Here is a 54035-nt window from a genome sequence, read left to right on the forward strand (position 1 = left end):
GCGGGCCTCGGCTCCTCGATCCCCGACGCCGACTTCCAAGCGGCCGGCGCCGTCATCCTCGCCCGGGCCGACGACGTCTGGGCCGAGTCCGACCTGGTGCTGAAGGTGAAGGAGCCGATCGCCGAGGAATACCACCGGATGCGCAAGGGCCAGATCCTGTTCACCTACCTGCACCTGGCCGCCTCCCGGGCCTGTACCCGGGCGATGCTCGACTCGGGTGTCACCGGGATCGCCTACGAGACCGTACAGACGCCGAACGGCGCGCTCCCGCTGCTCGCCCCCATGTCGGAGGTCGCGGGACGGCTCGCGCCGCAGGTCGGCGCGTACCACCTGATGCGCTCGCAGGGCGGCAGGGGCGTGCTGATGGGCGGCGTGTCAGGCGTGCGCGCGGCCCACGTCGTGGTGATCGGCGCCGGCGTGTCGGGCATGAACGCGGCGGCCATCGCCCTCGGCATGCAGGCCGAGGTAGTCCTCCTCGACCGGAACATCGACAAACTCCGCCAGGCCGACATGATCTACCAGGGCCACTGCCAGACGGTCGCCTCCAACACTCTGGAGATCAACAGGGCCGTACGCGAGGCCGACCTGGTCATCGGCGCGGTCCTGGTACCCGGCGCGAAGGCGCCCAAGCTGGTGACCAACGAACTGGTCCGCCGGATGAAGCCCGGCTCCGTACTGGTCGACATCTCGATCGACCAGGGCGGCTGCTTCGAGGACTCCCGCCCCACCACCCACGCGGAGCCGACGTACCGGGTGCACGACTCGATCTTCTACTGCGTGGCCAACATGCCGGGGGCGGTGCCGCACACCTCGACGTTCGCCCTGACCAACGTCACGCTGCCGTACGCCCTGGCGATCGCCGAGCGGGGCTGGGCGGGGGCCATGCGCGAAGACCGCGCGCTCGCGCTGGGGCTGAGCACACATGAGGGACGCCTGACCAGCGAGCCGGTGGCCGAGGCGCATGGGTTCGCGTGGACGCTATTGGACGACGTACTGGGTCGAGCCTGACACCCGGCTGGGCCAGCGGGCGCGATCGCGCCGGCCGGGAACGAAGCCCCGACCGGCGCGGCGCGAACTACGCGGCAGCGGCCCTAACCAAGGTGCCGGGTGAAGAACCGCAGCGAGCTGTCCATCTCGAATGCGGGCATCTCCCCGTGCTTGCCGGGGTTGGCGTGCAACGTCTTCTCAGCCGACTCCAGAGCGTCGAACAGCGCCAGGCCCTGGGCCCGCGGCACCAGGTCGTCGTCCCACTGGAGCAGGAACTGCACCGGGACGGTGACCCGAGCAGCGGTCTCGGCCAGCCCGTGCACGCCGAGCAGGCCCAGCACCGCGGCACGGACCCGCGGTTCCGCGGCGAGCAGCGGCACACCGAGCCCGCAGCCCATCGACATACCGCAATAGCCGACCGGGCCGGCACCCACGTGGTCGAGTTCCTGGACCGCGGTGATGATCGCCTGCCATTCGGCGACGGCTTGGCCGGCCATGAGCTCGTGCAAGGTGGCGACCACTACGGCGGCGTCCTCACCGGCGCCGATCCGGCCCCGGTTCTCGGTCACGAACCGGACGAACTCCTCACCTTTCGGCCGGTCGCCGTGATTGGGCGCGTCGATCGCGACGACGGCGAAACCGCCTTCGCTGACGAGATGGCCCGCGCGGGCCGGGATACCGAGGGCTTTCTTGTGCTGTCCACCGCCGTGCCCTATCAGGATCAGGGGGCGGGGGCCGGTGGCGTGTTCCGGTGTCCACAGCACACCGGGGATCTCACCGAGGGTGAACAGCTGTTCGGTGACGCCGTCCGACGACGTCTGGGAGATGGGGGTGAAACGCATAGCGTTACAAACGCCTTTCGGGATGCCTTCCGCGGGCGCTCCCTAGCCGATGCGAGAGAGGGAGCCCCGATCTGTCACAGCGTTGATCGGTCTCACCTCCTTCAGTTCGCAGCTGGCTTCAGTACACAGCTGGTGCATGGCGAGAGAGAACGTACCACAGAGACCTCTCAGTCGGTGACCCCGGCCGTCCGGCCGTCAATCCCGGCTTGGGAGGCGGTGAAACGGTCAACCGAGCCGGGCGGCCACCTCCTGGGCGCGGCGCAGGTCGTACGGTGCCGACAGGCGTTCGGCCGCCTGTACCGCCTGCCCGGCGGCCTTCGCCGCCGCCCGCCGGTCGCCCGCGGCGGCCAGGACGAGCGCGCGGGCCCAGCCGATGCGGGCGGCGGCTCCCGGATGGCGGGCCTGGTACTCGGCAAGGTGCCGGTGGAGCCTCCGGGCCGTCGCGGGGTCCGGGGACATGCGGCAGAGCAGCTCGGCCAGCCCCGACCAGCACTCCAGCATGCCGCGCTGGGCCTTCGGCAGGCGGGCGGCCAGATCCAGCGCCCGGGCCAGCGCCTCCCGCAGGTCGTCCGCGATCAGCCGGGCCGAGACCGTAAGCAGGCGCAGCTCCTGGATCACCGGCATGACCGCGCCGTCCCGCAGGCCGAGGCGCTGCTCGTGGGCGCGGCGGCGCTCGGTCGAGGCGCGGGCCGCCGCCAGCACCTCGGCGACACGATCGGGGTCGGTCCCCTCGATCCGCAGCAGGGCCTCGGCCTGGCCCGTCAGGCACCAGTGGCGGCCGATGTCGTCGCCGCCGACCCGGCTCGCCGCCTGTTCTGCCGTGGCGGCGTACAGGTTCGCGGCCTGCACGAAGTCGCCCCGCCAGAGCGCCGCCTCCGCGAGCATGCCCGCGCAGTTCTCGGCCACCCGTGGGTCCAGCGTCCTGGCCCGGCACTCGGCGAACGACCCCCGGGCCGCCTCGAACTCCCCGTCCGAGAGCTGGTCCAGTCCCCTGGCCAGGCGGGCGCGGCTCGCGGGCTCCGTGGGATGCGCGATGCCGGTCAGGGCCTTGTCGGCGAGCGCGCCGTAGCGATCGGCCAGGCGGTGGCGTCCGGCGACGCGGGCGATGACGGCGAAGTTCGCGTACGCCTCCGCGCGCAGGTCCGGGGCGGAGGTGCGGTCGGCGGCGTTGAGCTGGCGCAACGAGACCGCCAGCATCGTAGGCACGTCCTGCTGGTGGTAGGCCAGCCGTGCCAGGAACGTCAGCGCCTGCGCCACCTCGGCGTCCCGCTCGGACCGGGGCACCGGCAGGACCTGATGGAGGACCTGGCGCGCGGCGGCCGTCAGGATGGCGGCGACCAGGCCGGGCCGGGAGGTCGGCAGCGGCCTGCCTACCGTGTCGAGCGCCGCCCTGACCAGCCGGTGCGCCTCCCGCTCCCGGGCAAGCTGATGCTCACTCACGCACGCCATCCGCAACCACCGCGCCCGCAGGCGGGGAGCCTCGGGCGTACGGGCGAGATGCCGCCGCACGACGACCCCCGACTCCTCGTACAGCCGCAGCCGCAGGCACAACACCCAGTAGTTGTCCAGGAATCCTGGCTCCCCGGACACCGCCCAGGCCAGCCGGATGTTGTCCATCTCCGCCCCCAGCACGCGGGTCACCTCCGCGTCCGAGGCATCCTGCAGGGCGGCGGCGTGCCGGTCGAGCAGGCGTGAGAAGTACGCGGCGTGCCGTTCCCGCGCCGCCCGCCGCTCGTCCGGCGACAACTGCGCGGCGGCGAACTGCTGGATGAGCGGGTGGATGAAATACCGCCCGGCCGGGGTGAGCTCGATCATGCTCTGGTCGATCAGGCGGACCAGCACGCGCGGCGCGGTCCTGGCCACCTCCAGCGCCGCGGGCAGCGTGCAGCCGCCGCCGAACACCGCCAGCGCCGCCAGCGCCTTCTGCCCGGCCGGGTCGAGAAGCCGCCAGGAGGTCTCGAACACCGTACGCATGCAGGCGTGCCGCGACCGGGCCGCCGGTCCCGCGGCCGACAGCAGGCCGGGGTCCACGCCGAGACGGCGGCCCAGCTCGGCGGGCGGCACGGCCCGCAGCAGCCCGGCCGCCAGCTCGATGGCCAGCGGCAGACCACCTGCGGCGGCGCAGATCGCGGCCACGGCGGCGGCGTTCCGGTCGGCGTCGAACGCCGGTTGCGCCCGCGTCGCCCTGGCCGCGAACAGGGCCTCGGCAGCCGGTCCCGGCAGACCCGCCACCTCGAACGTCACCTGACCGGGCAGGTCGAGCCGCCGCCTGCTCGTCGCCAGGACCCGCACGCCCGGGGCCGTACGCAGGATGCGCCCGATGACCGCGTCGAAGGCGGGCAGATGCTCGAGGTTGTCCAGCACCAGGAGGACCTCCTGCCGGGCCAGCGCTGCCAGGAGCAGGTCCAGGGCGGGGCGCTGCGGCGTGAGGTCCACGCCGAGGCGGCGGGCGAGCGTGGTGACGGCCGCCTCCGGGCGTACCCCGGCGAAGGACACGAAACCGGCCGAGCCCGAGGCGGCGGCGATGGCCAGGCGGGTCTTGCCGACGCCGCCCGGACCCAGCAGGGTGACCAGGCGTTCGGCGGCCAGCAGCGTACGCAGCCGCTCCAGCTCCGCCTCCCGGCCGAACAGCTCGGTGCCGGGCACCGGCGGGGCCGTGCGCCGGACGGCCGTCCGCTGGGTGAGCAGGCGCCGCCTGGCCTCCGCGGTCTCCGGCGCGGGCTCGACACCCAGGTCGTCGGCCAGCCGCCGCCGCAGGTCGTCGTAGCAGGCCAGGGCCGCTGCCCGGTTGCCCGCCGCGGCCAGGCTCGCCATCAGCAGCCGGTGCGCCTCCTCGTCGTACGGGTCCAGCCCGGCCACCAGGCGCGCCAGCCGTACGAGATCGGCCGGTGGCGTGGAGCCGGAGCGCAGCAGCAGCTCGCGCAGCCGCAGCCGGGCACGCCCGCGCTCCGACTCCAGCCATCCGCCGAAGGCCGGGGCGTCGCAGAACCACACCCCGTCCATGAAGTCCCCCCGCCACAACCGCAGCGCCTCTGCCACGGTCGCCGTCCCAACCAGGCGTCCGTGGTCCACATAGCAGCCGCCGGGGCGGAACCGTACGTGGTCGCGGGTGATGTCCAGCCACCCGCCCACCTCCTTGCGCAGCTCCGACAGCGCCAGGCGCAGACTGCCGCGCGCGTTCGCGTCCGGCCGCTCGCCCCATAGCAGCGCGGCCAGCTCGGAGCGCGGGCGCGGGCCCGGCGTGGTGGCGAGGTAGCAGAGCAGGGCGCGGGTCTTGGCGGCGCGGATGCCCACCGGCCGCCCTCCGACGGCGAGCTCAGGCGGGCCGAGCAGCAGCAGGGTCAGCGAGTCTCCCATAGCCACAGCAGGGTAGGCGCGTCCCCGCCGCGCGACTGCGGAAAAGGGCGTGCACGGAACGTGCCCTGCGCCACTGACCAGCGCTCTCACGATGTGCTCACGCTGCCTGCCCCACTCTGATGCCACGTTTCGCGAGGACCGCGAGACGCGATCCTCACCAAAATCCTCACCAAGGAGAAGCAGCATGCGCTCTCAGAAGCTGATCCCCGCGCTCGCCCTGGCGGCAGGACTGGCCGTCCCGGCAGTCCTGGCCGCGGCCCCGCCCGCCGGCGCGACCGCCTTGGCCACGAACTGCTCGGTCGCGTTCTACGACCTCGACGCGTCCGCCGTGGACGAGGTCGACGGCAAGGACGAGCTCAGGCTCGAGGTCGGATCCAGGCTCTTCCCCAACTCCTGGGTCAACATGCAGGCCGGCGACGACGCCGACCCGGTGGACTTCGACTACGCGAGCGTCAACCTCAGCAGTTCCTCGTCGTTGGCCTTCAACCTGCGCGAGGTCCAGCCGCCGATCGTCAAGGCCGGCTTCAACCTCGGCACGATCATCGTGGACGGCTCCGACTGCGCCGGGCTCTCCACCGGCCAGTACGCCATCGTCGGGGGCATCGTCTCCGGCACCCATGACAGCTACTACGAATACAACCTCAGGTTCAAGATGACCGGGCTGTAACCCCGCCCGAACGTGAAGGCCCCGCCGTGGTCCCGAGGCGGGGTCTTCACCTTCTACACAAGCCCGGTGGTTCCGGAGCTGCTCAAGTAGTTCAGAGGGCCAACGCACGACCTACGACCGACACGAGAGGGCGTACTGGCATCCGCTTGAGGGGTGTCATAGGCTGTTAGATGCAGGTTCTGCGCGCCAGACTGTAGATAACAGGGTGCAGAAGCCCGTCCCGACTGGAGGCCGGCGGTGCTGATCCGTATGCGGGTGGCCAATCATCGTTCGATCTGCCATGAGCAGGAACTATCTCTGATCGCCACCGAGTTCGACGAGGGAACCGGCCGCAGAGCCGGACTCCAGCACAAGGGGCGAGACGTTTCGTTGCAGCCCGCGCTGGGTGTTTTTGGAGCCAACGCTTCGGGGAAGTCCAATCTGCTTAGCGCCTTCCGGCTCATGGCCGACGCGGTGCGAGACTCTTTCGCGGATTGGGCCAAGACTCCAGGCGTGGTTCCGCGAGAGCCCTTCAAGCTCGATTCCACCTCTCGCGAGGAGACGAGCCTGTTCGAAGTGGACCTCACACTGGGCCGAGAACCTATTCGCTACACCTACGGCTTCGAGTTGTCGGACGAGAGAGTGGAAGCGGAATGGCTGCACGCCTACCCGCACGGTCGGCGTAACATCTGGTTCGACCGAGAGGCGGATCGCCCGGAATCAGCCGGCGGAGAGTTCGTCTTCAAAGGAGAGGGCTTCAAGGGAGAGCGAGATTCCCTGGTCAAGTTGACCCGTCCCAATGCTCTGTTCCTCTCCGTGGGCGCAACCCTCAATGATCCCCAACTGTCCGCGATACACAGATGGTTCCTGAACGACTTGCGGCTCGTCACACCGGGCAGGAACCTGAAATCCTCGACGAACTCGACCAGAGCCCTGCTGGCGCGTCCGGATCGAGCGGAGATCTACGAGCAACGAATCGTCCGGTTGCTGCAATCGGCTGACCTTGGGGTCACACGCCTCGATACCGACCCTGAGACCGGGGAGATCAGGTTGTGGCACCGCACCCCGGACGGGGGCGAGGCACCGCTGCATTTCGGCACCGAGGAGTCACTGGGCACTCATGCGTGGTTCGCCTTCCTGGGGCCCATGCTCACCGTGCTGGACCGGGGGTCAGTCCTCCTGGTAGACGAATTGGATTCGAGCCTGCACCCCGCACTCGCCGCCGAGGTCGTGCGCGCCTTCCAGGACCCCGCGTCGAATCCGCACAACGCACAGGTGATCTTCACGACGCATGACGCGACCTTGCTGGGCAGTGCGGTGCTCGATCGTCCGCTCAACCGCGACCAGGTATGGATCACGGCGAAGAAGCGCTCCGGCGAAACCGAGTTGTACCCGCTGACGGACGCCAAGCCACGCAAGGAGGAGAATCTCGAGCGCGGCTATCTACGGGGTCGCTACGGTGGGGTTCCCCGAGTCACCGCGGGCGAGATCGTCCGCGAACTGTCCTGGCGGGAGACGAAGGCGACGGCGTGAGCGGGCGAACGGGAAAAGGGCAGGGACTGAGACGTCGCGAGCGCTCGGAAGACGGACGTTCGCTGGCGCCGAGATCCGGAGCACGCTCGCGGGAGGTACGAGTCCTGTATGTGGCCTGCGAGGGAGAATCCACCGAGCCCGATTACCTGCGATATCTGAACGAGCAATTCGGGGACGGCGACGGGCAGAGCGGACGGTCCTTTCGGATCCAGCCGGTCTATCGAAAGAATGGAATGACCCCATCTGAGGCCGTCGAAGCAGTGGGTAAGGCCGCCGCCGAAGACGAGGCCTGGGCTCTTTTCGATCGTGACCAGCATCATGACATCCCGCAGGCGGTCAAAACCGCGGCCGATTCCAGAATCGAACTCGCGTTCTCGCACCCGTCATTCGACCTGTGGCTGCTGCTGCACTTCCAGGCGTTCGGGGGAGCGCAGAGCGGCAGCAGCAGGATCGTGATCGAGAAGCTGCGGCAAGCCAAGGGGGCGGGCGCTTTCAAGGACTACGACAAAAGGAACGACAAGAGCATCAAAGGTGCCCGGCGCGATGCTCTGAATGGAAGAGGAGGCCAGGCGGTGACGCATGCCCAAAGTCTGGTCGCCTCGTGCGCCCATGGTCGCTGCAAGCCTGGCCACGCGAAGACGGAACCGGTTGGTCGCGACGCCGAACCGCAGACCGCGCAGCAGTGGATGGCCCGCTCCGGGCATGCCCCGGACTGCCAGGTTCTCCAGCGCGACCCATCCACGGATATGTGGCGCCTACTGGTGTCACTGGGTATTCACACGGACGAAGGCTGAGCGACCCAAGAGCCGCATGATCTCGACGGCGCCGGAGGCGGTCGCCACCGTGCCAGCGGCAGTCGCGTCCAACCGGCACGGCCGGGCAGCGGCAATGGTCAACCGTTCCTGGCCGATTACAACGGGATCGCGTCCCGGGGGTGGCGGGGGCCGGCAGGCCCCCGCCCAAAGGCGAAGCCCCCCAAGAAGGCAGCCTGAGCGAAAGCGAAGACCATGCTTTTCGGGGGTCGAAGGGGGGCGGAGCCCCCCTTGGGAAGCGCAGTCCGACCGTCAGGGAGGCCCGAGCTGGGGGGCTTGGGGGCTTGGGGGTTATTTGTTGGTGGGGCTGGCGCTGGGGCTGATGGTTTCCGTCGGGGGCTGGGATTGGGTGCCCTTGGGCTCGGGTGGGAGGGGGGCCTGGTCCGCCGTGGTGGTGATGGCGTCGGCGCCGCCGCAGCTGGCGCCGGCTTCAGGGGTGTCCGGGCCGTTCTGGTACTTCTTGATGAACGCCGCGAGCTTCGGGTCGTCGGCCTTGTCCAGCTTGAGCTGGTGGCCCCAGGATGATGCCACGACCGGGGCGGGCAGGTTCGGGTACGGGCTGACCAGCATGTAGTCCTGCTGGCCCGTCGAGGAGGCCGTCTTCTTCAGCGCGTCGACCTGCGCCTTCGGCAGGTCGGGGCGGTAGGTGATCCAGAGGGCGCCGTGCTCCAGCGAGTGGACGGCGTGCTCGTTGTGGATGGGCTTGTCGTAGATCGCGCACTGCTGCCAGTAGTTGTTGTGCTCACCACCGACCGGCGGGGTCTCCTTGTACGTGACCGCGTTCCAGACGTGCTGGCCCGCGTCGTACTTGTAATTGGCCACAGCACCGAGTGACGTCTCCTTGGCCTGCTTGACCAAGTAGAAACCGACCACTCCGACGAGCAGCACGATGACGAGTCCGCCTGCCCCCCACATCAGCAGCGCGGCGCGGCGCTCCTTGCTCTTCTGCTGCGCTCGCATCTTCTGCAGATGCTCGCGGCGCGCCTGCGCCTTCTCCTTCGTCATCGTTCCTCCATCGGCGTGCCAACTCCGGGTCACCCTATGCCCTTGGGCGGTATGCGGAGAATAAGAGCGACCTAAGTGCGCGTACCGGCCTCGGCCAAGCGATGGGTACGCTGGACAAGCCATGGAAAAGCCCGCGAAAAATTCGCTGCTCGTCGCTTGCGCCGTGCTGGTACTCGCCGCAGCGGCGATCTTCCTCGTGTGGGGCCGGGGCGGCACGCCCGGCGATACCTCGGCGGAGGCCGGGTTCGCTCGCGACATGGCCACGCATCACGCGCAGGCCGTCGACATGTCGTTCACGATCAGGGACAAGACGCAGTCCAAGGACGTCCGCAACCTGGCCTACGACATCATCACCACCCAGTCCAACCAGCGGGGCATGTTCATTGGGTGGTTGCAACAGTGGGGGCTCGATCAGGCCACCGACCGGCCGCCGATGGCGTGGATGGCCGAGCATGGTCACGGCGGGACGGGCACGGCGACTGTCGCCGCGGGCGGGCTGATGCCGGGCATGGCCACGCCGGACGAGCTGACCAAGCTCAAGGAGTTGCAGGGTACGGCGGCCGAAGTGCTCTATCTGCAGCTGATGATCCGCCACCACGAGGGCGGTGTGCAGATGGCCGGGGGGCTGCTGAAGCTGTCCACGCGGGACGAGGTGGTCAGCATGGCCCAGAAGATCATCAGTGGGCAGACCGGCGAGATCAAGCTCATGACTGAGATGCTCAAGCAGCGCGGCGCGCAGCCGTACCCGACGATCCTGAAGTGACCGCGCGACAGCGCGCGACGGGGGCGGGCTGGAGTGAGCGCGCGGGGGCAGGACTGCCCATGAACGCGCGAGACGGGTTCATGGCTGCAGTGAGCGCGCGAAGCGAGGGCGGGGCCGAGATGAGTGGCGACGCGGTGGTGGTGGGGTCCGGGCCGAACGGGCTCGTCGCGGCCATTCTACTGGCTCAGGCGGGGCGCGAGGTGGTGCTGCTGGAGGCGGCCGATCAGTTCGGTGGTGGGCTGCGGTCGGCGGAGCTGACGCTGCCTGGGCGGGTGCACGACATGGGTGCGACCGTGATGGCGATGGCGCTGGCCTCACCTGCCTTTCGGGAGCTGGGCAAAAGCGGGTCTGCCCCCAAGGAGCCCGTTCTCGGGGCGGTCGAGTTTGTTCATCCCGAGGTGGTCGTCGCTCACCCGCTCGACGATCGCCCCGCCGTGCTCGTGCACCGCGATGCCCGCCGTACCGCGGCCGGGTTGGGCCGGGATGCGGCGGTGTGGCAGGCGACGGTGGGGGCGGCGGCGCGGGCCGGGTTTCCGCTGGTCGATCTGATGCTCAAGCCGCTCGGCCCGTGGGAGCCGCGGCCGAGGGCGTTCGCGCAGGCGGCCAGGTTCGGGGTGGCGGCAGCGCTGCCTGTCACGACGCTCGCCCGGCGGGCGTTCAGGACCGTCGAGGGGCGGGCGGTGCTCGCGGGCATGGCCGCCCATTCGATGCTCGACCTGCGGTCGCCCATCACGAGCGGGTACGGCCTGCTGCTGGGCGCCCTGGCCCATCTGGTGGGATGGCCGGTGGTGAAAGGCGGGTCGCAGGTGCTGGCCGACGCGCTGGTGGCCAGGTTCAGGGCGTTGGGCGGAGTGGCGGTCAGCGGGCACCGGGTACGTCGGCTGGGGGAGCTGGACGCGGAGACGGTGGTGCTGGATGTGACTCCCCGGCAGCTCCTGGCGATGGCGGAGCTGCCCGCCGGGTATCGCAGGGGGCTGGAGCGCTATCGGTACGGGCCCGGGGTGTTCAAGCTGGACTGGGCGCTCGACGGGCCGGTGCCCTGGCGCGATCCGGCGGTGGCGGCAGCCGGCACGGTACATCTCGGGGGGACGCTGGAGGAGATCGCGCTCAGCGAGGCCGAGATGGCTCGCGGGCGGCACTCGCCGCGGCCGTACGTGCTGCTCGTGCAGCCGTATGCGGCCGATGACAGCCGGGGCGGGCATACGTTGTGGGCCTACTGTCATGTGCCGAACGGGTCTCGAGTCGACATGACGGACGCCATCGAGGGACAGATCGAGCGGTTCGCGCCCGGGTTCCGCGATCGGGTGCTGGCCAGGCACGCGATGGGGCCCGCCGAGTTGGAGGCGGGCAATGCCAACCTGGTGGGTGGCGACATCGGGGGCGGGCTGGCCAGTCTGGGGCAGTTCGTCCGGCGGCCGGTGTGGTCGGTGGCGCCCTGGCGGACGCCGCTGCCGGGGGTGTTCCTCTGCTCGGCGTCCACGCCACCCGGTGCCGCGGTACACGGCATGGGCGGCTGGCAGGCCGCCCGCCTCGCACTAAAGCGCTGAGCCCATCGCCCGCCTCGGGCCAAGGCCCAGAGCGCGTCAGCGCATCTCCTCCCGGATGGCGGCCGCGAAGGCGTCCACATCCGCTTCCGTGGTGTCGAAGGCGCACATCCACCGCACCTCCCCCGTCGCCTCGTTCCAGGTGTAGAACCGGAACCGCTTCTGCAGCCGCTCCGTCACCTCACGCGGCAGCACCGCGAACACCGCGTTCGCCTCCACCGGCCGCGGCAGCTCGACACCGGGGATGTCGCGGACCGCCGCCGCCAGCCGCTGCCCCATGGCGTTGGCCTGGCGGGCGTTGCGCAGCCACAGGTCGCCGGAGAGCAGCGCCTCGAACTGGGCGGACACGAACCGCATCTTCGACGACAGCTGCATGAACGTCTTGCGGAGGTAGTCGACCCCGGTGGCCGCCTCAGGGTTGAGCACCACAACCGCCTCGCCGTACAGCAGGCCGATCTTGGTGCCGCCGAAGGAGAGGACGTCGACGCCCGCGTCGGTGGTCAGCGCGCGCATCGGGACGTCGAGAGCGGCGGCGGCGTTCGTGAGGCGGGAGCCGTCGAGGTGGACGAGGAGTCCCCGGTCGTGCGCGTGGGCGCAGACGGCCGCGATCTCCTCGGGGGTGTAGAGGGTGCCGAGTTCGGTGGTGTTGGAGATGGACACCACGCGCGGCTGAGGGCGGTGGACGTCGCCGAAGCCCCAGGCCTGGCGGTCGATCAGCTCGGGAGTGAGCTTGCCGTCGGGCGTGGGTACGGTCAGCAGCTTGATGCCGCCCACGACCTCCGGCGCGCCGCCCTCGTCGGTGTGGATGTGGGCGCTCTCGGGGCAGATGACCGCCTCCCAGTGGGCGGTCATGGCGCGGAGCGAGACGACGTTCGCGGCGGTGCCGTTGAACACCGGCCACGCCTGCGCCCGCTCGCCGAAGTGCCGCTGGAAGACCTCGCGCAGGGCCTCGGTGTAGACGTCGTCACCGTAGGCGATCTGGTGGCCGCCGTTGGCGTCGGCGATGGCGCGCAGGATCTCCGGGTGCACCCCCGCGTAGTTGTCGCTGGCGAAGCTTTTGAGCTGAGGGTCGTGCCGGGAGATCACTGAGTGAGGTCCAATCGGGTGCCGTTGAGCTGGGCGGCGGGCCGGTCGTAGAGGTCGCCGATCGCCTCCGCCAGCGTATTGACGTCAGTGAACCCGGCAAAACGGGCGTCCGGCTTGGCGGCGCGCATGGCGTCGTTCACCAGGGCCTTGACGACCAGGATGACCGCCGCGCTGCCGGTGTCCTTCAGTGCGTCGGCGAGGGCGAGGGTCCACGCCTCCGCGGCCGCCTTGGCCGCCGCGTAGGGGGCGCCGCCCGCCGTGGGGTGCTCGGCCGCCTTGGCGGAGACGATCACGAACCGGCCGTTCGGGCCCTTGCGCAGCAGCGGCTCGAAGGCCAGCGAGACGTGCTGGAGCGTGCGGATCAGCAGGGCGTGCAGGGCGTCCCAGTCGGCGAGGTCGGTCTCGGCGAACGAGTTCGCGCCGCGCCAGCCACCGACCAGGTGCACCACCCCGTCGACGTGGCCGTGCTCGGCGGAGATCCGGTCCGCGAGCGCCTGTACGGCCGCGCGGTCGAGGAGGTCGACGTCGTCCCTGCCAACGCCGATCACAGTGTGCCCATTTTTCCGGAAAAATCCGGAAACGGCCTGGCCAGTGGGCCCGCCGGCACCCGTAACCAGAATGATCATGCCCGGATCCCCCTAGTCGATTCGACCACTTCGCCCAGCTTACGGCGCAGTGCCTCATAGAACATGCTCAGCGGGAACTCGTCCGGCAGCACCGCGTCCACCTTGGCCTTCTGCTCCTCCGGCAGCGCCTGGATCCCCTTGGCCCAGGTCGATCCGGGGTTCGGCTCGACGTACCCGCTCACCAGCTCGTACGCCGCCAGCCAGTGCGCCAGCTTGGACCGGTCGATGCTGTCCCGGTACAGCTTCTCGACCTCGCCCCGCAGGTCGGCCACGCCGCCCGCCACGCGCGCCCAGTCGACCGTGAGCCGGTTGTCGGTCCACCGCACCACGTCGTTGCGGTGCAGGTACGCGAAGAGCAACTGCCCGCCGAGCCCGTCGTAGTTACGCACCCGCTCACCGGTGATCGGGAAACGGAACAGCCGGTCGAACAGGATCGCGTGCTGAACGTACCGCGCGTGCGGCACGCCCTTCTCCTCCAGCCGTACGGCCTCGCCGAACGCGGTCAGGTCACAGCGCAGCTCTTCGAGCGAGTACAGCCAGTACGGCATGCGCTGCTTGATCATGAACGGGTCGAACGGCAGGTCACCGTGGCTGTGGGTACGGTCGTGGATCAGGTCCCACATGACGAAGGTGTCCTGGGCCAGCCGCTGCGACTCCAGCAGCCGGGCCGCGTCGGGCGGCAGGTCGAGTTTGAGCGTCGCGGTGGCCGCCGTGGCGACCCGCCGGAACCTGGCGGCCTCCCGGTCGGCGAAGATGCCGCCCCAGGTGAACCGCTCCGGCGCCTGCCGTACGGCGACGGTCTCGGGGAAGAGCACGGCCGAGTGGGTGTCGTAGCCGGAGGTGAAGTCCTCGAAGGCGATCGGCACGAACATCGGGTTGTCGTAGCCGGACGACTCCAGCTCGGCCAGCCAGTCCGGCCAGATCGTGCGGAGCCAGACGGCCTCCAGGTTGCGGTCCGGGTTGCCGTTCTGGGTGTACATGGGGAAGACGACCAGGTGCTCCAGGCCGTCCACCCGCTGGGTGTCGGGGTGGAACAGCTGAAGGGAGTCCAGGAAGTCCGGTACGCCCAGGTCCTGGGCGATCCACTTGGCCAGGTCGTCGCGGACCGCTGCCAGGTAGGCGGCGTCCTGGGGGAAATACGGCGTGATCTCGGCCAGTTTGCCGCCGATCGTGGCCACCAGCTCCTTGGCCCGGGGCTTGTCGGCGGGCACCGAGCCGTCCTTGACCTGGAGCGGGCGCAGTTCCTCGACCGTCGCCTTGAGGTCGGCGAACAGGCTCGCCTTGCGCTCGTCCCGGGAGACGGCGGCGCTGTCGTCCGGCACGCGGGCCGCCCAGGTGACCACGTTCCCCCACAGCGCGCGGTGATCGAGGTCCTCGATCGAGTCGTCACCGAACAGGTCCGAGTCGGCGAACACCACCACCCGGCCCCGCCCGTGCCGCACCGCGACGGCCAGCGCCGCACCCGCCGGATCCGCGCTCGCCGAGCTGGTGAACAGCACGGTCGCGTCCACACCACCGGAGGCCGGGTCCGCGAGGGTCAGCACGCCGGAGCGGTAGAAGCAGGCGGCCTTGACCCCGGCCAGCAGCCCGTCGCTAGTGGCCCGCTCGCCGAGCACCCAGGTGGCCACCCCGCGGTGCGCGTGGCCGGGGTCCCGCACGGTGGTGTGCTCGACGCCCACCCCGAACCGTCCCAGCAACTCGGCCAGGTTGTTGCCGTACTTGTCCTGCTCCTCCTCGGCCAGCACGACCAGCCCGCCGCCACCCGCCACGAACGCCTCCACGGCGTCGATCTCGGCGGCCGAGAACACGGGACTCCCCTGCCCCGTGGTGCGCTCCCACCGTTCCCCCGACGGATGCGCGATGACCAGGACGTCCTGCTCCTGGAGCGTTCCCGCGTCGAGCGGGCCCGCCAGCCGGGCCGTCACCGTGTGCCCAAGACGCCGCAGCAGCTCGGCCGCGCGGGCGTAGCTGTTGTCGTCGGGGTGCGCGGGGTTGATGGCCTCCGCGACATCACGCCGGATGGTCCACGACTCGCTGTGGGCCTCGTCGAAGAGCACCCTGGGGAACGCTTGCATGAAATATCTCCCGCCATAACCGTCTTCTAGCGGAAAATATACATATAGCCCAGCCCAAAACCGACAATCCAGTCCGCATGGTGAGATATCAGGAGAGGTGGACGCTCTGCCGGACGCGGCCCTGAGTGGTGTCGTCGCAGCGGTTCTTGGCGCAGAAGTAGAGCACCAGCACCGGCTTGGGCCGGCGATCGATGACGTAGCTGACGAAGCCGAGCCGGTTGCCGCTGTTGCGGTCGCGCAGGGAGCCGTCGTACCGCGTGGCGTCGCTGTCGCCCGCCCGGTCGGGGACCGGCTGGTCCACCACGATCTCGCCGGGCAGCAGCCCTTCGAGCATGGCCTTCATCTGGGCGGCGGTCGCGCTGGCGCTGAGCGCGTCGGAGACCTGCACGTACACGCCAACGGCGTTGTCGGTGTCGCCGGTGATGACCTGGTTCACCGCGGTCCAGTCCGCGGCCGCGCCGGAGACGAACATCGCCTCGAACTCGGAGGCATGCGGCGAGGCCACCGCGAACAGGTCGCCGTGTGTCTTGACGGTCCAGTCGGCCGGGTAGTCGAAGGTGAGCGGGGCGGCGGTGGTGCTCTGGTAGCGGGCCCAGGAGTCGCCCTTCTGGGTCATGACGATCAACACGACCAGGGTCAGCGCCGCGACGGCCGCGATCAGCGTGGCCACCACGAGCGGCAGCCGGCTCGGGCGGGCGGAGCCGCCGGGATTGGCTTTCCGGCCCTGGCGTACGGCCGACGACTGAGTGGGAAAGGGCACGGCGGGCTGGCCGCTGATCGCGTCGCGCAGCGCGGTGACGAACGCGGTGCACGACGGGTAGCGCTGCTCGGGCGACTTGGCCAGCGCCCGCATCATCACGCCGTCGACCTCGACCGGCAGCTCCGGCCTGACCTGCGACAGCGGCGTGGGCTGCTCGGCCAGGTGCGCCCAGAGCAGCGCGATGTCGTTGTCCCGCGGGAACGGCAGCCGCCCCGACAGCGCCTCATAGGCGACGCAGGCCAGCGCGTACTGGTCGCACCTGCCGTCGATGTGCTCCTTGTTGATCTGCTCGGGCGCCATATAGCGGGGCGTCCCGATGAACTGGTCGGTCTGGGTGAGCCCGGAGATGGACGTACGGTGCTTGGTGATGCCGAAGTCGGTCAGGTAGACGTGGTCGCCGGCCAGCAGGATGTTGGCCGGTTTCACGTCGCGGTGGATCAGGTCGTGCGCGTGCGCGGCGTCGAGCGCGGCGGCCACCTGGGCGACGATCTGGTTCGCCTGCCCGATCGGCAGCGCTCCCCGGTCGTAGATGAGGCGGCGCAGGTCGAGCCCGTCGACGTAGCGCATCGCGATGTAGAGCACGCCGTCGGCGTCGGCGTTCGCCTCATAGATCGGGATGATGTTGGGGTGTTCGATGCTGGCGACCGTCCTGGACTCCAGGATGAACCGCTGCCTGAACCGGTCATCGACGCTGAGCACCGGGTTGAGGATCTTTAACGCCACCCGGCGGCTCAGCCTCGGATCGAGCGCCAGGTAGACGACGGCCATGCCGCCCTTACCGACGATGTCCTCGATGTAATAACCGGCCACCTCCTGGCCCACGAGCGATCTGTCATTCACCGGCATCACGTCTCGATGGGGTGGCCGCAGTACCCGCAGAAGCGATGCGCGGCCCCCAGCCGCATTCCGCACGCGGTGCAGTATTTGACGGACGGCTGGTCCTGCGCGGTGAGCACCTGCTGTTGCTTCGGGACCACCTGGAAGGGCTGCGACCTGCGGACCACGACGGTCTGGTTCGCGCCCTCGTCGAGCGGCAGTGGCGGTGAGGTCGGCGCCGACGATGTCGCCGCCGCCGCAGCCGCTGCAGCCGCCGCCGCGACGAGTGGCGGTGGTTGGTCCGGTTTCTCCACAGAAGTACGGCGGCGCCGCCACAGCAGGAACGCCCCGGCGGCCGCGACCACGAACAGCACGGCGGCGGCGACGATGAACGGCCAGAGCGGCATGCTCCGTGGCGCCGGTGCCACGGCCTGCTTGCTGCCCGCGTCCTCCGGGCCGCCGCGCTTCTGCAGGGAGGTCTTCAGCAGGTTCGCCGCCACCACGTTGCCCGGGTAGAGCTCCAGTACGCGCTGGAAGCCCGGTGCGGCCTCGGTGTAGTACTTGGTGTGGTAGCGGGTCAGTGCCGCCTCGAACGCGGCGTCGATGGCGCCGCGGCGCGGCGCGACCCCGGCCTTGGCCAGCGCGGCGAGGATCTCCCTGACACCGATCATCCTGGCGTCCTTGCCACCGCCGATGAGCATGCCGATGACATGGCCGTCCTTGTCACCGATGACCGGCGCGCCGCGCAGGCCGCGGTCGGTCAGAGCGCCGAGCTTCGCGGGCTCGTCGACCTTTTTCTCCGGGTCGGAGAACTGCCGGCCGGTGTCCTGACCACCGCCGCCGCCCTTGCCCAGGTGCGCGATCTCCACCGTCTCCTTGACGTTCACGCCGGGCCGGTCGGTGAACCCGGCCACGTTCGTGGGCGAGCCCTGCTGGTCGGGCACCTTGTCGGCGAGGGGGGCGGTGGGCATGCCGACGCTGCCGACGACCCGGCCCGAGGGGATCAGCACGGCCGGGCTGTCGGGCTGCGCGCCGACCTTGACGATGTCGGCCTTGAGGCCCTTGGGGTCGGCCGGGGAGACGTTCGGAAATATCGTGACGTTGGTGGTGACGTTGATGATGCAGGTCGACACGCTGGTCTTGGGCGGGTAGCACTCTTTCAGGTGATGCTGGAGCAGGGCGTCCTTGAGCTTGTGCCGCTTGTAGTCGAGCGGGATCTTCACCTTGTGGTGCTCGGCGTAGATCTTGTTGGCGGCGTACACCGCCACGTCCTTGTCGGTCTTGACCACGCGGGTGAGTGTGACGACGGCGCCCTCGGGGTTCACCACGATGCCCGTCCCCACGCCTATGGGGATGTCGTAGGACCGTTCCACATGCAACAGCTCGCCCACATGATCGAGCAGAGTGATCTCAACGTGAGAGGAGGCTTCCACGCGCACCACGGCCGGAGTCACCAGGTCGGTGATCCCGCTGGGGTGCTCGTGGGCTGCCGCGGGCAGTGCGAGCAGCACGAGTGTCGCCGCGACACCCCCGGCCAGAGCTGTGAGACGCGCCATCTCCGCTCCCATTTCGCAGTTATAGAAATAAGGGTCCCAATCACCTGCCGGAAGTCAATAGATGAGCTCGTAGACAAGCGCTTGCTTGGACGTCTACGGTACCTGAATGGGCTACGCGATCGGCGTCGACGTGGGCGGAACCTTCACTGACGTGGTCCTGCGCGGTCCTTTGGGCGAGGTAACGGTAGCCAAGTGTTTGAGCACCCCCTACGACCCCATCGCCGGAATAGCGAACGGTGTTACACGAGTACTCACCGGCGTGGACCCCGCACTGGTCACCCGGGTCGTGCACGCCACCACGCTGGCCACCAACGCCGTGCTCGAACGCAAGGGCGTGCGGGTGGCCTACGTCACCACCCAGGGCTTCCGCTCTGTCATCCCACTGGGCCGGTACGCCCGGGTCGAGGAGGACCGCTACGACCTGCGCTTCACCCCGCCGCCCCCGCCGGTGGCCGCGGGCGACTGCTTCGAGGTGGTGGAGCGCGTGTCGGCGCGCGGGGTCGTACTGACGCCCCTCGATCTCGATTCGGTACGACGGGCGGCGGCCGAGATCGCGCGGCGGGGCATCACGTCGGCGGCGGTGTGCCTGCTGCACTCCTACGCCAACCCCGACCATGAGCGGCAGGTGGCCGCGATCCTGCGCGAATCGGTCGAGAACGTCGTCACCTCGTCCGAGGTGTGGCCGGAGATCCGCGAGTACGAGCGGGCCACGACGACCATCATGTCCGCCTATATCGGACCGCTCATGGCCTCATACCTGTCCAGGCTGGGCGAACGGCTGGCCTCGCTGGGCGTGCACGCGCCCGTCCACGTCATGGAGTCGAGCGGCGGCGTGATCTCCGCCGAGCTGGCGGCCAGGCGGGCGGTCGCCATGATCGAGTCCGGCCCGGCGGCCGGGGTGCTCGCGGCCGCGGGCAGCGGGTTCGCGAACGTCATCTCGTTCGACATGGGCGGGACCACGGCCAAGACCTGCGTGGTGCGGGACGGGCGGCCGGAGATCACGCACGAGTTCCACGTGGGCGGCAAGGGCAGCTTCGGCGGGCGGCGGGCCGGGACCGGGGTACCGATCAAGACCCCCGCCATCGACCTGGCGGAGGTGGGCGCGGGCGGCGGCAGCGTCGCCTGGCTCGACGCCGCGGGCGCGCTGCGCGTCGGCCCGCACTCGGCGGGCTCCGACCCCGGGCCGGCCTGCTATGGCCTGGGTGGCTCCGAGCCGACGGTGACGGACGCGAACCTGGTGCTCGGCTACCTGTCATCAGCGTCGATCCCGCTCTCCGCACCACTCGCCGACAAGGCGCTGGACCGGCTGGCGGGGCCGCTCGGGGTGTCCAGGGCGGCGGCGGCGCATGCCGTACACGAGATCGTCAGCGCCTCGATGGCGTCGGCCGTGCACGTGGTGACCGTGCAGCGGGGGATCGATCCGCGTGGGTACGCGCTGGTGGCGTTCGGCGGGGCGGGGCCGATGCACGCGGCGCGGGTGGCCGAGCGGTTCGGGATCGGGACCGTGGTGGTGCCCGCCCACTGCGGGGTCGCGTCGGCGGCCGGGCTGCTGGTGGCCGACCTGTCGACGGACCGGGTGCTGTCGCGGCTGGACGCCGCGGATCCCTCGGAGGTGTTCGGGGCGCTGGCCGCGTCGGCTGCGGAGGATCTCGGGGTGTCGCCGTCGGATCCCGGGGTGCGGGTCTCCCGGTCGGTGGACGTGCGGTTCAAGGGGCAGTCGCATGATCTGACCGTGGCGTGGAGCTCGGCGCGTGCGGAGCTGGAGGCGCGGTTCTTCGAGAGGTACGAGCAGGTGTACGGGATCTCGCAGCGGGGCGAGGTGGAGATCGTCAGCTACCGGGTCCGCGTCACCCTGCCCGCCACCGACGGCCCGGCGGTCACGCACGTCCCCGTGGCTTCCTCCGGCCCGGTCGGGGCGCGGCTCGCGTACTTCGCCGAGCTGGGCGGGTACTCCGAGGTGCCGGTGCACACCCGGGACACGCTGGCGGTGCTGTCCGGCCCGGGGATCATCGAGGACGCCGAGTCCACGATCGTGGTGCCGCCCGGGTGGACCGCCGCGCTCGGCCCGGCGCGGGCCGTACACCTGACCGAGGAGCCGCATGAGCAGTGACGTGCTGACCGCCGAGGTGCTGCGGAACGCGCTGGTGGTCGCCGCCGAGGAGGCCAGCATCGTCGTGGTGCGGTCGGCGTACTCGACGTTCATCGTCGAGGGGTCCGACGCGTCCGCCGCCGTCCTGGACGCGCGCGGGCGGCTGATCGCGCACTCCATGGCCACCACGCTCATGAACAGCATGGCGCTCAAGGTCGCCCTGCCCGAGCTCATCCGGGACGTGCCCCTGGAGACGATGCGTCCCGGTGACGTGTACGTGCTCAACGACGCCTACCGGGGCGGCGTGCACACCAACGACCTGCTCGTCTACCGGCCCGTCTTCGTCGGGGACCGGCCCGCGTACTTCGCCGCGACCATGATCCACGTGTCGGACCTGGGCGGGCTGTCCGCCGGTGGCATGGCACCGCTGGCCACCGACATCTTCCTCGAAGGGCTCCAGCTTCCTCCCGTACGCCTGGCGACGTCCGGCGGTCTCGAACCGGCCGTGGAGGCCATTCTCCGGGCCAACAGCCGTACACCGGACAAGGTCATGGGCGACGTGCGGGCGCTCGTGGCGGGCACCGCGGTGGCGGCCGCCCGGGTCGGCGCGCTGGTCGCGGAGTACGGCGCCGAAGGGTTGGCGGCGGGGATCGACGACTACCTCGACTACACGGAGGCCAGGACGCGGACCGCGCTGGCCGACCTGCCCGAGGGCCGTTTCGAGGCGTCCTACCCGATCGACGACGACGGGATCGATCACGAAAGATCCCACGACATCCGGGTCGCCATCACCCTGGAACGCCACCTCTCTGATGGCGCCGGACAGCGCAGCTCGGAGGACATCGAGCCGCAGTCCCCTGAGGTGATCGCCGAGGGTCCCGAGACACGGGTTCCCGGGCGTCCCGAGACTGGGGGTCCCGAGACCGGGCGTCCCTGGAGTCCCGAGATGCGGGTTCCCGGCGTTCCGGAGATGCGGGTTGTGGTGGATTTCGCCGGGACCGGGCCGCAGGTGCCGGCGGCGATCAACGCGTCCGCGTCGCAGTCGCTGGCCGCGGCCGTGTTCGCGGTGCGCTGCTTCCTCGATCCGACCATTCCCATGAACGACGGCTGCCTGCGCGCGATCGAGGTGCGACTGCCGGAGGGGTCGCTGCTCAACGCCCGCTCCCCCTACCCGTGCGGCGGGCGGTACGTGCCGATCTACGCGGCTATGGAGGCCATCTTCCAGGCGCTGTCGGACGCCGTCCCGGAGCGGGCCATCGCGCCCAGCGGCATCCTCCAGCCGTTCTCCATCGCGGCCGTCGGGGCGCCGTACTGGATCCACCTTTCGTACGACTTCGGCGGTGTCGGCGCGCGGCAGGGACTCGACGGGCCGGACGCGACGGGCGTGCACTTCGGCATCGGCCGGAACTCGGTGCCGCAGGCCGAGCCGGTGGAGAGCCGCTGCCCGCTGGTCGTCGAGTCGATCGAGACCATCCCCGACTCCGGCGGCCCCGGGCGGCATCGCGGCGGGCTGGGGTCGCGGACCGTGTACCGGTTCCTGGCGGACTGCCACGTCACGACGCGCGGCGACCGCCTGCGCCTGGCCCCGCCGGGACGCGACGGCGGGCTGCCGGGCCGGCTCGGCGGCTTCTTCAAGCGGCACCTGGACGGAACGGTCGAGCGACTCGCGTCGAAGATGAACAATGTGAGGTTCGCCGCAGGTGAGGCGTTCGTGGTGGAGACGACGGGCGGGGGCGGGATGGGCTCCCCGCACGAGCGAGACCGCGAGGCGGTACTCGCCGACCTCGCCGCAGGCCACATCACAGAGCGAGGCGCCCAGGAGGACTACGGCCTGACGCGCCGGCCAGATCCGGTGAGCTAGGCGAGCCAGGCCCGGCGAGCTAGGTGCGGCGAGCTAGGCCCGGCGAGCTAGGTGCGGCGAGCTAGGCCCGGCGAGCCAGGTGCGGGGGTGCCAGGAGGCTGCGCCCTGGTGGACGGCGGAGTGGACGGCGCGGGCCAGGCGGGCGCCCCAGGTCGAGCGTGGGCCGCCGAAGAGTTCCTCCGGCCCGTCGGCGCGTACGGCCAGGCAGAGGGCGTCCGAGGCGGTGCCGGTGCATGGGAAGCCCGCCTCGATCAGCGCCTGCGATTTGGCCTCCGTCATCGTCATCACGGCGTTGACCAGGGCGGCATCGGTCATCGCGACCGGCATCACGGCCATCAGGTTGATCGTCCCCACGGGCGGCCCGGCGGCGGCCGGCTCGGCGAGCATCGGGGCCAGTTCGGGGTCGGGGGCGCCTTCAGGGGCGGCGGCCCAGGTGGGGACGCGTAACCCGACCGTGGCCACGACCTCCACCTCCCCGTCCACCGCCCGCGCGTACCGCTCCACCGAGGCCGCCGTCATCATCCCCACTCCGAGGCCGTCAGGCCCGAGCTCGCGAAGGTGATCAACCGGGTCCATCCGCGAGTAGCCCGCCACGACCTGCGCGTTCAGCACCCACGTACGCGCCCCGATCCCCCCGCCCAGGAGCGCCGAGGAGATCATCCGCCACCCCGGCCCGAACTCCCACAGCAGCGACCCGAGCCGCACCCCGTCCTCGACCCGATACGCCAGCTTCACCAGACCCCCTTCACGAGACCCCTCTGACCAGGTGCACGACGGGCCGCCCGCCGGGACCGAGCGAGATCTCCACCCGGGCGTCGAAGTGCGTGCCGACCAGCGCCTCCGTGAGCACCTGTCCCGGCTGCCCGGCGGCGACGGCCCGGCCGCCGGCGAGCAGCAGGAGCCTATCGGCGTACTGCCCGGCGAGGGTCAGGTCGTGCAGCGTCGTCACCACGGTCAGCTCGTCGGCGAGCCTGAGCCGGTCGACCAGCTCCAGCACCTGCTGCTGGTGTCCGAGGTCGAGCGCGGTCGTGGGCTCGTCGAGCAGGAGCGCGGGCGCCTGCTGGGCCAGCGCTCTGGCCAGGACCACGCGCTGACGTTCGCCGCCGGACAGCTCCCCCAGCCGACGCTCGGCGAACTCGGCGAGGTCGAGCCGTTCGAGCACGGACCCGGTGACCTCCCGGTCGTGGCGGCTCTCTCTGCCGAGGTAGGGGATGTACGGGGTGCGGCCGAGCAGGGCGTAGTCGTACACGGTCATGTCGGGTGGCAGCGACGGCGTCTGGGGCGCGTAGGCGACCAGCCTGGCCCGGTCCCTCGGCCTGAGCGTGCTCGCGGCCCGGCCGCCGACCGTGACGTCACCCCGGTGGGCGACGACGCCCATGACGGCTTTGAGCAGGGTGGACTTTCCGGCGCCGTTGGGGCCGATGATCGCCAGCCATTCGCCGCGCCGTACCGAGAGATCGACCTCGGTGAGCACCTCGCGCTCGCCGAGCCACACCGAGAGAGCGCTGGCCTCGATCATCCGAGCCGGCAGGGCCGCTGCCGGGTCAGTGGCGCCGGTCGTGTGGCGATCCGCCGGGCCAGTGGTGCCGGTCACATGGCGGTCAGCCGAGTCGGTGCCGGTCATACGGCTGTCTGCCGGGTCAGTGGCGCCGGTCACATGGCGGTCAGCCGGGTCAGTGCCGCCGGTCATATGGCGGTCAGCCGAGTCGCCGGTCATGTGGCGGTCTGTCGCGTCATGCGCAGGATGGCGACGAAGAACGGCGCGCCGACGAACATGGTGACCACCCCGATGGGCAGCTCGGCGGGGGCGATGACGGTGCGCGCGATCAGGTCGGCGAGCACGAGGAAGGCGGCGCCGCCGATCAGCGACAGCGGCAGCACGATCCGGTACGAGCCCCCAGCCAGCCGCCTGACCACATGCGGGATGACAATGCCGACGAACCCGATGAGACCGCTCACCGCCACGGCCGCCGCAGTGGCCAGGGACGCGGCCAGCAGGACCGCCAGCCGTACCCGACCGGCCCGCACGCCCAGGCTGGTGGCCTCCTCGTCCCCCACCGAGAGCACGTCGAGCATCCGCCCGTGCGCGAGCAGCAGCACGGAGGAGACGACGGCGTACGGCAGCACCAGCCAGAACTGGTCCCACCCACCGCCCACGTCGCCCAGGATCCACGAGTAGATGCGCTGCAGCTCCTCGACCTTGAACTGCTGGATGAACGTCTGGATCGCGGTCAGGAACGAGGTGACGGCCACCCCGGCGAGCACCAGCGTGGCGGTGCCGCCCGCGCGCCCGGCGGTGTTCCCGAGCACGTACGCCAGGAACACCCCGCCCACGGCCCCCACGAAGGCGGCCACCGGGATGCCGACCACGGGGGTCGGCACGAGCACGATGACCACGGTGGTGGTCAGCCCGGCGCCGGCGGCGGCGCCGAGCAGATAAGGGTCGGCCAGCGGGTTGCGGAACACCCCCTGGTAGCCGGCCCCCGCGATGGCCAGCAGCCCGCCGACCACGGCCGCCACCAGCACCCTGGGCAGCCGTAGCTCGAACAGCAGCCCCTGTTCCACGGGCGCCAGCCCCGAGTCCACGTGTACGAACGGCAGCCAGTCGACCGCCTGGAGCACCACCTGCCACGGCGAGATGTCGGCGGCCCCGCCGAGCAGCCCGGCGACCATGGAGACGGCGAGCACGCCCAGCGCGCCCGCCATCCACATCGGTCTGGACCTCACTAGCGGGTGGCCGCCTTGCCGACCGCGTCACTGATGGTCTGGGCCAGGTCGACGACGCGCGGGCCCCAGCGCGAGGCGATGTCGTCGTCGAGCTGGATCACCTGGTCCCCCTTGATGGCCGACAGTCCCTTCCAGCCGGGCCGCTTGGCCAGCGTGTCCTTGCTCTGCTGGCAGCACTTCACGTCCGCCAGGAAGATCAGGTCGGGGTCGGCCTGGGCGACGAACTCCGCCGACAGCTTGGGATAGCCGCCCGCCGGGTCCGGCGCCTTGTCGGCGATGTTGGTAAGGCCGAACATGGCGTAGATCTGCCCGATGAACGTGCTCGACGTCGCCGCGTAGGGGGTCTGGTCGAGTTCGTGGTAGTAGGTGAGCTTCTTGTCCTTGGGGGCGTTCGCCGCGAGCTTGTCCAGGGCCGCCTTCATGCCTGTCACGACTTGTCCGGCCTTGTCGGTGTTGCCGGTGGCGGCGCCGAGGTCCGTGATCTCGTCGTACGCCTCGTCGAGCTTGGTGGCGGCCGGTTCCAGGAGGACCGGCACGTTCAGCTTGCCCAGCTCGGCGACGACCTTGTCGATGTCGTTGGAGACGATGACCAGGTCGGGCTTCTGGGCGACGATGGCCTCGACGTTCGGCTTGAAGCCGGACAGGTCGGTCTTGGGGACGCCGGCCGGGTAGTTGGACTGGTCGTCCACCGCGATGACCTGGGGGCCCGCGCCGATGGCGAAGAGCGTCTCGGTGTGGCTGGCGGAGAGCGAGACGATCCGCTCCGGCTTCTTGGCGATGGTGACCTTGCCGTTGGCCGCCTCGACCGTCACGGGGTAGGCGGTGGAGCTCGTCGAGCCGGCGGAGGTGGCTGAGCTCGCGGGTGACGGGGTGGTGGTAGTGCCGCTCTGGCCGCATCCGGTCAGAACGAGCGTTCCCAGCAGCGCGCCCGCGAAGGCCGTGCGTACGGGCCTCACGAGAAGTCCTTTCACACTGTCGGAACCGAGAGACCCGCTGAGAGCGACGGATCACCCTTTTCCACGAGGGTTGATGACGTCAGCGCGGAGGCAGGCGACCTGGCTATGACAGTTGCGGGACAGCGCCGGACTCGCACCGGACTTCGCTGCAACTCTGCGCGTCGGACAGACGCTATCAATGCTCCAGTTGGGCGCTAAGTCAAGGGGTACCCAACTGGGTCTCGGCCTCGGCGATGATCCGCTGCAGCCGGAGCCCGTGGGCCGCGTCCAGCGGGTGCCCGCCGCCCTGGCGTACGGTTCGCGCGAACTCCTCGGCGATGGTCACGAACGGGTCGTCGTCACCGGGCAGCAGCACCGCGTTGCCCGTTCTGCCGTACACCGCGATGCTCGACGGCGGCAGATCGCCGGCGGCGGCCATGCACAGCGACGCCTCGCTGACCGCGCCGCCCTCGTGGTCGAGCAGCAGGCCGGTCCAGCCGAGCGGGTTCCCGTGCGCGCGCACGCCGGTCACCGGGCCGAGCGCGGCGTCGAGCAGGTCGATCACGTGCGGCCCGACGTCCAGGAGCGCGCCGCGTTCGAGCCGCCACGGGGTGCCGAACGGGTGGCCGCCGAGCAGGACGTTGGAGATGTTCGCGGCGTGGCCGCCGAACGCCTCGATGTCGGCGCAGCGCGCCAGGAACGCCCTGACCTGCGAGGTATAGCGCATGGTGAGAACCAGTTGCGAGGCCACTCCGGCCTCGCGCACGGCGTCCGCGAGGCGTTGCGCGTTCTCCAGCGAGTCGGCGAGCGGCTTCTCCAGCAGCAGCGCCTTCCCGGCCCGCGCCGCGCGCACCCCCAATTCGGCCTGTACGGCCGGCGGCACGCAGAACGCCACGGCCTCGCACGCGTCGAACAGCTCCTCGACCCGCTCGAACACCGGCGCCCCCAGCCCGGCGGCGGCCTCCGGACGGCGCGCCCATACCCCGGCGAAGCGGAGATATGGGCTCTTGACCAGCATCGGCGCGTGCGCGCGCTCCGCCCAAGGCCCCGCTCCGATCAACCCGACCGACACCGGCTCCATGCATCCCCCTTTGACCCGCTATAACCCTAGAGTCATCCAGCGGCGTCGCGCCATTGGCGCAGGGCGTGCTCGGGGCGGTGGGCGAGGGTGCCGGAGTCGATGACGATGGTCTGTCCCGTGATGCACCGCGACTCGCCCGAGGCGAGGAAGGCGACGAGGTCGGCCACGTCGTCCGGGGTGCAGGCCCAGGGCAGCAGGCGCTCGGCCGCCTTGTCGGCCAGCCGGTCCCGGCCGAGGGCCTGCGCGGCCACGTCGGTCAGGACCAGGGAGGGGGCGACGGCGTTGCAGCGGATGCCGCGCGAGCCGTACTTGGTGGCCACATAGCGTACGAACCCGGTCAGCGCCGCCTTGGAAGTGCCGTAGGCGACGTGCGCCACGTCGCCCAGCAGGCCCGAGACCGACGAGGTGAGGACGAAGGCGCCGCCGTCGGCCATCACGGGGGCCGTGTGCTTGACCATGAGCAGGGCGCCGCGCAGGTTCACCTCCATCGTGCGGTCCCAGACGGCCACGTCGAGCGACTCGAGGTCCTGGTCGCGGCCGTAGGTGCCGGGGCCGAGCGCGGCCGCGTTCGAGTGGACGACGTCCAGGCGGCCGAACGAGGCCAGCAGGTCGCCGACCGCCCCGGCCACCTGCTTCTCGTCCGACACGTCGCAGGTGAGCGCCGTTGCCGTGCCGCCCCTGGCGCGGATCGTGGTGGCGACCGACTTGGCGCCGGCCGCGTGCACGTCCAGGACGCCCACGCAGGCGCCCTCTGCGGCCAGGCGCGACGCGCACGCCGCGCCGATGCCCGAACCCGCGCCCGTCACCAGGGCGACCCGCCCGTCGAACCGGCCCGGCGCGGCACTCACCACGTCACCCTCAGGGCCGTCAGTCCCCGTCCCACGATCGACTTGCGGTAGACGATGGGCTCGTCCGCGAGCCGGAGGTCGGGCAGGCGGCGGCCGAGCACGTCGAGCGCGGTGCGGAGTTGCAGCCGGCCGAGCGCGGCGCCCACGCAGAAGTGGATGCCGTAGCCGAACACCATGTGGGCGTCGGCGTTGGGCCGGTCGATGACGAACCGTTCCGGGTCGGGGAAGACGCTCTCGTCGTGGGCGGCGGAGTCGATGGAGAGCAGCACCAACGACTTTTCCGGAATTATCACGTTATGTAGCGAAATATCCGTCGTGGCGTACCGGAACGATCCGAGAGCAGCGCCGTCGATGCGCATGCACTCCTCGACCGCGTTCTGGATCAGCGGCGGCGGGACCGGCCAGGCGTCCTCGCGCAGCAGGCGCAGGACGCTGTTGGCGAGCTGGTTCGGCACGGTGTCGTTGCCGCCGAGCAGGATCGTGGAGATCAGCTCCACCACCTCGCGGTGGCTGAGCTCGGAGCCGATCAGCGAGGTCATGAGCGAGGTGAAGTCGTCGCGCGGCTCCTTGGCCCGGGAGGCGACCAGCCGATCCACGTAATCCAGATAGGCCAGGAAACTGTCGGCGAGTTCGAGCTGCCGCTCGGGCGGCTGCGGCGACAGGAAGAGCTGGAACCAGTCCTTCACATGCGCCTGCACGAACCCCTCGTCCGCCTCCGGCACCCCGATGAACCGGCCGGTCAGCTTGATCGACGGCTCGTGCCCGATCTCGGAGACGAAGTCGGCCTCGCCCTTCGGCGCCACGCGGTCGAGCAGGTCCTCGTTGAGCTGCCGGAAGTGCTGCTCCATGGCCGAGACCGCCCGTGGCGTGAACGCCTTCGACACCGAACGCCGCAGCCTGGTGTGGTCGGGCGGATCGACGTTAGCCACGAAGCTCGACAGGAACGAGCCGTGCTCGCCCAGCTTGTCGCGCGTCTCGCGGGTGAGGCTGCGGGAGATGGTCAGCGAGCCCTCCGAGGAGAACCGCCTCGGGTCGCCGTACGCCGCGCGCACGTCGGCGTGCCGGGTCAGCACGTAGGCGCCGAGGTGCTCGCTGCGGAACACCGGCCGGTCCCGGCGCAGCCCGGCGAGGAACTCGTACGGCGAGGCGACGTGCCAGTCCGAGCCGACGTCGAAGTCCTCAATCATGCCCATGCTCACGAGAAGATCCTCCGGGGGTTGTCGACGAGCATCTGGTGGATCTGTTCCTCGGTGACGCCCCTCTTGCGTAGCTCGGGCAGGACGTCGCGGGAGATGTGCAGGAGGTGGTAGTTCGGGTGCCGCTGCCGTACGACGTCGGCATCGAACCGGTCGTTAAAGCAGTAAGAGTCGTGACTTAGCACCATTTGTCGGGCGTGGCCGCGTTCGCACATCGTCGCCACGATCGACACCCGGTCCTCGAACGGCGAGATCGTCTCGATGCCGAACCGGTCCATGCCCAGGTAGGAGCCGTTGGCGGCGAGTTCCTCCAGGTAGGCGACGTCGGTCGAGTCGCCCGCGTGGCCGATGACGACCCTGGTGAGGTCGACGCCGAGCTCGCCGAGCAGCCGCTGCTGCGCCAGGCCGCCCTTGGAGGCGCTGTGGGAGTGGGTGGTGATGGGCACGCCCGTCTCCAGGTGCGCCTCGGCGACCGCCCGGAACACCCGTTCGGTCCCCTTGGTCATGCCGAGATGGTCGGTGGCGCACTTGAGCATGCCCGCCTTGACCCCGGTCCTGCCGATGCCCTGAACGATGTCCCGTACGAAGAACTCCGCCAGCCGGTCGGGCCCGCCGAACAGCGAGCCTGGACCCCGGTTGCCGAAGTAGGGGGGCAGGGCGTCGTAGGTGTAGAGGCCGGTGGCGGCGATGATGTTCACGCTGGTCAGCTCGGCCACCCGCTGGACGGCGGGGATGTACCTGCCGAGCCCGATGACGGTCAGGTCCACGATCGTGTCGATGCCCTCGGCCCGCAGGTCGTCCAGCTTGGCCGCCGCTTCCCTCGCCCGCTGCTCAAGGTCCCAGTTTTCCGGGATATCCGGCCAGTTCCAGAGAATCTCCGGACTGAGCCCGAACACGTGCTCATGCATGAGCGTGGCGCCCAGCTCGCCCACCGGCCCTCTTACGGTCTCGGGCATGTGCCCTCTTTCACGCTCACACGCACGGGAACCTCGGGTGGTCGAACGGCCGGTTCACCTCTAGGCCGAGCCCGTCCGTCTGCTGGTACGGGGTGCCGGTGTAGAGGGCGGCGGCGTCGAAGTACGTGACGGTGAACGACAGGCGCGGCTGGTCGCGGTGGTTGGCGGGCGCGCCGTGCACGGTCAGCGTGTGATGCACGGTCGCGTCGCCCGCCGCGAGGTCGAGGGGCGGGGACAGCTCCAGCTCCTTGATCCACGGATGCTGGCTGAGCTGGTCGTCCCCCGCCCGGGTGAAACTCCGCCCAAGCACCCCGTACCGGTGCGAACCATTGAAGAAGCGCAGCGAGCCCATGTCCGCCGGCACGTCCACCAACGCCAGCCAGACCGTCAGCATCGCCGAGCGGTCCATCGGCATCCAGGGAAAATCCTGGTGGAACTCGGTCGCCGCGTGCTCCCCCGGCTCCTTGACGAGCAGGTTCGTGACCTGCACGCGCACGGCCTCCACGCCGCGCAGCAGCCGGGTGGCGTTGGCGCCCATGGCCGGGCTCAGCGCCAGCGCCCGGAACGCCTCGTCGCTCTCGGCGATGTCACGCGACTGCCCGAACGCCTGGTCCACCAGCGTCCGCCGCTGCTTCTCGCGCGCCGCGAGGTAGCCGGTCGCCCGCTGCCTGAGCTCGGCCACGGCATCGGGGGGCACCAGGGCGGGCAGCCGCACCCATCCGTGTTCCTGAAAGAAGCCCGCCTCGTCGTCCGACGCGGCGCGCACGGGGATCTCCATGCCCCCAGTCTCGCACCTTGAGCAAGCGCTTGGTAAGTGCTCTCTTTCTTTCTGTTCCGGCCCAGCCGTGTTAACCGCCATCACGGGCATCCCGCGCCACAGAGCCGGGCGGTCCTCGGTTCCGGTGCCCGAGGCGCCTGTGGGCAAGGCAATCCGAAGAAGACGGCCAAGAACGCGCACGTATCGGCGCCCGGCCATGTGCGGGTTCAGCGGCCGTTTTCCTGGAGGCCCTCAGCCACGGACGGCGGGTGGCGGTCAACACGGCTGTGCCGTAACAGAGAAGAAAAGGGGTGGGTGTCGGCCTCGTGTCTACTTCACCATGAGCAGGTGTTCCCCACGAGGGACGAGTTCGCCTATCACCGGAAAGCCGGGGATCTCACCCGCGACGAGCAGGCCGCCCGAGGTCTGCGCGTCGGCGAGGAGAAGTCGCTCGTTCTCCGGCAGGTCGCCGAAGTCGCAATGAGGGGCGATCCAGTCGAGGTTGCGGCGGGATCCGCCGCTGATGTATCCATCACGGATGGCCTCTCGGGCTCCCTCCAGGTAAGGCACGGCGGCGCTGTCGACGACGGCGGAGACGCCGCTCGCCCGGGCCAGCTTGTAGAGATGGCCCAAGAGGCCGAAACCTGTGACGTCGGTGGCGCATTGAACCCCCGCGGCCAGCGCCATCCGGGAGGCGTCGCGGTTGAGCGTCGTCATAGCGGCGACCGCCTCGGGGAAGACCTCGCCGGTCGCCTTGTGCCGCGTGTTCAGCACCCCGATGCCGAGAGGCTTGGTCAAGGTGAGGGGGATGCCGGGCTTGCCCGCGTCCACGCGCAGCAGGCGGCCGGGATCGGCGAGGCCGGTGACGGCCAGCCCGTATTTGGGATGGGGGTCATCGATGCTGTGGCCTCCCGCGAGATGGCAGCCCGCCGTCTGCGTCATCGCGGAACCGCCGCGCAGCACCTCGCGAGCGAGCTCAAGGGGCAGGACGTCGCGGGGCCAGCCGAGCAGATTCAGGGCTATGACGGGATCGCCGCCGACGGCGTAGACGTCGGAGAGCGCGTTGGTGGCGGCGATCCGCCCGAAGTCGTACGGATCGTCGACGACAGGTGTGAAGAAATCCGTCGTCGCGACGATGGCCCGGCTCTCGCCTTCCACCTGGAGCACCGCGGCGTCGTCACCCTGATCGATCCCCAGCAGTAATCGGCCTGTCGACGGAGAGGAGGCCGGTGAGAGTCCAGCGACCAGCTCCTCCAGCTCGCCGGGAGGGATCTTGCAGCTGCAGCCGCCTCCATTGCCGTATTGCGTGAGCCTGATGTTGTTCATGGGTCTATGATCCACTTCGGAGGCGTTTAGGTGTCTGGTGGCCCTCCTGGTCTTCAAAACCAGTGGCGCCGAGCATCTCGGCGCGGCGGGTTCGATTCCCGTCCGCCTCCGCTGATGATCAGCGAGTCCGGGATGGTCGTGAGTGGATCGACGGAGTTCTGTACCGCGGACCGATGTCATGCTGGCCGACCCCCGGTTGGCCGCCGCGCAGGAGACGCTCGGCCGTAGCCTCGTCAAGGCCGCGGTAGCGAACGCCCAGCAACGTGTCCGCGAGGGCTTCACCGACCCCGAGGGCGCCCTGGACGCCGCGCTCGCCCTCCTGCCGGCGACCGCCGGCGGTCTCAAGCACGTCGTCAACGCCACCGGTGTACTCGTGCACACCAACCTGGGCCGGGCTCCGCTCTCAGCCGCCGCCATCGCGGCGGTCACCGAGGCCGCCGGCTACACCGACGTCGAGTTCGACCTCGCCGACGGGCGGCGCGCCCGCCGTGGACGTACGGCTCTCGCCGCGCTGGCGCAGGCGGTCCCCGAAGCGCGGGCCGTGCACGTGGTCAACAACAACGCGGCCGCACTCGTGCTCGCCGCCACGGTGCTCGCACAGGGCATGGAGATCGTCATCAGCCGCGGTGAGCTGGTGGAGATCGGCGACGGATTCCGCCTGCCCGAGCTGCTGGAGTCCGCCGGTTGCCGGCTCCGCGAGGTCGGCACCACGAACCGGACCGCCCTGCGTGACTACCAGAACGCCTGTGGCCCGCAAACCGGCTTCATCCTCAAGGTGCACCCGTCCAACTATCGGATCGAGGGATTCACCTCCGAGGTCTCCATCGAGGAGCTCGCCACGATCGGGCCGCCCGTGGTGGCCGACATCGGCTCCGGGCTGCTGCGCCCGGAACCGCTGCTGCCCGGCGAACCGGACGCGGCCGGCGCGCTGCTGCAGGGAGCGGCGCTGGTCACCGCCAGCGGCGACAAACTCCTCGGCGGCCCGCAGGCGGGTCTCCTGCTCGGCGACGAAGACCTCGTGGAACGACTGCGCCGCCATCCCCTCGCCCGTGCGTTGCGGGTGGACAAGCTCACCCTGGCCGCGCTCGAAGCGACCCTGCGCGGCCCGCGACCGCCGGTTCACCGGTCGCTCCATGCGAGCAGCGCCGAGCTCATGGAACGCGCGGAACGCCTCGCGCGGCGGCTCGGCGGCCGGGCGGAGGCGGTGCCGACCATCGCCAGGGTCGGTGGCGGGGGCGCACCGGGAGTGGAGCTGCCCAGCGCGGGCATCGCCGTGGACAAGAGCCTGACCCTGCGACTGCGCTCCTACGATCCTCCCGTGATCGGCCGGATCACCGACGGGCGCCTGGTGCTCGACCTGCGCGCGGTCGAGCCCGGTCAGGACGAGGTCATCGCCGCCGCGGTGGAGCATGCGTGCATGTGATCGCCACGGCCGGGCACGTGGACCACGGCAAGTCGACGCTGGTCCGGGCGCTGACCGGGATGGAGCCCGACCGCTGGGCCGAGGAACGCCGCCGCGGCATGACCATCGACCTCGGGTTCGCCTGGACCACGCTCCGATCGGGTGAACGGATCGCCTTCGTCGACGTGCCCGGGCACGAACGCTTCGTCACCAACATGCTGGCCGGAGTCGGGCCGTGCCCGGCGGTGATGATCGTCGTCGCGGCCGACGAAGGCTGGCAGGCCCAGTCGGCCGAGCACCTGGCCGCGCTCGACGCCCTGGGCGTCCGGCACGGCCTCGCGGTCATCACCCGGGCCGACCTCGCCGATCCGGAACCTGCTCTGAGGCAGGCACACGGCCACCTCGAAAAGACCAGCCTGGCGGGGATCGACAGCGTCGTCGTCAGCGGACGGACCCGGCAGGGATTCTCCGAGCTGGAGGCCGCCTTGGCCCGGCTCACCGCCGCGCTGCCCGAGACGGACACGGAAGGTGCCGTCCGGTTGTGGATCGACCGGGTCTTCACCGTCACGGGCGCCGGGACCGTCGTCACCGGAACGCTGACCAGAGGCACTCTGCGCGTGGGCGACGAGCTGAACGCGGACGGGCATCCGGTCAGGGTCCGCGGACTCCAGACCCTCGGCGAGAAGGCGGAGCAGGTCTCGGCGACCGCCCGCGTCGCCATCAACCTGCGCGGCGTCGACCGTGACGACCTGTCCCGGGGCATGGCGCTGGTGACGCCGGGTGCCTGGATACCGACTCAAGTCATCGATGTACGGCTGGATTCCGGCATGGACCATCGGGGGGACGCGGTCCTCCACATCGGGTCGGCCGCCGTTCCCGTCAGGCTCCGCTTCCTGGGCGCTGACACCGCCAGGCTCACCCTCAGCCGTTCCCTGCCGCTCAGGACGGGCGACCGAGGCCTGCTCCGCGACCCCGGCAGGCGGGAGATCGTCGCCGGACTCCGCGTGCTGGACATCCGTCCCGTCGGGCTGCGGCGCCGGGGTGCCGCGGCGGCCAGGGCGGCCGCGCTCGACGAAGTCGACCTACCCGACTCCGCGACCCTGCTGCGCTGGCACGGCCTGCTGACGGGAAGCGAGCTCACAGCCATGGGCTGCCCGCCCAGCGGTTCGCCCGTGGCCGGCGACTGGTACGCCGATCCCGAACACTGGTCGTCGCTGGGACGTCGTCTCGCCGACCACGTCTCGCGACGGCCCCCGCTCGATCCGGGGATCACCGTGGATGCCGCCGCTCAGCTGCTCGGCCTGCCCGATCGGCGACTCGCCGAGGCGCTCGTCGCACCGCCTCTGGTGGTTCAAGCCGGGCGGATCCTTGTCGCCGGCAGGTCTCTGCCCCCCGCGATCGCCAAAGCGGTCGCGGAGCTGGCCGCCGGCCTCGCCGAGCATCCCTTCGACGCCCCCACCGCCGAGCGCCTGGAAGAGCTCGGCCTGACGGGGAAGTCACTGGCGGCCGCGCTTCGCTCGGGCGCGGTGACATCGATCGGGAAGAACGTCATCCTTCTGCCCGACGCGCTGGACAGGGCGGCGGACACGCTCGCGCGGCTTCCCGCACCCTTCACCGTCAGCGATGCGCGGGTCGCCCTGGCAACGACCCGCCGCGTCGCCCTACCTCTCCTGGAGTGCCTCGATGCCCGTGGAATCACCCGGCGCACCGCTAACGACCTGCGAGTATGCCGCCCCCGCGACTGACGTCGACCAGCTGCTGGCCCAGGCCCGCGCAGGGCTCCATCGCCTGAGTCCCGCCGAGGCCTGGGCCGCCGTGCACCGCGGTGGGAAGCTCGCCGACACTCGTCCCGAGTCTCAGCGCCGGGCCGCGGGGGAGATACCCGGGGCTGTCGTCATCGAACGCAACCATCTGGAGTGGCGGCTCGATCCCACGTGTGAGTCCCGCATTCCCGAGGCCGGCTCCCATGACGTCCAGTGGATCGTGATCTGCGCCGAGGGGTACTCGTCCTCGCTGGCCGCGGCGGCGCTGCGGGAGCTCGGGTTGCACAACGCCACCGATGTCGTCGGCGGGTTCGACGCGTGGGTGGAGGCGGGCCTGCCGATAGTCCACCCTGCTCGGCCCACGGTGCCGCGCGGCCCGGGCGAAGGCGAACGCGACGTCACATGAAGTTGCGGGTGTGCAGAGCGGAGAGTTCGGCTGCCTCCTCGGCTGGGAAGCCCAGGCGGATCAGCCGGTTTCTCCGCCCGTCGTACATGTCCCGGTGGAGGCGTTCAACGGCGGCGTGTCCGCGAGCGATCGCGGGCGCGGTCCATTCCCCGGCGGCCAGCACGGTCAGCGCGTCCAGCACGTCCTGATTGATGCCCGCGGTGCTGAGCAGGGCATCGTGACGGCGCTCGATGGCCCCTCTCAACCTCGCGGTGAACGCGGGGTCGCGTCTGGACTGCTCCCGCAGATGCCCCATGCCGAAGGCGACATGCCGGGCTTCGTCCTGGTGCACCAGCGTCACGATCTGGCGGGTGACCGGATCGGGGGCGTGCTCGGCCAGGAACGACAACAGGTTGAGGAAGGTGCCCTCGCCCAGCACTGACAGCAGGAACAAGGCGAGCGAGAAGTCCGGCTCGGCCAGCAGTGACGACAGGGAGCTACGCCCGGAGACGGAGGAGGTGCCCAGGTCGCGCCCCTTGAGCAGCGCCCTGCGGGTGAACACCTCGACGTGCCGGGCTTCGTCGGCCGCCTGTACGGCGAGCAGCTGGAGGACCTCACGAAAGTGCGGGTGAACCCGGGCCAGCAACCGGGCGGGGATGACCAGCGCGGCCTGCTCGTTCTCGATCAGATAGGTCATCACCTGAACGACCGCGCCCTCGATCTCAGCGGGCAGGTCGAAGGGAGTGTCCCAGCCGATCGCGGTCGCCGGATCCCACTGCCTGGCCGCCGCCTGCGCGTACAGCTTCGGGGCCAGGTCGGCCCACACCAGCTCCTTGCGGTCGAGGTCGAAGGGCAGGACAGGTCCGCCGGCCTCGACCAGGGCGCCGCGAGCGGCCAGACCCCAGTGCGCGGCCGGACGTACCACCGCGGCGGCGGATCCGGCCGCGCCCGCTCGCTCCGCACCCGCCCACCGATCGTGAACGCCGCGGCCGCACACCACCCACGCCCGCACCCCGGCGTTATCCGCCGGGGTCTCGACCCGATGCCCCTGCGAGCGGCACCAGGCGGCCAGGTGGAGGGGGAGCGCCGCGTCCGTGCCCGTGACGCCCAGCCGTCCGCCCACCGGCATCATCGCCAGTTCGCCGGCGACCAGGATGTGAGCGCCTCGGTCGAACCCGACGTCTCCCAGGTCGACGACCCGCTCCGTCACGGCTGGTAGTCCTCCGCGACCAGACCTCCCTGTCCGTCGTAGAAGCCGCTCACCGCGGCCTCCAGCGCGCCGTAGCCGCTCGTGCGGCCCTCGTGCCAGGCGGTCAGCCCTTCGAGGTCCAGGAGAGGGCGCACCTCGGGATCGGCGTAGGACATGCCGAGCAGCAGCTCGCCGAAATGCCGGACGTGCTCTTCCGGAGCGGCGTCGGAGACGGCCATGACGCAGTGATCATAGGGTTCGGTGGCGGTGAGGATCCGGGTGGAGCCGGCCGGCAGCGTCCCCTCCCGCCCGAAGAGGAGGTGGTTGGCATCGATCATGCACGCCGCGGCCGCCTCCCCGGACATCAGCGAGCGGGCCGCCTCGCGCTCCCCGCCGATGTGGTCGCCGTGCAGGCCGACTCCGATGTCGAAGCGCCGGACGTCGACCTTCACGCCGGCTTGACGCAGGTGGTCCAGCGGCAGCAGCGTGGCCTGCGGCGAGTCGATGGCACCGCAGGCCACGACCCGGCCGGCGAGGTCGTCCACCGTCTGGATGCCGGAGTCCGCACGGACCACCACCACCGACCGCAGATCTTGATCGGTGTCCCGCATCACCAGCGGTCGCACCGTACGTCCGAGCGCCTCGGCCATCCGCCGGGAGCGGATCCAGGCCAGTGGAGAGTGCCAGGCCGCGTGGATCCGGCCGGCGACCAGATCCTCGGCCTGCCGCTCGTAGTTCGAGTAGAGGACGAAGTCGTAGGGCAGACCATTGCGCACGAGCCAGGCGCGGAATCCCGACCAGATCGTCACGACCTTCGGGTCGTACGCCACGGCTCCCATGAGCAGCGTCATCGCGCCGCCTCATCGAACAGCGGGAGCCCGAGCGAGGCTCGCCCGACGAAGTCCAGCAGCGCCTCGGTGGTCGGAGCCATGACCCGGGCGGCCAGCGCGTCGCGGAAGTGACGCTCGATAGCCAGGTCCCGGCGGAAGGCGGAGCCGCCGCACAGCCGCATGACGTCGTCAGCGACCTCGGCCGCGGCCTCCGCCGCGACCGCCTTGACCTGGAGCACGCGGAGCATGGCGTCCTCGCGGCCGGACTCCAGCGCGGTCAGTGTGTCATCCAGGAAAGCGCGGGTCTGGTGGACTCTGGTGAGGATGCGGGCGAAGGCGGATCTGGGGGCGGCCTGATCGGCCAGCCGCTGCCCCAGATGCGTCAGAACCGTGCGAGACACGTGTGCCCCGGCTTCGTCGGCCAGCGCCTGCGCGATGCCGATCGAGCAGGCCGCGTTGAGCACGAGGAAGCCGGGCAGCGCTGTGGCCAGCGCGAGGTCCAGTCCTTGCCCGTCCGCACCCAGCATCGCGCTCATGGGCACCCGAGCCCCGTCGGCAGCCATGGGACTGGACGCGTTACCACGCAGACCCAGCCCGTCGAACGCGCCTGTGACGGTCAGGCCCGGCGTGTCGCCGGGCACCAGCCACAATGTCATCGGCCCCGTGCTCGCGAGCGGCCGGCTGGACCACACATACCCATCGGCATGTCCGGCCGCGGTGACGAAGCTCTTGCGCGTGTCAAGGGCGATCTCGCCGTTCTCCGCTTCCGCCGCGGTGCCCACAGGAGCCCAGAAGTGGCTGCGCGAACCCGTCTCGGAGAAGGCCAGGGTGGTGAGGTAACGGCCTTCGGCTACCGCCCGGCGGGTCTGCTCCGGGCCGTGCGCCTCGATCACCGCGGTGGCGGCGAAGTGCATGAGCACGATCATGGCGGTGGATCCGCAGGCCGCGGCCAGCGATGTGATGACCTGAGCCGCCTCGCGCAGCCCCTGGCCCGCGCCCCCTACCTCGGTCGCGCTGACCAGGCCCAGGACTCCCGCCTTGCCCAGCGCCTCGATGCCCGCGGCGGGAAAGACTCCGCCGCGGTCGGTCTCGACGGCCGCGGGTCCGATCACATCGGCGATCACCGTCTCCAGCTCAGCCTTAAGCATGTATCCCTTTCATATGATCATCAGGCGCGATGGAGCCCAGGGTCATCAGCAGGGCATGACGCCGACAGCGAGCGTGCAGGTCATATGGAGCCGGCACCCGGCGAGATTGACGTTTTCCCAGGCCGCGAAGGCATGATTCCAGCCGGCCGCGTTACCGAGCCGGACCACGACAGCACCATGATCGCACGACCCGCTTCGAACGAGAAGCCTCTTGAGCCGGTTCGAGGGCCAGAACCCGGCAGGGCCGGCCGAGCAGGTCGCCCACACTGCGCTCATGAGCGGTGACCATGACGAGGGCCGGCAGAAGTCCGCAGGTTGTCTCGCAATCTGGGCGCGAGCCGCCGCACTGTCCCCGGGGTGGAGGCCACGAGCTTGGTGATGACCGGACCCACGCTGACCAGAGCCCCGTACTGGTTACCGGCGGGAAGGCCCAACTGGTAGTACACGATGTCCGGCCCATCGCGGCCCTTGATGGTGGCGGCGAGCCCGTAGCGGACCTCCTCGGCCGCCAGGCGCTGCGCCTCGGACGTCGAGGGCGCCGTCCAGATGACGGACACGGAGACGACGTCGCCCTTGTCGGTCGGCGGGATCCAGTCGCAGACGGCGGGTATGGGCAGAGGGCTGCCCGCCAGCGTGCGCGAGTGCGGGTAGGCGAGGTAGCCCGGGGCCAGCAGGCTCAGGTCGCGGTCGGTGAGCAGACCGCAGGCGTCCGGCCAGTTCGCCGGCGGGGCGACGCCGGGCGGGTTCGCCGGGGCCCGGTTGGCACGGACGAGGCGGTAGGCGGTGATCCGGGTGCCGTTCTTGACACCGGTGCTGTCGTCGTCCCGCGTCGGGGTGCTCACGAAGACCAGGCCCCCGGCGCCTCCCTCCAGGATGGTGGCGCCCTCGGTGGCGGGCAACGGGAGCTCGCTCGCCTCACCTGTGGCGGCGTCGATGGCCAGGAGGTAGGCGTTCAGCGGCCAGGATTCCAAACCGGGGTACTCCCTGTCCTCCGCGACGAACAGGTCCCCGGTCGCGATGAACGACGTCGGCCCCGTCACCCCCCGGGTCCAGCGGATGGCGCCGGTGGCCGGATCGATTCCCTGAACGTAGCCTGCTCCACCTCCGTCCGGAATCGACGTGTATACCGCGACGCCCTCCCCTGTGACGATCGGCGACCGGGTGGCCTCGCCGTGGATGTCCGCGGGCAGCCGTCTGCCGTCCGATGCGTACAGGTAGGGGGTCTCGGAGAGGTGGACGAGGACGGTTCCGTCCGCGGCGGTCGCCACACCCACGTCTCTCCGCGGGTCCGTCCCCTCGGCCGGCGGCCACTGCTGTGGGCGCCGGTACGTCAGGTCACGGGTCCAGTGAGGCCGGCCGGTTTCCGGGTCCACGGCGGCGAGGTGGACGCGGTCGTTCGCGCAGAGTTCGAGCACGGCGACCAGCTCGTCGGCGGCCGCCGCGGCCGCGGTGCAGCCCTGCGGAATGGGCATGACCGCTCGGGTCGCCCCGGTCCTGGCGTCGAGCAGTTCGACGTCCGACGCCGTCAGTGCCGCCACGGCTCGCCGGGTCACCACGGCCTCACGGGCGAGTCTCGAGCCCCACAGCCGCTGTCCCGTGGCCAGGTCGTAGCCGGTGAGCACGCCCTCGAACTCGTCTCCCGTTCGCCCAGGCCGCTCGCGCAGGACGACGAGGGCTTCGTCGGCGACCCACAGCTCACGCACGTCCCCGAGCCGGGGTTCGGCCGGCACGGTGCTCAGGACGCGCCCCGTGACCGGTTCGAGGATGAGAATCCGGCCTATGCGCGCCGCCACCGCCAGGGCACGCTCGGACGGCACGAGGGTGTGGCTGTAGACGAAGACGTCCTCGGTCAAGCCGAACGAACGGTTGTCGAACGCCGCCGACCACACGGCCTGCCAGCCCACCGCCTTCCGCACGACGGCCGGGGCGTCGGACACGAGGGCCAAACAGGTCACCAGCGCCAGCAGCGGCACACCGGCCAGTCGTCGCACGTCAGCACCCCTCGATCCGGTACTTGCCCGGCTTGCTCCGGACGCTCCAGCCACCCATCGAGGACTCGTCGTACACGGTGCGGTAAGCCCGCGCGGGACCGGTCAGCCGGAACGGGAGCCCGCCCGGGCTGCGGATCACCACCTGCTCGGCGCGGCCGTTGCTGATGACCGTGGCCACGAGTTCGAACTCGTAGTACGCCTTGCAGGCGGTGAGCGTCATGATGAAGGTCACCCGTTCGTCCCGGACCAGATCGATCTGCTTGGTCTCGAAGTACGGGGTGTCGCGATCCTTGACCGAGGTGAACCGCGGCGTCGGCCGGTCGAGATCGGCCGCGACCTCGATGGTGCCCTGCTCGCCGGCATGGGCGGGGCTCAGCAGCGCGCCGTCGGGCACCGGCTCGCGGGTCACTATGCGCGGTCTGATGTCGGCGATCCGCAGGCCGGCGCGGTTGCCGTTCAGGACGACTATGACCCTCGTCTCCCCGACCGGGGCGGCGCGGTAACGCTCCAGGAAAGCCTCGTGTTGTGCCGCGTCGGGCCTGCCCAGCAGGATCGCTCGGTCCTGCGCGGCCGTCACAGGCTCGCGCAGGGCGAGGTCGGGGCCATCGGTGATGGTCTTCACATAGGCGGCCGTGACGGGCGCCTCGCGGCTGATCTCATCGAAGGCGCCGGGCCCGAGCGAGCCGAACCAGCCGGTGAACACGGCGCCGACCGCCGCGACGATCACCGCACCGACGATCCCGGCCACCCACGCCAGCACGGCTCGGCCCGGTCTCGCCCCGCCCGCGCCTTCCTCGACCGGCTCGCTCGGCTTCCGCTCGGGGGACTTCTTGCCACTCGCGGGGGAATTGTCCCGCTTTGTACGACGAGCTCTGGGCATAGGCCGCCCTCTCCAGCTTGGGGAAAAGCCGGGAAACGTCCGAGCCCATCATTGCGTTTCAGGTCGTCTTCTGTCCCGCTCCCGCGGAACTCGACCGTGCCGCCGCTTCCGCGGCCGGCCGAGCACCCGCCGTCAGCGGACCGTCGTGCCCGTGGCGCTGAGGTCGCGGCGGAAGGACTCCGGCGCCTTGTACACGGCCACCATCGTGATCACCGCACCGACCATGACGTACCCGGCGACCAGCGGCCACCGGCTGCCGTCGGATCCGGCCAGCGCCGTGGCCACGAACGGGGTCAGCCCGCCGGCGAAGATCGAGGCGATCTCGCGGCCCGCCGCGGCGCCGGTGTAGCGGCGATCCGCCGGGAACAGCTCGGCGAAGAACGCGGGCTGGATGGCGTTGATGGCGTTGTGCCCGAGGTTGAGCACCAGCACGTACCCGAGCACGATCAGCACCATCGACCCGCTGCGCAGCATGAAGAAGAACGGGAACGCCATCACGAACACCACGACCGCGCCGAAGAAGTAGACCGGCCGCCGCCCGACCCGGTCGGAGATCGCGGCGAACACGCCATGGCTGACGAAGGAGAGCACGGCCGCGACGAGGATCGCGTTGTTCAGCTGGCCCTTCTGCAGGCCGAGCGTGCCGGTGCCGTAGGACAGCGCGAACACCGTGAGCAGGAAGTACGGCAGCGCCTCGGCGAACCGCAGCCCGACGATCAGCAGCAGGTTGCGCCAGTCGTCGACGAAGATCGTACGGATCGGACCATGAGCCGGGCGGTCCGGCTTCGCGGCGGCCTCGCCCCCGTCGCCCGCCTCGCCCGCCGCCGGCGCGGCGGCGACGGCTTCGGTGAAGACCGGGGTCTCCCGCAGGCTGCGCCGCATCCAGAACGTCACGACGAGGACGACGGCCGACAGCAGGAACGGGATCCGCCACCCCCAGCTCAGCAGTTGCTCATCGGAGAGCGTGTAGACGTAAGCGAAGACCAGCGTGATGAGGATCTGCGCCGAGAACCCGCCGGTGTTTGGCCAGGCGCTGAAGAATCCTCGGCGGTTCGGCGGCGCCGACTCCAGCACGATGATCATGGAGCCGCCCCACTCGCCGCCGACCGCGAATCCCTGAAGCAGCCGCAGCGCCACCAGCAGGATCGGAGCCCAGATCCCGATCGTCCCGTAGGACGGCAGCAACCCGATGAGGATGGTGCTGAGCCCCATCACCGTGAGGGTGATCATCAGGGTGGACTTGCGGCCGTGCCGGTCCCCGCGGCTGCCGAAGAAGAGCCCGCCCAGCGGCCGGGCGAGGAAGCCGACGGCGAACGTGCCGAAGGCGGAGAGCGTGCCAACGAAGCCGCTGGCGTCGGGGAAGAAGACCTTGGGGAAGACGACGGCGGCCGCCGTCCCGTAGACGAGGAAGTCGTAATACTCCAGCGTGTTGCCGAGGAAGCTGGATGCCGTGACCTTCCAGGTGTAGCGGAGGTCGGTCTTCGGAAGGGTCGCAACCATGGCGCCTCCCTTTCTGCCAGCGGCTTTGAACGTTTCCGCAGGGATTCGGTTGCCGCACACTATGTCTTGGGAAACGGTTAACCGTCAACGGTCACCGGTCATCGGTTAACGTTGACCGTCTGCAGTAAGCAGGGATACCGTTGGCGAAGACCATGGGAGGAGAGCTGGTGACGATCACCAATCCGTTGCGCAATCCACCGCTCGGAGATCAGCTGCTCGTCCAGCTCCGATCGCTCATCGTGCGCGGCGAGCTGAGCGTGGGCACGCATCTGGTCGAGGGCAGGATCGCGGAGCGCTTCGGGGTGAGCCGCGGGCCGGTCCGCGACGCGCTTCGCCAGCTCGAGATCGAGGGGCTGGTCGAGACGCGCAAGCGGGGCGTCTCCGTACGCGGGCTGTCCGACAAAGATCTCCTGGAGCTTTACTCGCTGCGCGGCGCCCTGGAGAGCCTGGCCGTCCGGGAGGCCATCGCGCGTCTCGACGCGGCCGACTGGACCCCGATCGACGAGGCGCTCGACCAGATGCAGTCGGCGGCCGTGGCCGCCGACGCCGCCAAGTTCGCCGCCGCCGACCTCGATTTCCACAGCGGGTTCTACACGCTCGGCGACAACCGCTGGCTCACCGCCACCTGGGCGCTGCACCGGCCGCTGTTCGCAACGGTGTTGGAGATCACCAACACCGACCGAGACCTGGTCCCCGTCGCCGACGACCACGTCTACCTGAGGGACGTCATTCGTTCGGGCGACGTCGACGCCGCGCTGGCCGCGCTCACCGCTCATCTCGACGGCTCCTGCAGCCGGATCCGCGCGACGCTGAGTGGGCGACCGCGCCCGCAGCCCGCCTTCTGACCCGCGTCACCGTCCGCCAGTCACCAACGACGAACCGAGGCTTTGCCATGCCAGAAAATACCCGACGCCGGGCGGAGGTCCTCGCCGCCGTTCCCACCTTCTTCGACGAGGCGGGCGAGCTCGACCACGCCACCGCCAAGGCGCACTTCACCGATCTCGCGCGTCATCTCGACGGTGTCTTCGTCTGCGGCACCACCGGCGAGTTCCCGGCGCTGGATCGTGCGGAGCGCCGTACGCTGGCCGAGGCCGCGCTGGCCGTGTTCGGCCCTGACCGGGTCGTGGTGCACGTCGGCGCCGCGGCCACCCGAGACGCGGTGGCGCTGACCCGCGACGCCGTCGCCTTGGGGGCGCGCAGGCTGGCCGCGCTGACTCCGTACTACCTGCCCGCCGACACCGGCGCCGTCCTGCGGCACTTCGCCGCTGTGACGGCGGCCGCGGGTCCGGCCGCCGTCTACGGCTACCTGTTCAGCGAGCGCTCGGGCGTGGTCGTCGAGCCCGCCGAGTTCGCCATGATCGCCGCTGAGACCGGGCTGGCCGGCGCCAAGCTGAGCGGCCTGGCGGCCGAGCGGTTCGCGGAGTACCGCGCGGCGCTCCCGCCGCAGGCCCGGTTGTGGTCGGGCGCGGACACCAAGCTCGCCGAGGTCGTCCGCCACGGCGGCGCCGGAGTCGTCTCCGGGCTGTCGGCGGCGTTCCCCGAGCCGTTCGCGATGCTCGCCGACGCCGTGGCCGACGGCGACGCCGCCGCGGAACGCTCCGCCCAGGCGCGGGTGGACGAGGTGCTGGCCGCGCTGGGCGGCACCGTGGAAGGCATCAAGCTGGCGCTGAGCCACCTCGGCCGCGGGACCGGCACCCTCCGCATGCCTGCCCCCGAGATCGGCCCCGACGAGCGACGACACATCGCCCGCCTGGCCGAGACGGCGTCGGCATCCCCCGCACCGGAATGAACCACGCCTCCATGGACCACGACCACGTGAGCCCGACCGACTCCGTGGGGATCCGCCGGGAGTTCGTGACCGTTGACGATCCGCGCTGGACGCAGTGTCATGCGTCCACGCTCGCGGTAATCGGCGGCGTTCCCGTCGTCGCGTGGTTCGCCGGGACCAGAGAGGGGACGCCGGACAACCGCATCCGGGTCGCCCGAGGCGGCCGGATACGCACCCTGGACACCGGCAGGGCCGTCGCGCACTGGAACCCGGTGCTGGCGGCGGGGCCGGACGGTGCCCTGTGGCTGTTCTGCAAGGCGGGCGCGCGCATCTCCGAGTGGGTCACGCTGGTCACCTGCTCGTACGACGGCGGCATCACGTGGGAGCCGGTCCGTGAACTCGTCCCGGGAGACCGGTCCGGCGGCCGGGGACCGGTCAAGAACCCGCCGCTGCTCGCTCCCGGCGGCCTGCGCTGGCTGGCGCCGGGCTCGACGGAGCGGTGGGGTGAGCGGCCCCGCTGGGATCCGTTCGTCGACGTGTCCGATGACGGCGGGCTGAGCTGGACGCGGTTCCCGATTCCCGTCGAGCACGCCGCCCTGACCGGCGCCGGGCACATCCAGCCCGCGCTGTGGTGGGGAGCAAGCGGCCCTGTCGCGCTGATGCGCAGCACCGAGGGCCGGGCGTACCGCTCGGTCTCCTCCGACGGCGGGCGCACCTGGACGCCCGCCGAGCCCACGAGCCTGCCGAACAACAACAGCGGCCTCACCGCGGTCGCGCTGCCGTCGGGACGGGTGGCCTGCGTGCACAACCCGGCCGCCGAGTCGTGGGGCAGCCGCTGCCCGCTCGTCGTCTCTCTGTCGGACGACGACGGGCTGACCTGGCACGCGGGGCCGGTCGTGGACGACGGCGCCGTCTCCATCGATCCAGCCGTCCCGCGACTCCTGAACCCCGGCCCCGCCCCCGCGCCCGGCAGCAGCTCCGACACCGCTCCCGGCATAAGCTCCGGCACTCCCACCGACCCCGGTTCCAGCCCCGGTTCCAGCCCCGGTTCCGGCACCGGCTTCGCGCCGGGTGACGCCGGGGTCGTCACCAGCGGTGTCGCCGAGTACAGCTATCCGGCCGCGGTCGTCACCTCCGACCACCTGTTCGTCACCTACACCTGGCAGCGCCGGGGAATCGTCCTCGCCCGGCTGCCTCTCGCCGATCTGGAGCCGAAGACGCCATGACCAGCCCGTACCGCCGGCCTGTCGCCCGCGCGGAGCACTCCGCCGCACCGCGTACCGCCTACCTGATCGCCAGCGGCGACCTGCGCCTGCCGGCCAACGTCGCCGGCTGGCCCGCCCAGGAAACCCTCGAAAAGGCGGTCGCCTCAGCGTTCGGCGACCTCGGCTGGACCGTGGTCCGCGCGCACGAGGTGGATCCCGCCAAGGGGCACGGCTTCATCGACAGCCAGCGGATGGGCCTGGAGGTCTTCAAGACCATCCCGGCCGACGCGCCGCTCATCGTCGCCGAGGCCGTATGGCAGTACAGCCACCACGTGCTGGCCGGTCTCCGCACCCACGAGGGGCCGATCCTCACCGTCGCCAACTTCGACGGGACCTGGCCCGGCCTGGTCGGGCTGCTCGGTCTCAACGCGGGACTGACCAAGATGGGCCGCCCGTACTCGACGATCTGGTCGGTCGACTTCACCGACCGCTACTTCCTGGACGGCATCGCGAGCTGGGTGCAGGCCGGCCACATCGTCCACGACTCCTCGCACGTCCGCCCGCTGCCACCGCTGCCGCCCGGCCCGGAATCCGAGCTCGGCGTCGCGCTGGCCGAGGAACTGCTGCGCGACAAGGCCATCATCGGCGTCTTCGACGAGGGCTGCATGGGGATGTACAACGCGATCATCGACGACGAGTTGCTCAACCCCCTCGGCATCTACAAGGAGCGGCTGTCCCAGAGCGCCCTGTACGCCGAGATGCTCAAGGTGCCGGACGCCGAGGCGACGGCCGTACGCGATTGGCTCGCCGCCGCCGGGATGCGGTTCGCCACCGGCGCCGACGAGGCCACGGAGCTCACCGACCGGCAACTGCACGAGCAGTGCAAGATGTACGTCGCCGCGCTGCGGATCGCCGACGACTTCGGCCTGGACGCCGTCGGGATCCAGTACCAGCAGGGGCTGAAGGACCTCACCCCGGCATCCGACCTGGCCGAAGGGCTGCTCAACAACGTCGTCCGCCCGCCGGTGACCAGCCGCGACGGCACTCGGGTGCTCTACGACGACGCCCCGCTGCCGCACTTCAACGAGGCGGACGAGGGCGTGGCCGCGGACGCTCTGGTGACCAACCGGGTGTGGACCGCCATGGGCCTCGACCCCGCGACCACGCTGCACGACGTCCGCTGGGGCGAGCGGTACGGGGACGACTTCGTCTGGGTCTACGAGATCTCCGGCTCCGTCCCGCCGTCCCATCTGGAGGGCGGGTACGCGGGCGCGGTGAGCCGGCGGCAGAACCCGATGTACTTCCCGGCGGGCGGCGGCACGATCAAGGGGGTGAGCAGGCCCGGGGAGATCGTCTGGTCCCGCCTCTACATCGCCGAGGCCCGGCTCCAACTCGACATCGGCCGCGCTTCCGTCGTGGAGCTGCCCGAAGAGGAGACCGAACGGCGGTGGGCGGCGACCAACCCGGAGTGGCCGATCGCGCACGTCGTCCACCACGGGGTCACCCGCGACCAGTTCATGGCCCGCCACAAGGCCAACCACGTCCAGATCGCCTACGCCCCCGACGCCGCCACGGCCGACAAGGCGCTCCTCGCGAAGGCGGCGTTCTTCCACCGCCTGGGCGTCGAGGTGCACCTGTGCGGCGACGTCACCATCTAGGCCCCACCGGGGCAGGGCTCAGGCCGGGGAGAAGGCGGCGCGGCCGATGAGGGACGTGACGAGGGCCTGGACGATACGCGTGATCAGCGCTTCCAGGAGCATCATGGCCGCCTTCGCGAGCACAGAGGCCAGAAATTCCGACACCAAGCACCTCACATCACTAAATCCATCGTTAGTGAGATAATTCACCCCAAATGTTGCAATTTGACCATAATCATGGTGTCCGTTTGGTGAACCGTTGGTGACTACTCCGCGCTCGCCCGCTCCATCAGCGTCGCGACCAGCGCCGCCACGACGGCGCAGCCCAGGCCGATGCCCCAGCCGAACGGGCCGACCGGACGGCAGCCGAAGACCTGGCTGAGGCCGGGGACGGAGACGATCACCATGAGGGCGGCCAGCGACGACACCGACGCGAGGAACACCGTCCGATCCCGGCCCCCCACCGTCAGTGTCTGCAGCAGTTGCGCTCCCACCAGACCGATGAGCCCGACGGTGGACGCGCGGGCCTGCGTGCCGGTCATCCGGCCGAGCAGCCACGCCGCGGTCGCCGCCGCGGCGGTGGTGACGGCGCGTACGTAGATGTCCCTGGTCAGGGCGGTGCCGAGCGAGACCTCCGGCCCCTCGGCGAGCAGTTTCTCCGGGCTTTCGGCGTCCGGTGGGCGAACGGCCACGGCCATGGCGGGCAGCATGTCGGTGAGCAGGTTGACCAGGAGCAGTTGGCGGGCGTTCAGCGCGCTGCGCCTGGACAGCAGGCTGGAGCCGACCGTGAAGGCGATCTCTCCGACGTTCCCGCCGAGCAGGATGCCGAGCGAGTCGCGGACGGAGCCCCACATCGCCCGGCCCTCGGAGATCGCGTCGATGATCGTCTCGATGCGATCGTCGATCACGACGATGTCGGCGGCGGCCCGGGCGGCGGGGGTGGCCTGCGGTCCGAGGGCGATGCCGACGTCGGCGAGCCGGATCGCGGGGACGTCATTGGCCCCGTCACCGGTGACGGCCACCACCTTGCCCGCGCGCCGCAGGCAGGAGACGAGGCGGGCCTTGTGCTCGGGCGTGGTGCGCGCGAACACCGCCACCTCCGGCAGCACCGCGATCAAGGCGTCGTCGTCCAGCCGCTCCAGCTCGGGTCCCGTCATCACCCGCTGACCGTTCAGAACGTGGATCTCGGCGGCGATGGCCTCGGCCGTGCTCGGATGGTCGCCAGTGATCATGATGACCCGTACGCCGGCTCGCATCAGTCCCTCGACGCTCCGCTTCGCCGTCGGCCGGACGGGATCGGCCAGGCAGAGGAACCCCAGGAAGCACAGGCGCTCGATGCGGGACTCGTCGAGATCGGCGCGGCTGGACGCCCGGCGCTCGGCGACGGCGAGCACCCGGAATCCCTCCAACGCGCGCCTGTCCACCTCCTTCTCCAGCTCATGCCTGCTCTTCGCGCCCATGGGGACCGGCCGGCCGCCGCGGATCAGGTGGGTACAGCGGTCGAGCACGACCTCGGGGGCTCCCTTGATGCTCAGCAGATGGCCCGACTCCGACAGGCCGAGCACCGCGTGGTAGCCACGCGCGGGTTCGAAGGGCAGCTCGTCGACCCGGTGCCACTCCCCCAGGCCGTCCTTGGGCGTGACGTGCAGCTTGGCGGCGCCCTCCACGACGGCGCGGTCCGTGGGATGGGGGATGGCCCGCCCGCCGTCGAAGCGGGGCCCCGCCCGGAGCGCCGCGCCGACGATCCCCTTCAGCTCCGGCGTCAATGTCTCGAGCGGCCGGGCGTGGTCTCCGTCCGAGACCTGGCGCAGGCTGATGCGGCCTTCGGTCAGGGTCCCCGTCTTGTCGAAACAGAGCACGTCGACCCGGCCCAGGGCCTCGATCGTCGACGGGTTGCGGACCAGCGTATTGCGCTTGGAGAGCCGTTTGCTCGAGGCGAGCTCGGCCACGGTGGCGATGAATGGCAGCCCCTCGGGGACCGCGGCGACGGCCAGGCTCACCGCGGGGGCGAGAGCCGCGGACAGGGGCGAGCCGCGCATCAGGTTCAGCACCATCAGGAACGCGCCCGACCCGATCGCGGCGGGCAGGATCCTGCGGCTCAGTCTGCGGAGCCGCAACTCCACGCCGCTCACCAGCGGCCCGTTGTGGGCCAGTCTGGCGGTCCTGCCCGCCTCGGTCTCCTCCCCCATCGCCACGATCACGGCCAGGCCGTGGCCGGCCGCGACGGTGGTGCCCTCGTACACCATCGATCGGCGATCCGCGATCGCGGCGGCGGCGGTGGGCGCGTCGGTCTTGGTCACGAGCTGCGACTCGCCGGTCAGGGTGGACTCGTCGATCTCCAGGCCGACCGCCTGGATCAGCCTGCCGTCGCCCGGTACGGCGTCGCCGGCGCGCAGCTCGATCACGTCCCCCTTCACCAGGTCGTCGGCGACACCGGAGACGCCGCCGCCGGGCCTGCGCAGCCGTACCCGCACGGCGGTGATCTCGGTGAGACGGTGCAGCTCCTTGTCGGCGCCGCGCCGTTGCGCCCCGCCGATGACGGCGTCGACCACCATCACGCCGCCGATCAGCACGGCGTCCAGAACGGAACCGACCGCGGCCGACAGGCCCGCGCCCGCGGCCAGCACCGGCGTCAATGGATTGGCGAGCTCTTCGACGGACGCCATCGCCAAGGACGTGGGCCCGGTGGTACCCGGCCGCGCCGGCTTCGTCCTGCGGCGCGCGGCCTCCTTCTCGGTCAGCCCGTGCGGCGACGTGCGCAGCAGGTCGAGGACGTCAGGCACCGCCATCGCATGCCACGGCGTATGGTCGGCGTCCACCGGCGGCGCCGTCCGCCTGACCTCGCGTCCGGCCCACTCCCCCGTGACCAGGGCGGCCACCGAGGTGCAGTCGCGTATCAGGTGCGCCCGTGCGACCGCTGTCCCGGCCGGGCCGAGAACGGCCATACCCGCGCCGACGACCCCCGCCGCGGCGGCCAGCCGTACGCTGCGCCTGCTCGCGCTCTTCGCGTACGGCACGCAGCGCAGCAGCAAGTGGACCCCGTCGAGATCGCTGATCACGTCGGCGTCCCACGGCACGCGCCGCGCTCCCCTGAGCACGCCGATGCCCAGGTCAGCCTGGCGCAGGCCACGCCTCGACGTGCGGGACACCACGGCCACGACGAGTCCTTCGGACTGCAGCGCCCGCACCGAGGCGGCCAGCCGGGAGCCGCCGTCGACGACCCGGTCGACACCGAGCCGCAGGCCCAGGCCCGCCTCCCCGCCGGCCAGGATCACGGTGCCCGCGCCCTTCGCGGCGGCGACCAGGGCTTCGGCCAGCGGGTGGGGCTCGGGCGCCAGCCCGACCAGCGCGATCGGGATGCCCTGCCGCGAGACGCTGACCGGCCGTACTCCCTGCCGGCGCCACTTCCGTACTTCCAGGGGTTCGCGCGCCGCCGAGTACGGTCCGGCCGCCCATCCGTCACGCTCGCGCGAAGCCGCGGGATCGCCGAGGTCGACCAGCGTGTAGAGCCGCGCGTGCAACTCGTCCAAGTCCTGGTCCCCGTCGAGCGGGATGACACGGCCGATCGTCCACGCGCCGGTGGTCAACACGGCCGCGTCGAGGACGACCGTGTCGACGCGATCCATGCGGCGCAGCGCGACGCGGTCGAGCACCATCCCGCCGCGTTTGGCGAGGGCACGCACGAAGGCGCTGCTGAAAGCGTCCCTGCCGACGTGGGCGGCCTTCGGGATACCCGTGATGAGCGTGGAAAGCCCGCGCTGGTGATCGCGGCTCACCAAGGTGGTGACAGCTTGCGCCGCCACCGTGGCCGCGCTCGCCGCGTCGGCGTACCGCTCGATGGGCCCGCGCGGCAGCGGAACAGGCCGGGGCCGCCCGGCGACCCGGGTATGGCGGTAGGCCCCGTCGGCGTCGGCGAACTCCTCTTCGCGCAGCTCCCAGGCTCGGCGCCCGGCGCACGAGTCGATGTAGCGGCCGGCCGCCGCGACGGAGTCGACGAACATCGACAAGGGCCGCATCGCCAGCGTCTGGGTGACGACGCGCGACGACGCGACCAGCGCGTCCGCGGCGGGCCTGCCCATGTACCGCTCCAGCTCCCGGCGGACCCGCGGGGCGTGCTCGGCCAGCGACAGTACGGCGGGCACGGTCGGCGGCAGCTTCGGCAGGCGGGCGACCTGCCCGGCCAGGGCGATCCCGGTGCCGAGGAGGTGCAGGCCGAGACTCACCGCGGCGCGGGCCTGCTGCTCCACACCGTCGAGCGCCAGTTGGCCACCGGCTTGACCGCCTTGACCGCCACCGTCCACATCGAATTCGTCGACGATGGCCACGAGTTTGTCCAGATCGGCTGTTGCCGCGTCGCAGCCCACGAACACGCAGCCGAGCGCGCCGTTCACCTCGGCCCGGTCCATGCCGACCGCGCGCAGCCGGTCCTCGAGGGCCCGCGCTACCCGGTCCGTGCCGGGGCCGCCGATGTGCCGCAGTTCCACCCGGACTCCGCCTGCGCACTTCTGTATCCGGCGTGGGCGCGGGAGCATGCTCCGCACCGGTTCGGGGAGCATGCTCAGGACGGTGTCAACGGAGAACGGCCACATGTCGCCCCCTTGGCGGAACCGTCCAGGCACGCAGGCTGTTCAGAACGAGGGGCAACCCGGACCTCACCCGCCCGACCGCGCACGTCCGGCGGTGCTCTTGCGACCACCTCGTGACGTGGTGGAGGAGGCGGACTTACGCCGGGAGGAGGCCTTCGCCGAGGTACTGGTGGCCGCGGCGGCACGCCTCGACGCGGCGGCTCGCTTCGGCGCGGCGGCTCGCTTCGGCGCGGCGGCTCGCTTCGGCGCAGCAGTCGAGGAGGCGGCACGCTTCGGCGAGGTGGCGCCCTTTGACGAGGTGGTGCGCTTCGGCGAGGTGGTGCGCTTCGGCGAGGTGGTGCGCTTCGGCGAGGTGGTCGCGGTGACGCCCTTCGACGCGGCGGTGCGCTTCGGCGCCGCGGTGGAGGAGGCGGCGCCCTTCGGCAAGGTAGCGCCCTTCGGCGCGGCGGTCGCGGTGACGCTCTTCGACGCGGTGGTGCGCTTCGGCGCGGCGGTCGCGGTGGCGCCCTTCGACGCGGCGGCGCCCTTCGACGCAGCGGTGCGCTTCGGCGCAGCGGTCGCGGTGACGCCCTTCGACGCGGCGGTGCGCTTCGGCGCAGCGGTCGCGGTGACACCCTTCGACGAGGTGCTGCGCTTCGGCACGGCGGTGGAGGAGGCGGCGCGCTTCGGCGACGTGGCGCCCTTCGACGCGGCGGTCGCGGCGGTCGCCGTGGTCGCCGATGTCGCGGTGCGGGGTCGCTCGGTGGCCGGGGATCTCTGCGCCCTGCGGGCGGGTGACCTGCTCCTCCCTTCCCATCCGCGCCGCGCGATCAGCGTCCCGGCACCGATGGCGGCGGCCACCGGCCACTCGAGCACCCCGAATGCCGCGAGTACGCCGAGCGCGCCGTAGTAGGCGATGCGCTCGGGCGGAGGAAGGAGCGTCCGGGCCACGTCCACGGCATGACCAACCTCCTGCCGGGAAATGTGCGGCATTTCCAGATGCGGCATCCCGACGTGCGGCATCCCGACATGGGGCATCCGCAGATCCGAAGGGCGGACCTTGATGCTCAACAGCGGCAGGTCGAGCGAGAGCTCTTTGGACGAGCTCGCTCGAGACTGGGCAACGGCCATGATTCCTCCCCCATTTGAGGACGTCAGACGCCCCTGGCGCGCTCCGGCCGTGACCGACGCACCGCAAGCACCTAGACAACCTTCATCTTTCGATCCTTCGCGAAGCCGCATCTGACAAACAAGACCCTCGTGCCTAGTTTTATGGTCATATATCCGCTTCGTGGCACTCCATCCGCTTTTGACGGAACAGCTCCACGAAGCACCCTCGAACGGAAGACCGGGGCATCAACCCTCAACGAGGTAGCGCTCGGCACTGAAACCCCGGAGACGGTCAACAATGCGCACGTAACGGCGCCCGGCCACGTGCGGGTTCAGCGGCCGTTTTCCTGGAGGACTCTGTTGGTTGATTTGGTTGCTGGGTGTTAGGCGGCCAGGCCGTAGGCGTGGGCCAGGCGCATCAGGCGTGTGGTGCGTCTGGCTGTGGCGGGCTTGCCGGGATGCTGGTTTTGGAGCCAGG

The 54035-nt window shown here is 70.8% G+C and carries 42 protein-coding genes, 1 tRNA gene and 1 riboswitch (1 of these 44 running past the window's edge); of the genes, 17 read left to right on the forward strand and 26 right to left on the reverse strand.

From position 1 onward, the window contains the following. Positions 1–1008, forward strand: partial view of an alanine dehydrogenase gene (gene ald, locus KLK06_RS24980; RefSeq protein WP_214637984.1) — the 3' portion only. Its footprint begins 114 nt before the window's first position; 1008 of the gene's 1122 nt are visible here — the last part of the coding sequence; the start codon falls outside the window, past its left edge; it ends in the stop codon at positions 1006–1008. Between the two features lie 83 nt (positions 1009–1091). On the opposite strand, the gene KLK06_RS24985 is transcribed toward ald, so the two are convergent. After that, complete coding sequence (locus KLK06_RS24985) at positions 1092–1829, reverse strand: dienelactone hydrolase family protein (protein WP_214637985.1); 738 nt, start codon at positions 1827–1829, stop codon at positions 1092–1094. Positions 1830–2054: 225 nt separating this feature from the next. Beyond that, entirely contained in the window at positions 2055–5186 is a 3132-nt protein-coding gene (locus tag KLK06_RS24990; RefSeq protein ID WP_214637986.1) for a BTAD domain-containing putative transcriptional regulator, read from the reverse strand. A gap of 184 nt (positions 5187–5370) precedes the next feature. Here KLK06_RS24990 and KLK06_RS24995 point away from each other — a divergent pair, with 184 nt between their 5' ends. From KLK06_RS24995 to KLK06_RS25005, 3 genes are all read left to right on the forward strand, one after another. Next, positions 5371–5853 (forward strand): hypothetical protein, encoded by a 483-nt coding sequence (locus tag KLK06_RS24995; protein WP_214637987.1) that lies wholly within the window; start codon positions 5371–5373, stop codon positions 5851–5853. A 237-nt stretch (positions 5854–6090) separates the two neighbouring features. Continuing rightward, on the forward strand, positions 6091–7365 hold the full coding sequence (locus tag KLK06_RS25000) for an ATP/GTP-binding protein (protein WP_214637988.1): 1275 nt from the start codon (positions 6091–6093) through the stop codon (positions 7363–7365). Positions 7366–7475: 110 nt separating this feature from the next. Next, entirely contained in the window at positions 7476–8159 is a 684-nt protein-coding gene (locus KLK06_RS25005) for an RloB family protein (protein ID WP_214637989.1), read from the forward strand. A 309-nt stretch (positions 8160–8468) separates the two neighbouring features. On the opposite strand, the gene KLK06_RS25010 is transcribed toward KLK06_RS25005, so the two are convergent. Continuing rightward, complete coding sequence (locus KLK06_RS25010) at positions 8469–9182, reverse strand: DUF3105 domain-containing protein (RefSeq protein ID WP_214637990.1); 714 nt, start codon at positions 9180–9182, stop codon at positions 8469–8471. Positions 9183–9303: 121 nt separating this feature from the next. Between KLK06_RS25010 and KLK06_RS25015 the strand changes: the two genes are divergently transcribed. Then, positions 9304–9945 carry a DUF305 domain-containing protein gene (locus KLK06_RS25015; protein WP_214637991.1) on the forward strand — a complete coding sequence of 214 codons (642 nt, stop codon included), beginning with the start codon at positions 9304–9306 and terminating at the stop codon, positions 9943–9945. Between the two features lie 59 nt (positions 9946–10004). Beyond that, positions 10005–11492, forward strand: a complete 1488-nt coding sequence (locus tag KLK06_RS25020) for an NAD(P)/FAD-dependent oxidoreductase (protein WP_250905901.1) — start codon at positions 10005–10007, stop codon at positions 11490–11492. Between the two features lie 36 nt (positions 11493–11528). Here KLK06_RS25020 and KLK06_RS25025 read toward each other — a convergent pair whose 3' ends face one another. From KLK06_RS25025 to KLK06_RS25045, 5 genes are all read right to left on the reverse strand, one after another. Beyond that, the gene (locus tag KLK06_RS25025; protein WP_214637992.1) at positions 11529–12575 is read right to left on the reverse strand and encodes a low specificity L-threonine aldolase; all 1047 of its coding nucleotides are present in this window, start codon (positions 12573–12575) and stop codon (positions 11529–11531) included. Beyond that, positions 12572–13201: an SDR family NAD(P)-dependent oxidoreductase gene (locus tag KLK06_RS25030; RefSeq protein WP_214637993.1), complete on the reverse strand. Its 630-nt coding sequence runs from the start codon at positions 13199–13201 to the stop codon at positions 12572–12574. Before KLK06_RS25030 ends, KLK06_RS25025 begins: the two co-directional genes overlap by 4 nt. Beyond that, positions 13198–15276: a DUF6421 family protein gene (locus tag KLK06_RS25035; RefSeq protein ID WP_214637994.1), complete on the reverse strand. Its 2079-nt coding sequence runs from the start codon at positions 15274–15276 to the stop codon at positions 13198–13200. The genes KLK06_RS25030 and KLK06_RS25035 overlap by 4 nt, the downstream gene beginning before the upstream one ends. Before the next feature lie 88 nt (positions 15277–15364). Then, positions 15365–16882, reverse strand: coding sequence for a serine/threonine-protein kinase (locus KLK06_RS25040; protein WP_214637995.1), 1518 nt, complete (start codon positions 16880–16882; stop codon positions 15365–15367). Further along, the gene (locus tag KLK06_RS25045; RefSeq protein WP_214637996.1) at positions 16882–18408 is read right to left on the reverse strand and encodes a tol-pal system YbgF family protein; all 1527 of its coding nucleotides are present in this window, start codon (positions 18406–18408) and stop codon (positions 16882–16884) included. Before KLK06_RS25045 ends, KLK06_RS25040 begins: the two co-directional genes overlap by 1 nt. Before the next feature lie 106 nt (positions 18409–18514). On the opposite strand from KLK06_RS25045, the gene KLK06_RS25050 reads away from it, so the two are divergent. Next, positions 18515–20518 carry a hydantoinase/oxoprolinase family protein gene (locus tag KLK06_RS25050; RefSeq protein WP_214637997.1) on the forward strand — a complete coding sequence of 668 codons (2004 nt, stop codon included), beginning with the start codon at positions 18515–18517 and terminating at the stop codon, positions 20516–20518. After that, a complete protein-coding gene (locus tag KLK06_RS60095; protein ID WP_250905902.1) occupies positions 20508–22358 on the forward strand; it encodes a hydantoinase B/oxoprolinase family protein in 1851 nt (616 codons plus the stop codon). Before KLK06_RS25050 ends, KLK06_RS60095 begins: the two co-directional genes overlap by 11 nt. Positions 22359–22391: 33 nt before the next feature. Here KLK06_RS60095 and KLK06_RS25065 read toward each other — a convergent pair whose 3' ends face one another. The 10 genes from KLK06_RS25065 to selD form a co-directional block, all read right to left on the reverse strand. Beyond that, positions 22392–23093, reverse strand: a complete 702-nt coding sequence (locus KLK06_RS25065; protein WP_214637998.1) for an adenosylcobinamide amidohydrolase — start codon at positions 23091–23093, stop codon at positions 22392–22394. A 10-nt stretch (positions 23094–23103) separates the two neighbouring features. Next, on the reverse strand, positions 23104–24075 hold the full coding sequence (locus tag KLK06_RS25070) for an ABC transporter ATP-binding protein (protein WP_250905903.1): 972 nt from the start codon (positions 24073–24075) through the stop codon (positions 23104–23106). Then, complete coding sequence (locus KLK06_RS25075) at positions 24072–25070, reverse strand: iron ABC transporter permease (protein ID WP_214637999.1); 999 nt, start codon at positions 25068–25070, stop codon at positions 24072–24074. The genes KLK06_RS25070 and KLK06_RS25075 overlap by 4 nt, the downstream gene beginning before the upstream one ends. Positions 25071–25084: 14 nt before the next feature. Further along, positions 25085–26041, reverse strand: coding sequence for an ABC transporter substrate-binding protein (locus KLK06_RS25080; protein WP_214638000.1), 957 nt, complete (start codon positions 26039–26041; stop codon positions 25085–25087). Positions 26042–26112: 71 nt separating this feature from the next. Beyond that, positions 26113–26233: riboswitch (cobalamin riboswitch) on the reverse strand. Positions 26234–26240: 7 nt separating this feature from the next. Next, on the reverse strand, positions 26241–27101 hold the full coding sequence (locus KLK06_RS25085; RefSeq protein ID WP_214638001.1) for a Gfo/Idh/MocA family protein: 861 nt from the start codon (positions 27099–27101) through the stop codon (positions 26241–26243). A gap of 32 nt (positions 27102–27133) precedes the next feature. Then, positions 27134–27949 (reverse strand): SDR family NAD(P)-dependent oxidoreductase, encoded by an 816-nt coding sequence (locus KLK06_RS25090; RefSeq protein ID WP_214638002.1) that lies wholly within the window; start codon positions 27947–27949, stop codon positions 27134–27136. Continuing rightward, complete coding sequence (locus KLK06_RS25095; RefSeq protein WP_214638003.1) at positions 27946–29142, reverse strand: cytochrome P450; 1197 nt, start codon at positions 29140–29142, stop codon at positions 27946–27948. The genes KLK06_RS25090 and KLK06_RS25095 overlap by 4 nt, the downstream gene beginning before the upstream one ends. A 2-nt stretch (positions 29143–29144) precedes the next feature. Beyond that, entirely contained in the window at positions 29145–30101 is a 957-nt protein-coding gene (locus tag KLK06_RS25100; protein WP_214638004.1) for a phosphotriesterase, read from the reverse strand. A 16-nt stretch (positions 30102–30117) separates the two neighbouring features. Further along, the gene (locus KLK06_RS25105) at positions 30118–30879 is read right to left on the reverse strand and encodes a phytanoyl-CoA dioxygenase family protein (RefSeq protein ID WP_214638005.1); all 762 of its coding nucleotides are present in this window, start codon (positions 30877–30879) and stop codon (positions 30118–30120) included. Positions 30880–31188: 309 nt separating this feature from the next. Continuing rightward, on the reverse strand, positions 31189–32184 hold the full coding sequence (gene selD / locus KLK06_RS25110; protein ID WP_214638006.1) for a selenide, water dikinase SelD: 996 nt from the start codon (positions 32182–32184) through the stop codon (positions 31189–31191). Between the two features lie 18 nt (positions 32185–32202). Between selD and KLK06_RS25115 the strand changes: the two genes are divergently transcribed. The 4 genes from KLK06_RS25115 to KLK06_RS25130 all read left to right on the forward strand — a co-directional run bounded on the left by KLK06_RS25115 (position 32203) and on the right by KLK06_RS25130 (position 35755). Continuing rightward, positions 32203–32296, forward strand: a tRNA-Sec gene (locus tag KLK06_RS25115). Positions 32297–32326: 30 nt separating this feature from the next. Then, complete coding sequence (gene selA / locus KLK06_RS25120) at positions 32327–33607, forward strand: L-seryl-tRNA(Sec) selenium transferase (protein ID WP_214638007.1); 1281 nt, start codon at positions 32327–32329, stop codon at positions 33605–33607. Then, complete coding sequence (selB, locus tag KLK06_RS62420; protein WP_214638008.1) at positions 33598–35331, forward strand: selenocysteine-specific translation elongation factor; 1734 nt, start codon at positions 33598–33600, stop codon at positions 35329–35331. The genes selA and selB overlap by 10 nt, the downstream gene beginning before the upstream one ends. Next, the gene (locus tag KLK06_RS25130) at positions 35270–35755 is read left to right on the forward strand and encodes a rhodanese-like domain-containing protein (protein ID WP_214638009.1); all 486 of its coding nucleotides are present in this window, start codon (positions 35270–35272) and stop codon (positions 35753–35755) included. Before selB ends, KLK06_RS25130 begins: the two co-directional genes overlap by 62 nt. Here KLK06_RS25130 and KLK06_RS25135 read toward each other — a convergent pair. The 6 genes from KLK06_RS25135 to KLK06_RS25160 all read right to left on the reverse strand — a co-directional run bounded on the left by KLK06_RS25135 (position 35748) and on the right by KLK06_RS25160 (position 43272). After that, positions 35748–36944 (reverse strand): ferritin-like domain-containing protein, encoded by a 1197-nt coding sequence (locus tag KLK06_RS25135; protein WP_214638010.1) that lies wholly within the window; start codon positions 36942–36944, stop codon positions 35748–35750. The genes KLK06_RS25130 and KLK06_RS25135 overlap by 8 nt on opposite strands. Continuing rightward, positions 36941–37774 carry a phosphate/phosphite/phosphonate ABC transporter substrate-binding protein gene (locus KLK06_RS25140; RefSeq protein ID WP_214638011.1) on the reverse strand — a complete coding sequence of 278 codons (834 nt, stop codon included), beginning with the start codon at positions 37772–37774 and terminating at the stop codon, positions 36941–36943. The genes KLK06_RS25135 and KLK06_RS25140 overlap by 4 nt, the downstream gene beginning before the upstream one ends. After that, the gene (locus tag KLK06_RS25145; protein WP_214638012.1) at positions 37771–38901 is read right to left on the reverse strand and encodes an acyl-CoA dehydrogenase family protein; all 1131 of its coding nucleotides are present in this window, start codon (positions 38899–38901) and stop codon (positions 37771–37773) included. Before KLK06_RS25145 ends, KLK06_RS25140 begins: the two co-directional genes overlap by 4 nt. A 272-nt stretch (positions 38902–39173) precedes the next feature. Next, positions 39174–40892, reverse strand: a complete 1719-nt coding sequence (locus KLK06_RS25150; protein ID WP_214638013.1) for a PQQ-binding-like beta-propeller repeat protein — start codon at positions 40890–40892, stop codon at positions 39174–39176. Position 40893: 1 nt separating this feature from the next. Then, a complete protein-coding gene (locus KLK06_RS25155; RefSeq protein ID WP_214638014.1) occupies positions 40894–41772 on the reverse strand; it encodes a hypothetical protein in 879 nt (292 codons plus the stop codon). Between the two features lie 132 nt (positions 41773–41904). Beyond that, positions 41905–43272, reverse strand: a complete 1368-nt coding sequence (locus KLK06_RS25160) for an MFS transporter (RefSeq protein ID WP_214638015.1) — start codon at positions 43270–43272, stop codon at positions 41905–41907. Between the two features lie 167 nt (positions 43273–43439). Between KLK06_RS25160 and KLK06_RS25165 the strand changes: the two genes are divergently transcribed. From KLK06_RS25165 to KLK06_RS25180, 4 genes are read left to right on the forward strand one after another with little or no spacing between them, the layout of a single operon-like run. Next, entirely contained in the window at positions 43440–44117 is a 678-nt protein-coding gene (locus tag KLK06_RS25165) for a GntR family transcriptional regulator (protein WP_214638016.1), read from the forward strand. 47 nt (positions 44118–44164) lie between these two features. Beyond that, positions 44165–45061 carry a dihydrodipicolinate synthase family protein gene (locus tag KLK06_RS25170; protein ID WP_214638017.1) on the forward strand — a complete coding sequence of 299 codons (897 nt, stop codon included), beginning with the start codon at positions 44165–44167 and terminating at the stop codon, positions 45059–45061. A gap of 11 nt (positions 45062–45072) precedes the next feature. After that, the gene (locus tag KLK06_RS25175; protein ID WP_214638018.1) at positions 45073–46266 is read left to right on the forward strand and encodes a sialidase family protein; all 1194 of its coding nucleotides are present in this window, start codon (positions 45073–45075) and stop codon (positions 46264–46266) included. Then, positions 46263–47903 carry a hypothetical protein gene (locus KLK06_RS25180; protein ID WP_214638019.1) on the forward strand — a complete coding sequence of 547 codons (1641 nt, stop codon included), beginning with the start codon at positions 46263–46265 and terminating at the stop codon, positions 47901–47903. Before KLK06_RS25175 ends, KLK06_RS25180 begins: the two co-directional genes overlap by 4 nt. An 18-nt stretch (positions 47904–47921) precedes the next feature. On the opposite strand, the gene KLK06_RS61600 is transcribed toward KLK06_RS25180, so the two are convergent. Further along, positions 47922–48047, reverse strand: a complete 126-nt coding sequence (locus KLK06_RS61600) for a hypothetical protein (protein WP_284735096.1) — start codon at positions 48045–48047, stop codon at positions 47922–47924. A 101-nt stretch (positions 48048–48148) separates the two neighbouring features. Then, positions 48149–52366 carry an HAD-IC family P-type ATPase gene (locus tag KLK06_RS25185; RefSeq protein WP_308168428.1) on the reverse strand — a complete coding sequence of 1406 codons (4218 nt, stop codon included), beginning with the start codon at positions 52364–52366 and terminating at the stop codon, positions 48149–48151. Between the two features lie 202 nt (positions 52367–52568). On the opposite strand from KLK06_RS25185, the gene KLK06_RS25190 reads away from it, so the two are divergent. After that, positions 52569–53357, forward strand: coding sequence for a hypothetical protein (locus KLK06_RS25190; protein ID WP_214638021.1), 789 nt, complete (start codon positions 52569–52571; stop codon positions 53355–53357). Positions 53358–54035 lie beyond the last annotated feature (678 nt).

It is taken from the genome of Nonomuraea sp. NEAU-A123 (assembly GCF_018603905.1).
Classification (GTDB): domain Bacteria; phylum Actinomycetota; class Actinomycetes; order Streptosporangiales; family Streptosporangiaceae; genus Nonomuraea.

Excerpts from the sequence above, each read along its gene's own strand:
- KLK06_RS25010 (WP_214637990.1), bottom strand. The coding sequence starts at position 9,182 with ATGACGAAGGAGAAGGCGCAGGCGCGCCGCGAGCATCTGCAGAAGATG.
- KLK06_RS25030 (WP_214637993.1), bottom strand. The coding sequence starts at position 13,201 with ATGATCATTCTGGTTACGGGTGCCGGCGGGCCCACTGGCCAGGCCGTT.
- KLK06_RS24985 (WP_214637985.1), bottom strand. The coding sequence starts at position 1,829 with ATGCGTTTCACCCCCATCTCCCAGACGTCGTCGGACGGCGTCACCGAA.
- KLK06_RS25045 (WP_214637996.1), bottom strand. The coding sequence starts at position 18,408 with ATGGCGCGTCTCACAGCTCTGGCCGGGGGTGTCGCGGCGACACTCGTG.
- KLK06_RS25035 (WP_214637994.1), bottom strand. The coding sequence starts at position 15,276 with ATGCAAGCGTTCCCCAGGGTGCTCTTCGACGAGGCCCACAGCGAGTCG.
- KLK06_RS60095 (WP_250905902.1), top strand. The coding sequence starts at position 20,508 with ATGAGCAGTGACGTGCTGACCGCCGAGGTGCTGCGGAACGCGCTGGTG.
- KLK06_RS25160 (WP_214638015.1), bottom strand. The coding sequence starts at position 43,272 with ATGGTTGCGACCCTTCCGAAGACCGACCTCCGCTACACCTGGAAGGTC.
- KLK06_RS24995 (WP_214637987.1), top strand. The coding sequence starts at position 5,371 with ATGCGCTCTCAGAAGCTGATCCCCGCGCTCGCCCTGGCGGCAGGACTG.
- KLK06_RS25155 (WP_214638014.1), bottom strand. The coding sequence starts at position 41,772 with ATGCCCAGAGCTCGTCGTACAAAGCGGGACAATTCCCCCGCGAGTGGC.
- KLK06_RS25075 (WP_214637999.1), bottom strand. The coding sequence starts at position 25,070 with ATGTGGATGGCGGGCGCGCTGGGCGTGCTCGCCGTCTCCATGGTCGCC.
- KLK06_RS25105 (WP_214638005.1), bottom strand. The coding sequence starts at position 30,879 with ATGGAGATCCCCGTGCGCGCCGCGTCGGACGACGAGGCGGGCTTCTTT.
- KLK06_RS25020 (WP_250905901.1), top strand. The coding sequence starts at position 10,005 with ATGAACGCGCGAGACGGGTTCATGGCTGCAGTGAGCGCGCGAAGCGAG.
- KLK06_RS25050 (WP_214637997.1), top strand. The coding sequence starts at position 18,515 with ATGGGCTACGCGATCGGCGTCGACGTGGGCGGAACCTTCACTGACGTG.
- KLK06_RS25130 (WP_214638009.1), top strand. The coding sequence starts at position 35,270 with ATGCCCGTGGAATCACCCGGCGCACCGCTAACGACCTGCGAGTATGCC.
- KLK06_RS24990 (WP_214637986.1), bottom strand. The coding sequence starts at position 5,186 with ATGGGAGACTCGCTGACCCTGCTGCTGCTCGGCCCGCCTGAGCTCGCC.
- KLK06_RS25145 (WP_214638012.1), bottom strand. The coding sequence starts at position 38,901 with ATGCTTAAGGCTGAGCTGGAGACGGTGATCGCCGATGTGATCGGACCC.
- selD (WP_214638006.1), bottom strand. The coding sequence starts at position 32,184 with ATGAACAACATCAGGCTCACGCAATACGGCAATGGAGGCGGCTGCAGC.
- KLK06_RS25015 (WP_214637991.1), top strand. The coding sequence starts at position 9,304 with ATGGAAAAGCCCGCGAAAAATTCGCTGCTCGTCGCTTGCGCCGTGCTG.
- KLK06_RS25040 (WP_214637995.1), bottom strand. The coding sequence starts at position 16,882 with ATGCCGGTGAATGACAGATCGCTCGTGGGCCAGGAGGTGGCCGGTTAT.
- KLK06_RS25175 (WP_214638018.1), top strand. The coding sequence starts at position 45,073 with ATGGACCACGACCACGTGAGCCCGACCGACTCCGTGGGGATCCGCCGG.
- KLK06_RS25085 (WP_214638001.1), bottom strand. The coding sequence starts at position 27,101 with ATGGAGCCGGTGTCGGTCGGGTTGATCGGAGCGGGGCCTTGGGCGGAG.
- KLK06_RS25070 (WP_250905903.1), bottom strand. The coding sequence starts at position 24,075 with ATGACCGGCGACTCGGCTGACCGCCATATGACCGGCGGCACTGACCCG.
- KLK06_RS25095 (WP_214638003.1), bottom strand. The coding sequence starts at position 29,142 with ATGGGCATGATTGAGGACTTCGACGTCGGCTCGGACTGGCACGTCGCC.
- KLK06_RS25170 (WP_214638017.1), top strand. The coding sequence starts at position 44,165 with ATGCCAGAAAATACCCGACGCCGGGCGGAGGTCCTCGCCGCCGTTCCC.
- KLK06_RS25180 (WP_214638019.1), top strand. The coding sequence starts at position 46,263 with ATGACCAGCCCGTACCGCCGGCCTGTCGCCCGCGCGGAGCACTCCGCC.
- KLK06_RS25100 (WP_214638004.1), bottom strand. The coding sequence starts at position 30,101 with ATGCCCGAGACCGTAAGAGGGCCGGTGGGCGAGCTGGGCGCCACGCTC.
- KLK06_RS25140 (WP_214638011.1), bottom strand. The coding sequence starts at position 37,774 with ATGACGCTGCTCATGGGAGCCGTGGCGTACGACCCGAAGGTCGTGACG.